General features: G+C 42.0%; 33 protein-coding genes (1 of these 33 running past the window's edge). 20 read left to right on the top strand and 13 right to left on the bottom strand.

Annotated features, from left to right (window positions below):
• From EAH55_RS13305 to EAH55_RS13265, 9 genes are all read right to left on the bottom strand, one after another.
• Positions 1-12, bottom strand: partial view of a ligand-binding sensor domain-containing protein gene (locus tag EAH55_RS13305; RefSeq protein ID WP_121810093.1) — the 5' portion only. The gene continues 2901 nt to the left of window position 1, outside the view; 12 of the gene's 2913 nt are visible here — the first part of the coding sequence; it begins with the start codon at positions 10-12; its stop codon lies beyond the left edge, outside the window.
• A gap of 255 nt (positions 13-267) precedes the next feature.
• Complete coding sequence (locus tag EAH55_RS13300) at positions 268-1065, bottom strand: ThuA domain-containing protein (protein ID WP_121810092.1); 798 nt, start codon at positions 1063-1065, stop codon at positions 268-270.
• 203 nt (positions 1066-1268) lie between these two features.
• The gene (locus tag EAH55_RS13295; protein ID WP_121810091.1) at positions 1269-2126 is read right to left on the bottom strand and encodes an oxidoreductase; all 858 of its coding nucleotides are present in this window, start codon (positions 2124-2126) and stop codon (positions 1269-1271) included.
• Between the two features lie 111 nt (positions 2127-2237).
• Positions 2238-3167 (bottom strand): AraC family transcriptional regulator, encoded by a 930-nt coding sequence (locus EAH55_RS13290; RefSeq protein WP_121810090.1) that lies wholly within the window; start codon positions 3165-3167, stop codon positions 2238-2240.
• Between the two features lie 101 nt (positions 3168-3268).
• Positions 3269-4243: a YeiH family protein gene (locus EAH55_RS13285; RefSeq protein WP_121810089.1), complete on the bottom strand. Its 975-nt coding sequence runs from the start codon at positions 4241-4243 to the stop codon at positions 3269-3271.
• A gap of 94 nt (positions 4244-4337) precedes the next feature.
• Positions 4338-5192 (bottom strand): pirin family protein, encoded by an 855-nt coding sequence (locus EAH55_RS13280; protein WP_121810088.1) that lies wholly within the window; start codon positions 5190-5192, stop codon positions 4338-4340.
• A 99-nt stretch (positions 5193-5291) separates the two neighbouring features.
• A complete protein-coding gene (locus tag EAH55_RS13275; RefSeq protein WP_121810087.1) occupies positions 5292-5981 on the bottom strand; it encodes a fibronectin type III domain-containing protein in 690 nt (229 codons plus the stop codon).
• Entirely contained in the window at positions 5981-13069 is a 7089-nt protein-coding gene (locus EAH55_RS13270; RefSeq protein ID WP_121810086.1) for an IPT/TIG domain-containing protein, read from the bottom strand. Before EAH55_RS13270 ends, EAH55_RS13275 begins: the two co-directional genes overlap by 1 nt.
• A gap of 250 nt (positions 13070-13319) precedes the next feature.
• Positions 13320-14006: a class I SAM-dependent methyltransferase gene (locus tag EAH55_RS13265; RefSeq protein ID WP_121810085.1), complete on the bottom strand. Its 687-nt coding sequence runs from the start codon at positions 14004-14006 to the stop codon at positions 13320-13322.
• 59 nt (positions 14007-14065) lie between these two features.
• Between EAH55_RS13265 and EAH55_RS13260 the strand changes: the two genes are divergently transcribed.
• Together EAH55_RS13260 and EAH55_RS13255 are read left to right on the top strand one after the other, a co-directional pair.
• Positions 14066-14773: a DUF92 domain-containing protein gene (locus EAH55_RS13260; protein ID WP_121810084.1), complete on the top strand. Its 708-nt coding sequence runs from the start codon at positions 14066-14068 to the stop codon at positions 14771-14773.
• Between the two features lie 16 nt (positions 14774-14789).
• Positions 14790-15572 (top strand): M90 family metallopeptidase, encoded by a 783-nt coding sequence (locus EAH55_RS13255; protein ID WP_121810083.1) that lies wholly within the window; start codon positions 14790-14792, stop codon positions 15570-15572.
• Here the strand turns inward: EAH55_RS13255 and EAH55_RS13250 are convergent, their stop codons facing one another.
• Complete coding sequence (locus tag EAH55_RS13250; protein WP_121810082.1) at positions 15573-16382, bottom strand: MBL fold metallo-hydrolase; 810 nt, start codon at positions 16380-16382, stop codon at positions 15573-15575.
• Positions 16383-16493: 111 nt separating this feature from the next.
• Here EAH55_RS13250 and EAH55_RS13245 point away from each other — a divergent pair, with 111 nt between their 5' ends.
• Positions 16494-17153, top strand: coding sequence for a YceH family protein (locus EAH55_RS13245; protein WP_121810081.1), 660 nt, complete (start codon positions 16494-16496; stop codon positions 17151-17153).
• Positions 17154-17159: 6 nt separating this feature from the next.
• On the top strand, positions 17160-17573 hold the full coding sequence (locus tag EAH55_RS13240; protein ID WP_121810080.1) for a hypothetical protein: 414 nt from the start codon (positions 17160-17162) through the stop codon (positions 17571-17573).
• Positions 17574-17579: 6 nt separating this feature from the next.
• On the opposite strand, the gene EAH55_RS13235 is transcribed toward EAH55_RS13240, so the two are convergent.
• The 3 genes from EAH55_RS13235 to EAH55_RS13225 all read right to left on the bottom strand — a co-directional run bounded on the left by EAH55_RS13235 (position 17580) and on the right by EAH55_RS13225 (position 20915).
• Entirely contained in the window at positions 17580-18113 is a 534-nt protein-coding gene (locus tag EAH55_RS13235) for an NADPH-dependent FMN reductase (protein WP_121810079.1), read from the bottom strand.
• A gap of 107 nt (positions 18114-18220) precedes the next feature.
• Positions 18221-19567 (bottom strand): sensor histidine kinase, encoded by a 1347-nt coding sequence (locus EAH55_RS13230; RefSeq protein ID WP_112570629.1) that lies wholly within the window; start codon positions 19565-19567, stop codon positions 18221-18223.
• Positions 19557-20915 (bottom strand): sigma-54-dependent transcriptional regulator, encoded by a 1359-nt coding sequence (locus EAH55_RS13225; protein WP_121810078.1) that lies wholly within the window; start codon positions 20913-20915, stop codon positions 19557-19559. The genes EAH55_RS13230 and EAH55_RS13225 overlap by 11 nt, the downstream gene beginning before the upstream one ends.
• A gap of 480 nt (positions 20916-21395) precedes the next feature.
• On the opposite strand from EAH55_RS13225, the gene EAH55_RS13220 reads away from it, so the two are divergent.
• From EAH55_RS13220 to EAH55_RS13145, 16 genes are all read left to right on the top strand, one after another.
• Positions 21396-22652 (top strand): efflux RND transporter periplasmic adaptor subunit, encoded by a 1257-nt coding sequence (locus EAH55_RS13220; RefSeq protein ID WP_112570679.1) that lies wholly within the window; start codon positions 21396-21398, stop codon positions 22650-22652.
• A 130-nt stretch (positions 22653-22782) separates the two neighbouring features.
• On the top strand, positions 22783-23460 hold the full coding sequence (locus tag EAH55_RS13215; RefSeq protein WP_090525339.1) for an ABC transporter ATP-binding protein: 678 nt from the start codon (positions 22783-22785) through the stop codon (positions 23458-23460).
• 187 nt (positions 23461-23647) lie between these two features.
• Positions 23648-26017 (top strand): ABC transporter permease, encoded by a 2370-nt coding sequence (locus EAH55_RS13210; RefSeq protein ID WP_121810077.1) that lies wholly within the window; start codon positions 23648-23650, stop codon positions 26015-26017.
• 61 nt (positions 26018-26078) lie between these two features.
• The gene (locus tag EAH55_RS13205) at positions 26079-28472 is read left to right on the top strand and encodes an ABC transporter permease (RefSeq protein ID WP_121810076.1); all 2394 of its coding nucleotides are present in this window, start codon (positions 26079-26081) and stop codon (positions 28470-28472) included.
• A 115-nt stretch (positions 28473-28587) separates the two neighbouring features.
• Positions 28588-30954 carry an ABC transporter permease gene (locus EAH55_RS13200; protein ID WP_121810075.1) on the top strand — a complete coding sequence of 789 codons (2367 nt, stop codon included), beginning with the start codon at positions 28588-28590 and terminating at the stop codon, positions 30952-30954.
• 87 nt (positions 30955-31041) lie between these two features.
• Positions 31042-33429, top strand: a complete 2388-nt coding sequence (locus EAH55_RS13195) for an ABC transporter permease (protein ID WP_121810074.1) — start codon at positions 31042-31044, stop codon at positions 33427-33429.
• 107 nt (positions 33430-33536) lie between these two features.
• On the top strand, positions 33537-35903 hold the full coding sequence (locus EAH55_RS13190; protein WP_121810073.1) for an ABC transporter permease: 2367 nt from the start codon (positions 33537-33539) through the stop codon (positions 35901-35903).
• A 114-nt stretch (positions 35904-36017) separates the two neighbouring features.
• Complete coding sequence (locus EAH55_RS13185) at positions 36018-38402, top strand: ABC transporter permease (protein ID WP_121810072.1); 2385 nt, start codon at positions 36018-36020, stop codon at positions 38400-38402.
• A 238-nt stretch (positions 38403-38640) separates the two neighbouring features.
• Entirely contained in the window at positions 38641-41031 is a 2391-nt protein-coding gene (locus EAH55_RS13180) for an ABC transporter permease (protein WP_121810071.1), read from the top strand.
• Between the two features lie 106 nt (positions 41032-41137).
• The gene (locus tag EAH55_RS13175) at positions 41138-43558 is read left to right on the top strand and encodes an ABC transporter permease (protein ID WP_121810070.1); all 2421 of its coding nucleotides are present in this window, start codon (positions 41138-41140) and stop codon (positions 43556-43558) included.
• Positions 43559-43629: 71 nt separating this feature from the next.
• Positions 43630-46053, top strand: coding sequence for an ABC transporter permease (locus EAH55_RS13170; protein WP_121810069.1), 2424 nt, complete (start codon positions 43630-43632; stop codon positions 46051-46053).
• A gap of 211 nt (positions 46054-46264) precedes the next feature.
• Entirely contained in the window at positions 46265-47302 is a 1038-nt protein-coding gene (locus tag EAH55_RS13165; RefSeq protein WP_121810068.1) for a DUF4097 family beta strand repeat-containing protein, read from the top strand.
• 164 nt (positions 47303-47466) lie between these two features.
• The gene (locus tag EAH55_RS13160) at positions 47467-49926 is read left to right on the top strand and encodes an ABC transporter permease (RefSeq protein WP_208644845.1); all 2460 of its coding nucleotides are present in this window, start codon (positions 47467-47469) and stop codon (positions 49924-49926) included.
• Between the two features lie 106 nt (positions 49927-50032).
• Entirely contained in the window at positions 50033-52450 is a 2418-nt protein-coding gene (locus EAH55_RS13155; RefSeq protein WP_121810067.1) for an ABC transporter permease, read from the top strand.
• 98 nt (positions 52451-52548) lie between these two features.
• Positions 52549-55017 carry an ABC transporter permease gene (locus EAH55_RS13150; RefSeq protein WP_162996860.1) on the top strand — a complete coding sequence of 823 codons (2469 nt, stop codon included), beginning with the start codon at positions 52549-52551 and terminating at the stop codon, positions 55015-55017.
• A 71-nt stretch (positions 55018-55088) separates the two neighbouring features.
• Positions 55089-57485, top strand: a complete 2397-nt coding sequence (locus tag EAH55_RS13145; RefSeq protein WP_121810065.1) for an ABC transporter permease — start codon at positions 55089-55091, stop codon at positions 57483-57485.
• Positions 57486-57671 lie beyond the last annotated feature (186 nt).

Raw genomic sequence — 57671 nt, 5'->3', positions numbered from 1 at the left:
AGTTTTCTTCATTAACGGTTTTCCTGCAAGGGGGATTAACCCTGTCAATAATTAGTATAGCCCGGCGAAAGCCCGACTTGCTTAAGAGCCGTAATTTAATCAACATTTTACATATACAGCACGGTTAAATCTTTCAAAAAGGGCTAAAACTGTTTAGTTGCATACGTTTTAAACCCGCAATGGATTGTAGTAGTGGTATTGTAGGGGCTGCGCAAATGTTGTTAAAATAACAGTTATAGGGTTTAAATTAGATTTACGGCCAACAGATTATTTGCTGATTGCCCAAAATATGGCGTTGCGAAATAGGGTTGTAAACGCGGCATCATCAAAAAGCTGAGAGAAATGGCCCATCGCTATATAAACGTTCCGGGCTTTGAAATGCTCATTAGTCCAGATTACAGGATGGTCGCCCATTTTTACATCTTTGTTAGGCAAGTAGGTAGTTTCATCAATGCTGGCCAGTACGTGTACATTGGGGCGTGGACTTTTATCATAGATATACCATTCATCCTCGGTAATAAAAGTTGGCGGCAGGTTTTTCATAACCGTGTGTTGCTTATCCTCTACATGAAGCATAGCCGCTGTACCCCCGGGAATATGCAGTTTAAACTGTATCCCACCCATAAAGTCCGAATACCATTGCCACATAGGGTAGTCATCAAAAACACCCAAAAGGGTAGGGTGATGAAAGCCGACCCAGCCTCCGCGGGCATTCTCAATATAATCTGTAAAGGCTTCCTGGGCTTCTTTTTCCCATGGATAGGGCGGATAATCCAGTTGAATAAATAATTGATACTGTTTCAGGAATTCCCTGGTAATCTTTTTAGTATCGCTGATGTAATCTATCGTAAAATTGCTATCGGCAGCAAGCTTATCAAGCCATGGTTTAGCCGCAGCGTCAAATAGGGCATGCCCTCCGCCAACCTCAGCAATGGCTATAACTTTAAAGCGTGGTTTTGTATTTTGTTGTGCCTTGGCAATGTTGTTAAACATAGCCATGATAAATACGATTGTTAAAAAGGCTATGGTGTTAGATTTTGTTGCGATAGCGCGATCAGGAAGCATCGATTATATTTATTGTTAAGATTCAGATTCGTGCAATGATAAATTAAACTTTCTATTTGAGATCAATCGTGGCAAAAAGTAGAGGTAAAGTAGTGCAGATATATTAATTAAAAGATGATCCGGCTTATAAAAGAGGGGCAATAAAAAATCCCGGTAACAAAATTTATTACTGGGATTTTTTAAATGTATTTTTCGTGCAGCGGTTATTTTGCCTGTTTTACATCATCATGGTCGGTACCAACTATTACATCGTACCAGGCTTCGATATCCTTTTCAAAGGCGGCTGTTTTTTCGCGGAAACGTTGCAGTGTATCACTACCCAATGGTAAATGTACCGGAGGATTTTCTGCAGCTGCAAGTTTAATGAAAGCTTGTGCCAGTTTTTCCGGATCGCCGGGTTGTTTGTAGCTAAGCTCGGTTGCCAGTGCGCGCATATTGCCCACGGTTTCGTGATAATCAGCAATTTCATTTGAAGTGCGGATCAGCGAACTTTCATCAAGGAAATTGGTGCGGAAAAAGCCAGGGGCAACAACAGTTGCGTGAATGCCAAGCGGAGCAAGTTCTAACGCCATAGCTTCGGTAAGCCCTTCAACCGCGAATTTAGTTGAGCCATAAACACCCCAGCCATAATAAGCCGCCAAACCGCCAACCGAAGATACATTGATTACATGACCAGCGCGTTCTTTACGCATATAAGGTAAAATGGCACGAGTTACGTTCAATAAGCCGAATACGTTGGTATCGTAATTCTTTTTTACCTCTTCGGCGGTAGCTTCTTCAACGGCTGATAGTAAGCCGAAACCGGCATTATTTACCAAAACATCAATCCGGCCAAAGTGCTCGATTGCTTTCGCGGCAGCTTCTTTTGCCTGTTCTTCATTGGTAATATCCAATGGTACAACAAGCTGGTTAGGATTGTTATCAAACTGGGCGCTAAATGTTTCAGGGTTTTTACGAACTGTGGCTACTAATTTATCACCAGATGCTAAAACGGCTTTTGATATTTCTAAACCAAAACCTCTTGAGGCTCCGGTTATAAACCATACTTTTTGAGTTTTCATTTTGTGTTGCTTTTATTTGTTTTTGTTTACACTACAAAGTTGGCAACAAAAGCAGGGGAGGCTTATAGCAAAAGCAAAGCGCTTATTATGAAAATCAAAGAAGTAGCAGAATTACGCCGTAGCCTGGTATGATCTCCCGAATTCGGCGGGCGTTATGCCTGTGTTTTTCTTGAAAAACAGACTGAAGTTAGGCTGCTCGGCAAAGCCAATACTGTAGCCAATATCTTGTAATGTCCAGTCGGTTTGTACCAATAAAGCCTTGGTTTCCTCAAGCAGTCGGTTACGGATATGGGTGCTTACATTTTGCCCTGTATATTTTTTTAATACGGCGTTTAAGTGATTAGGGTGAACCGAAAGATTGGCCGCGAACTCTTTGGCGGTTTTCATTTTTATGGGCGATGTATAATTAATGCCCGATGTCTCCTTCTCCAATAAATGAAAAAACTGGTGGATATAATGATATTCGTCTGATACATTATCAGGTTTTGGGAACTGGGCTACCCGCATGCTTTCAACCATCAGTAATTGAATATAAGCCTGCAAGGCGTCATCCTTTAAATGGTTGTTGGACAGGTCTTCAATCCCCATGCGTTCAAACAAGCTGTTAAGCATCGGCAGGTCGGAGTTCTTTAAAAGGATAACGCTTTTTTCTTTCTCGGTAAACAGTCCGTATTTATCAATAGTGGTTTTAAGCTGGGGATGATCATTAATAAAACTTCTTTTAAAAAGCACATAGTAGCCACCTGATTTATCCGAAAGGTTTTTCCATGATATAATATCGTTTGGATGGATGAAAAGGATAGTAGGCTCCTCAATGTAATAAGTGTTAAGGCCCATGGTAAAAACTCCCGCGCCTTCGGTTATCATTAATACCTTATAAAAATCGCGCCTGTTGGGCGACAGATAATTGCGGCACTCATGGTGCTTACGGTCGAACACTTTTATAGTCCAGTTCTCGAATGATTCTCGTAACACGGGGATCATATCCGGCAGATCGCGCAGGGTATCAATGGTCTTAGCGTCGAGCGTAGTTTGTTTCATGGCGAAGAAGTTTTCACAAATGTAAGCAGCAAATCAGCGATTGAAATATGTAAGGGCGCTGCATCAATATTTAATGACCCTGATATTAAATAGTAATGCGCTTATGCCAATTGCATAACCGCATACAGTGCTGCACCAGATATGGCTATCCAAAGCGCTACGCCCTGCAAAAGCGGTTTCAAGCCTACTGACGCTAATACCTTGCGTGAAAGCCCTGCACCAATCAAAAACAAGGTTAGTGTTAGCCCAGCTTTTGCTATGTTGATTACATATGGGCTTATCAACCTTACAACAGGCAGGTAGGTGTTAGCTACCATGGCCAGTATAAACAACCCGATGAAATAGGGGATACTTACTTTTTTTGATTTGTTCTTGAACAAAAAGGTAGATAGAAAAGCTACAGGGATGATCCATAATGCCCTTGCCAGTTTTACAGTAGTTGCAACTTCAAGCGCGTGGGTGCCGTATTTGCTTGCTGCGCCAACTACTGAGCTGGTATCATGTATGGCAATGGCGCACCATAAACCAAACTGGGTTTGAGACAGATTAAGATAATGACCGATCAGCGGAAAAATAAAGAGCGCTATTGAGTTTAATATAAATACGCAGCCCAATGCTACAGAGATCTGTTTTTCCTCGGCTTTAATAACAGGTGATATGGCGGCAATGGCACTCCCGCCGCAAATGGCTGTTCCTGATGAGATCAGAAATGATGTCTTTTTCTCGATGTTTAACCACCTGCCCAGCAGTGTACCAAATAGCAGCGTCCCGGTTATAGAGGCGATGGTAAACAGGATGCCTTCCTTACCTGCCTGCAGGGCGCTGTGCACATTCATGCCAAAGCCTAAACCTACTACCGATACCTGCAATAGAATATGTGTGGCTTTATGGTTTAGATGCAAATAAGGATGACCAGAGCATTGTGCTACTACCATGCCTAATAATAAAGCCACCGCCGGGCTCATAAAAGGCATCAGGCATAGTACTATACAAATAGCGAATATAACCTTGCGGGCATTTTCATTGATGTTTAATAACAGGCCGCTGGTGTTGTTTAATTGATGTGGGGTATTCATTTTTCCTTTGTTTTAATGATACAAAGGTGTGTTGAATTACCGTCGGGTTTTCATCATAAAACGCAATCTGTGATAACCAAAAGTTATTATGTATTTAGTAATTCAACGTGCCGAATACACCGTTTTGATAATCGACGATTGCCTGTTCAATTTCTTCGGGTGTGTTCATCACAAAGTTATCTTTAGCGGATACCGGTTCATCAATAGGTTCGGCCGAAAGGAATAATACTTGAGAATCCTCCTCAGCCAACACCGAAATATCTTCGTTTTCCTTTTCAAACACAATAAGGTTATGTTGGCCGATGGTTTGCCCGTTTATATTAACGGTGCCATTTATAATATAAAGTAATACCCAGTAACCCGGCGTGGCTTTAAAATCCGCCTCTTTGCCTGATGCTATTTTACCAACTATTGAGATAACTGGTGTGAAGTTTTTGATTGGGCCGGTTTTGCCCTCATAGTCTCCGCTGGCTAAACTAAAGTCGAGACCGTCATCGATAAGTACCTTAGGCAATTGGTTGGCTTTTGCCGACTGATAAAAAGGCTCGTCCCATTTTTTGCTTTTCGGCGCGTTGATCCAGAGCTGAATAAGCTCCTGTACACCGCCTCGCTGTAACAATTCGGCCGTTGGGCCTTCACTATGCATAATCCCTTTGCCTGCAAACATCCATTGCACATCACCTGCTTTAATGATTTCGTCATTGCCTGCGTTATCCTTATGATAACCTTCGCCCTGTAGCATAATGGTGTACGGACTGAAACCGCGATGCGGATGTGGGTGAATCCGTAAAGTTTGACCAGGGGCTATTACTTCCGGCCCCATGTGGTGCAGTACTATGAAAGGGTTTGCAAACCTGAAATCTTTGTGGGGCAGGGGCTGGCGTACGGATTCTTCGGCAGTGATCTTTTTTTCGCGACCTGCAAGGATATGGGTGATGGCTTTTTTCATGGGATGATATTGTTGGAATAAAAATAGTTTATTCGGCATTCAAAAAGGAACAACCCTAATAACAATTACAATTTAAAAACGATAAAGTTAAGGGATGTGTTAATTTGTCGTAAATTGATAAATGTCAGAAACCGAAGTGTTTCCATTTGAATCCCTGGTTACTACTTTCCAATAATATGTTTTAGCTGCCGAAACGGCCACATCTTTTAAATTACTATCTGAAACTTTAGCTTGTAATAAAATTGGAGATGCCGAATCGCTCAAATAGACATCATAATTAACAATGTCATTATCCACATCGCTTCCGTTCCATGATAGTGTGATCTTTCCATTCGTAGCTTTTATTACCTGGTTCATTGTGGGTGCTAAAATCTCGGCAGGAAATGGCGCGTAGTTTACAACTGAAGGGCCTGAATTATAAAACTTCCACGTATCACTTTGTGGCGTTGTTGTGCTACTTGCGGCCTTTGATGTAACCCACCATGAATAAGGTGTGTTTCTTTTTAACGTGGCGTCAAATTGTGTATTGGCTGTGGTTTGAGTTGCGCTTGTACCATCTGAAAGGTTTTTAATGTTTACTTCATAACTGGTTGCATTTGCAGCGGCAGACCACTTTAACGTTACCGTACTTTGAGAAGCGGAAATAACGCTCCCCTGGGTACAGACCTCGTTTTGAGCTGGTGTTAGTAGCACTGGTTTGCCTAAAGTAGGGGCTATCGGATCGTTTTTCTTTGAGCCACACGCCGCCAAGATAACTATGCTTAGTATGATAAATATCCTCTGTTTCATTATTTTATAATTTTATAAACCGTTTCTTTTCCATCAACAACTACGTTAAGGGAATAAACGCCTTTGTCTAAACTGGATACATCCATGCTGATCACTCCTGATTGGTTGGTGTAATCCTTGGTTAGTTTAAGCAGCCCTGTATTTAAGCTATAAATCTTAAGTATTGCTTTCGCGGCAACGCGCTTTCCAATATTAATATGTAAAATGTTTTGGAAAGGATTAGGGTAAGGAAGAGAGCCGGAAATATTAAGTATCTTTTCTATTATCCCCTGGCAAAGTTTGTCTGTACTCACTGTTAAAGTATTACTTCCCTTATTTAACGGTAATGAGATCGTGTTATCACTTGTTTTATAGCTGACACCGTTAAGTTTGATATCATAAGATGAACCTCCATCCATCGTTATGTTCACCATTTCTGTAGCTTCATTTACTGAAGTAAATACGGACAGGTCTTTTGGTTCGGTAATAACCAGGTCAAAGCATTGTTGGGTGTTTGCCAATGCTGCGTCTGTAACGCAAACGTTATAAGTACCCGGCGACAGGTTACTAATGTTGGTTTCCGTATTAAAAGTATAGGTTTTATTTAAGCTGTTACCAGTAATTGCTGCTGTGTAATTTGCAGATTGCGCAGCTGAAATTGTTATTGAACCGTTGTTTTGGCCTTTGCAGGTTACGCTATTGGCGGCAATTTTCAAATTAGTTACCGAAGGGGTAATGGTTAGCCTACCGCTAATGTAATTGAAATCATAATTATCGGAGACAGCCCCGTTAACCACTATGTCATAAATGCCGGCCGGCGATTGCTGGGTTGCTATCGTACTAATTACCGGCTGTACGGATAGCTTACTTTGATCTTCCCCGGCGATAAAGCCGGTGTACTCAAACGTAAGATTAGGATTTGCCGTTCCAAACACACGAGTTTGGTCGTTTGCTTTCACCTGTAGTGTCTTTTTATTAATGACCAGTAGCTGCTTAACTTCTACGGCAGAGTTATGCAAGGCGTCGCCGGTTTGTGATGCAGTAATGGTTATTGTCCCTGCTTTGATGATATGTAGTTTGCCATTTACTATAGTAATGGCATCAGGTTTATCTACCTTATAAGTTACAGGAATAGCAGTGTTATTGCTAACTACAGGTAAAAGAAAATCAGCATCTCCATAGGTATGGTTGGCAAGGGCCGGAAAATTGATCACAAGATTTGTTTTAACCGTTACCCCTGCCAGCGTTGCTGTACCGCCTGCAGTGGTTACCGTAAGGTCTCCGCTGATACCGGCAAAGGTGGCCGTAATTTTAGTGTCGGAATTTACAGTAAATGCTGAGGCTGGAACACCGGCTATAGTTACGTTGGTAGCTTTTGTTAAGTTACTACCATTAATGATAAGTGTGCCGCTGCCGTCTGTTAATGCGTTTGCCGAAGTTATTACCGGTGCCGGTATAAAAACAAACCCCGGGAAAGAAGCCGGGCCATTGGGAGTTTGAATTGAAATTGCTCCTGTTTCGCCATCACCCACAATAGCTGTGATGGTTTGAGTTGAATCAACTTTAAATGATTGTGCTACTTTATTGCCAAATTTCACAACAGTTGTTTCATCAAAGTGCTCGCCAGTGATGGTTATTTTTGTCCCCGTTTTAGCTGTTAACGGCGAAACTGCTGTAATTTTTGGCGTCACGGCTGGCCCATTATGGTTAATTGATAATGTTGTGCCGTTGCTGATTAGTATTAAATCCATTCTGCCATCGCCATCCATGTCATTAAATCTTACGCCACCCGCCGAACTATTGTTGGTTCCGGGGAGGAGCGGCGCAGGCAAAGCAAGTGAGATATTACCTGGTGAGGATTGATTGCGAGAATAGTAAACCCCGGTGTTTGATCCAACTACGTCTATCTTTCCGTCTCCGTCCACATCCGCAGCCATAGGATTATCCGTTAAGAGATAATTGGCAAAAGCCTTTGCAGGTTCAAATGATGAGGCATCTATTGTTCCTTTCGTTGCTTTGTTCCTCGAAATAAGTAATACGCCATTTGAAAAGTCGTCTTCGAGAAGATCTACTTTTCCATCTCCGTCAAAATCGCCGGTGGTCATATCCCATGCCATGTAATAATACCCCGGATGTGAAAAGTAAGTTGGCGGAAAATCTGAAGATGAAAGATCGCCCGGTACCGAATTATTTTTAAATACGGATATGCCTGTGTAAGAACTCCCACCAATAGGATCAGGCTTATTGTCTCCGTCAATATCTGTAAGCGTGAAAGAAATTGTACCGCTCGACGATGTATTTTGAAGGCCCATTAAGGGGCCGAACGAAATGCTTGATCCGTTAGAGGTATTAGGATAGCAATAGATATTGAAGTCATAAAGTACCAGATCGGGTTTGCCATCCAAATTCATATCTCTAAGTATCATGGTCCCCAGGGTAGCTCCATTCAAATTTTCTAATGTTTTCGCTTCAAAGGAAATATTTCCTTTAGTGGATGTGTTGTGTAAAAGAACTACGCTGGGATTAGTGCTAAACAAAATATCCATTTTACCGTCACCATCCACATCGCCAACAACCGAAGAAAGTACCTGCCTTTCAGTTTGAAGTAGAACTTTTTGCATAAATGATGACTTGGATAACATCGGATCGGCACCATGCCTGAGAATATAAAGAGAATCATCTTTGGGTATCAGCAAATCGGGATTGCCATCTCCGTCAAAATCGGCAATCTGATAAAGTCCAAGTCCTGTTTTAAATTTGATATCCAGCTTGTTCGAATAAGTGGGTCCTCCGTTATTATTGGTTACGTGGAATGGTAGATTTGAAGTTGCAGACAATTTCTTATCGGTATTAATTACCGTTATTGAGTTGTTAGCACCTGCGGGCACAAAAACTTCAAGATGTGTCTTTGTTGCGCTTTTGACCCTGGCTTTAACCGGGCCAAAAAACACAACATTGTTTTGGGACGTTGTACTAAAATTATCCCCTTCTATGGCTACCGTTGTTCCTATAGGCCCTGAAGCTGGTGAAAAAGATGCTATTGAGGGAGGCGTGTCATATAAATAGCCGAGTAGCGTACCCGTACCGCCAGCCGCTTTTATCGAAATAGCACCTGTAGCACCGGCGCCAGGTTTAGCCGAAATGCTTGTCGGCGATAAAACAGTAAACGATGTTGCCGTTACACCACCAAATTTAACTTCGGTAACATCCTGAAAGTTATTTCCGGTAATGGTAACCACCGCGTTTGAGGCGTCGCCACTTTTTGTGTAAGAGCTTACCACCGGCGCCGGTATAAAAGTAAACCCGGGAAATACCACCGAGCCACCAGGCCCCGTAATAGTAATATCCCCCGATTCGCCGTATACCGGCTCTGCCGTAATTTGAGTTGGTGAAACTATTTTGAAGTTGCCATAGTTACCTCCAAACTGGAGTTGGGTTATACCTGTAAAGTTTGTACCATTAATGGTTACTGTTGTTTGCGCATTGGCCTTTAACGGATTTACAGAGGTTATAGTAGGGGCAGGATACCAGGTAAAACTATCCAATTCAGTTGTGCCGGCTATGGTTTTAACCGAAATTTTACCGGAAGCGCCGGCGCCTACTTTGACTGTAATTAAATTGTCGGTAACAGAAGTGATGGTTCCAGGCACTCCACCAATTTTTACTTCGGATGTGCTGGCGAGGTATGAACCATTAATATTCATTATTGTACCCGAACCGCCCGAAGTTGGTGTAAAAGAGTATATATAAGGTGGATAAACAAAGTTGAAACCATCTTTATTAGCGGTGCCAGTTGGCGCTGTAACGCTAACTGTACCACTTGTACCATTGCCAACCACAGCATCAATTTCTTTAGAAGAAACAATTTTAAAAGACGCTGCATCGGTATTGCCAAATTTTACAGATTGCACAGCATCTAAATTTTCACCCATTATAATAACTGTTTGACCTATAGCTGCCATTGAGGGGGTGAGGGCTGTAATTGTTGGCGATGAATATTTAAATCCGGTTAAGGCAGCTGTGCCTCCTACTGTAGCTACTGTTATATCTCCGGAAGCTCCGTTGCCTACTGCTGCTGTTACAGTTGTAGGAGACGATACATAGGAGTACAATGCCGGAACACCTCCGAATTTTACGGTTATATTTCCGTAAAAATTAGAGCCTGTAATGGTTACCACACCACCGTTTTTTTGCGAAGCGGGGGTAAAAGAAGTAATGGCAGGCGCCTGCACCCAGGTGAAGCCTGAAATTTTGTCGCTACCCTGCGGAGTTGTTACTACTACATTACCCGACATACTTGTAGCAGCCGGGGTGGCTGTAATACTATTTGCCGAAGTTACGGTAAAAGATGCAGCCGGCACACCACCGAAACTCACAGATGTAGCTCCGTTGAAATTAATGCCCGTTATAGTTATTGGTGTGGCAGATAAAGATCCGGCATAATTAGGAGTGAGGTAGTTAATGACCGGGCCGGGATGTGCAAAGCCTGCTACTGAAGCTTTGCCTAAAGGCGTTGTTACTGTTATGTTTCCTGTTTTTCCTGTGCCAACTATAGCTGTGATTTGCGTAGGAGAGTTGACTGTAAAAGATGTAGCAGGTACTCCCCCAAATTCAACTGCCGAAGTATTAGTAAAATTGCTACCTTTAATAATAACAGATTCGCCAATACCTGCGCTGGCCGGCGAAAATGATGTAATAACAGGCCCCGTATGTACAAAGCCTTGTAAACTTGCGTAACCGCCCTCCGAAGAAACCGTAACTGCACCTGATGTTCCGTAGCCTACAGTTGCGTCTATAGTGGTTGGGGACAAAACCTTAAAAGCAGCGCTTATCCCACCGAACGAAACGTTATTGACTTCATCAAGATTAGTACCAGTAATGGTTACTTTATCACCGGCCGCTGCTGTTTGCGGGGTAAATGATGTAATAGTTGGTGCAGGTACCAAAACAAAGCCCGGATAGGTAACGGTTCCTCCTGTTGTCGTAATAGAAATGTCGCCGGATGAAGCTCCATAGCCAACATTAACGTATAATTGACTGTCATAATTAAAGCTGATATTGGCAGGTACCCCGCCTATAGTTACCCGCGCGCCACTTAGGCCCGAGCCATAAATAATAATGGTTGAGTTATAACCTGCCTTAGTTGGGTAAACTTGTGTTATTACAGGCGGAGGCATAAAGGTAAAGTCATAATAGGATCCTGAGGTGCCTGCTGGCGTAGTGACAGTAATGCCATTTGATGATCCTGCGGCAACAACAGCGGTGATTTGCGTTGGCGAAACAACTTTAAATGAAGTAGCGTTGGTATTACCGAACTTAATTGCAGTAGTGTTATTAAAGTTACTCCCGTTGATTGTTATTGTTGTACCTGCGCCGCCGCTGGCGGGTGAAATTGACGAGACCGAAGGAGGATAAATATAAGTGAACCCCGGGAATGTACCATACCCACTCGGCGCTGATATACTCACATCACCAGATGCGCCTTCCTGTAGTGTAGCCTCTATTTGAGTTGGCGAAACTATTTTAAATGCTGCGTAATAACTTCCAAAATAAACCTGGCTAACATCCGAAAAACCAGTGCCGTTAATAGTTATTTTACTGCCTTTCCATCCGCTTAATGGCGAAACGGAAGATATCGTAGGAGGCGGAATAAAACTGAAGCCGGAAAGGCGGGCTGTTCCTCTTGGCGTAGTAACTGTTACCTCACCCGAGGTGGCGCCTGCAGGTACGTAAGTGGTGATGCTGGTAGGGGTTACGTCAAAATAATCAACCTTTTTACCGCCAATGGTTACCGCTGTAGCTTCTGTAAAAAAATTACCGGTTATAATTATCCGGGTATCGAAATGCCCGGCCGTGGGGCTAAAAGAATTGATGACCGGAGGATCTGCGGATAGCACAACCTTCAAGTTGATTGTGGTTGAAGCCATTCCCGATGCATTAGAAGCTATAATTTTATAATTTGCAGCATCAGCCAGAACCGATGGGGTGCCGCTGATTGTCCCATCCGGACCCAGAACCAATCCGGCTGGTAATGCCGACGATATATTATAGCCTGTCGTATTTATTTTGTAAAAGCCGTCGCTAAAGAAAATCCCCCCGCAGGTCATAACATTATCGTTTTCATCAAGCGCTATCTTAGGTGAAATCGGCTGATAAATAACCTGGCCATTGCTATCATAATATGGTGCCGATATGGTAAATACTTCGCCTGCAGGAGTGATTTTTCGTAATAAACCAGTATGCTCCGTAATGATTATGTAGCCCTTTGAATCAACTTTTATATTTTCGGGAACATTAAATGTGGCAGCAGCTCCAATCCCGTCGTCATCTCCATTTTTTCCAGAACCTGCAATAGTAGTCACCAATCCGGCAGGTGTAATTTTCCTGATCATGCTATTGTTGTAATCGGCAACATATAAATTGCCTGCTTTGTCAATAGCTAAACCATCAGGGTTATTGAACATAGCATTTGCGCCCGCGCCATTGCTAAAACCGTTTCCAATCTGGCCCGCAAATACTGAAGTTGTACCATCTTTGGTAATTTTCATGATCCTACCGGCACTCTCTGCTACATATATAATCCCATTTGCATCTACTACTATTCCACGGGGCGCTCTAAAGCCTTGTGCATATGTGGTGACCACGCCGGCTGGGGTAATTTTCCTAACCCTTGAATTTAATCCGTCTCGATAATTATCTTCAGTTACGTACAAATTACCGTCGGCATCGCTGGTGATGTTATTTATTTCTCCAAAAAGAGCGTCAGTACCTGTTCCGTCAACATAGCCAGCCTGGTTGCCTCCGGCAAGAGTTGAATATGTGCCATCGGGCTTTATATGCAAAATGCTCCGGTATAGTTGACCATAAATATCCCCTGAAGGAAATCGCACAAAATTAGTGACAACAGCAGTTGAACTCAGAATTTTGCTGAACTGGGGATAAATTAAATTAGGGACCGTACCGCCTGTATTAGTTATCTTGATTGGGGTTATGCTTTTCCCGAGGTAAAGAGTTTGGGGGCCTGGATAGCTGATATTAGGCTTTTGGGCGCTGAGTTGTGCAGAAATAAACAGGCCGATTATCAAAGCAAGTAAAGATAGCTTATGCATAGAATTGTGAAAAGTTTGGTTTGGTGCAAGGAGAATATTAAAGATCTGTTTATTTAGATCTTCGGGGAGATAGTTTTTGAGTTAACGTGATAAGTTTTAAATTTTACCCTAAATGTACTACTAAAGAATAATAACTAAGTGAAAATTATAACAAATAATTTCGTAAGCGATGTATTATAAGTGGGGTAAATAGTTAAATATCCTCTACTTGTTGGAAATAGGTATAGTGAGTTAAAAATATTTCGCTGTTTTACTTTAGCGTTAACCGCACCAGGTATTGTTTAAACTCATCTTCCAGCAACACCTCCATGTCAAAGCCCATTTCATTAACAATGGGTTCAAGTGTTTTTTCATCAACATATAGCCAGTGGAACCAGTCAGTTTTTTGGCGGTTATATTGATATTGATAAAGCAGTTCGCCGTAATAACCTTTCTCGGGCAGGTCATCTTCGTAGAGATAAGCGATATCTGATGAGTCGAAAAGGATCTGGCCGCCGGGATTAAGCAGCAGTTTAATGTGTTGTAAAAATACCTTGAGGTTTTCAAGTGTGCCGGTAAGACCAATGCCATTCATAAGCAGGAGCAAGGTGTCGTACTTTTGTTCGTCATAAACAAAAATGTCTCCTTTAACTACTTTCGCTACGCCCCGCTCTTTCATTACTTCGCAGGCTAAAGGTGATATGTCAAGCGCAACACAATCAAAGCCGCGCGCTTGTAATACCAAAGCATGGCTGCCTGCTCCGGCGCCGATATCCAGTACTTTTCCGCGGCATTCGTTCATTGCCAGCCATTCAATATCAGGCATATCGTCCTCATCCCTGAAATAAACATCAATTGGCATTTCTTCCTTCGGGCCATATTGATTATTGATCCAAAGCTTGTGATTAGCTAATTTATGGTGATGATCATGTATGGCCTGGCCCAGTATATCTTTCATGTGCTCAAAAGTATGAATTGAAAGTTTAATTTAGCGGCAATATATCTTTTCGGTAAACTATGTGGTTAAGCTATGGTTTGTTAACGCTGATTTTGGCAGCTGGTATGGTATACAGTATATCTGCCCGCAAACTGACAGTTATAGCTGCTTTCACAGGTGCAGTTGTTGCTATTTTAGTTTTTGCCGGAGCCGGTTTTACAGGCTTAGCCATGATGACCACTTTTTTCATTTTAGGCTCGGCAGCCACGTCGGTACAAAGTAAAACTAAAGAGGATATCAATGCCGCTGAAAAGGGTGGAAGAACCGCCGCACAGGTTTTAGCTAATGCCGGCACTGCTGCGTTGTGCGGAATTACAATCCTCGCATTACCGGCACATACACCTGTTTTACAATTGATGATGGCGGCCAGTTTTGCTTCTGCAACGGCAGATACGCTTTCGTCGGAATTGGGGATGGTTTACGGCAAACGTTTCTTTAACATTATAACCCTAAAACCGGATACACGCGGACTTGATGGGGTGATAAGTGTTGAGGGTACTTTAATTGGCGTAATTGGTTCTGTTGTTATTGCTGCTGTTTATGCGATAGGAATGGGGTGGACAGTGAAACTCATCTGGATAGTAATAGCTGGGACGCTTGGTAATCTCATAGATTCCGTTTTAGGGGCTATATTGGAAAGAAAAGGTTTAATCAATAACAATACCGTTAACTTTTTAAATACCCTCGTAGCCGCCTTGTTTATGTTGCTGTTTTACCTTGTTTTATAATTTAATCTATATATAAATGTTCCCTGTTATAGTCCTTATCATAATTGCGCTGGCTGTTTTCTTTTTTCTGAATAAAAAGAAAGTAGTGAATGAAGTACCCGTTGCTGGGATTAATTATAAGTTGCTTTTGGAACAACATATTCCTTATTATCAACACCTCGATAATACCCAAAAAGCGCTGTTTGAACAGAAAGTTACCGGTTTTTTATCGGATATAACTATTGAAGGGATTGGCACAACCGTAAGCGATGCTGATAAAGTAATGATTGCGGCAAGTGCCGTGATCCCGATATTTGGCTTTGGCGATTGGAAATACCGTAACCTCACCAATGTGATCCTGTATCCCGATACTTTTGATAATGAGTTTCAGTTTGAGGGTGAAAACCGGAGCATTTTAGGAATGGTGGGATCCGGGTATATGAACGGGCAGATGATCTTGTCGAGAGCCGCCTTAACCAAAGGTTTCAGTAAATCTGCTGGGAAAGAAAATACCGCTATCCACGAGTTTGTACACCTGCTTGATAAATCTGACGGTGCTACAGATGGTGTACCTGAAAATTTGCTTGCCCATGAGTATGTGATGCCTTGGCTTAAAATGATCCACCAGGAGATTCACAAAATTGAAGCCGGCCGCTCGGATATTAATCCTTATGCTATCACCAATGAGGCGGAATTTTTAGCGGTTGTTGCTGAATACTTTTTTCAAAAGCCCAACGAACTAAAGCATAAGCACCCTGAACTTTATGAAATGCTGAGTACGATGTTTTCGCAAGATTTGGCAAACGACGATGTTGCCTAATTAAAAGTTAAGGCCAAGCTGGCCTAATGGTTCATGCTGCACAACCGAGTTACTAATGTAGTACACAGGTGTTTCCTCATGCCTTGAAGCCACGATAATATTGATCCCATCGGCGCAGTTGGTAAACAGGTCTTCCACCAGTTTGGGGTCGTTATTGTTTTTGGAGAGGTGTGAAAGCAGCAGGTGGGTCATGTGCGGCGGGCGGTGTGTTGTAAATAAGCCCAGCGCCTGTTTATTTGATAAATGGCCTTTTCCACCACGGATACGCTGTTTTAGATAATAAGGATAGCCTCCTTTATCCAGCATATCGTCATCATAATTGGCTTCCAGGAAAGCTGCGTGGCATTGGCTGAAATAGCGGATCAACTGATCGCACACAATCCCAAGATCGGTAAATACACCAACTTTAACATCGTTGCAACTCACGATAAAACTATGAGGCTCGGACGCGTCATGTATTTTGGGAAAAGACGTTACTTCCAGACTTCCGATATTAACAATTTCAAATCCCTTGAGATGATGAATCAGGCGGTCATCAACCCCGTTGAGGTGCATTAATGTTCCGGGGGTAATATAAACTGGTAACTGGTATTTTTTTGCCAGTACCGGGATACCACGGATATGATCTGAATGTTCATGCGATACAAAAATGGCTTTTACCTTTTGCATGGATAGCCCAAGCCTAACCATGCGTTTTTCAGTTTCGCGGCATGAAATGCCTACATCAACCAATATCGCCTCCTGATCGTTCCCTACGTAATAGCAGTTGCCATTACTTCCCGAATTTAATGATGTAATGAATAAAGACATTAGAAGTGCAAAGTAAACTATTTTGATGCTATTATTTTAATCCTAATGATTTTAGCATTCAGAAAATAAGCAATTTTTTTTGACGCTATAAAAACCTGCTTATATTTAGCCATGGATTCACCGCAAACTTTACCCATACTTGATGCAGAAGAGCTACGTGTACTTGGTACTTTAATGGAAAAAGCCAAAACCACGCCTGATTATTATCCCATGACCCTTAACGGCCTGGTGGCTGCCTGTAATCAGAAAACGTCACGCAAGCCCGTTACTAACTATGATGACGATACCGTTATCAATGCCCTGAATTCATTGAAAAGACGTGGTTTGATTTCAACCGCAACCGGTGGCTCAATCCGCAACATAAAGTATAAACACAATTTTGCCATCGTTTTCCCGGTAATCCCTTCAGAAGTAGCGCTGATTTGCCTGCTGATCCTTCGCGGACCTCAAACACCTGGTGAACTGAATACCAACAGCGGCCGTATGTACGAGTTTGATTCGATAGAGGAGGTACAGGAGGTATTAGATAGATTGGCCGGGGGAGAAATGCCATATGTAGTGCAATTACCTAAGCGTCCTGGCCAAAAAGAAGTTAGATATGCTCATTTATTAGGCGGTACGCCTGAATTTAGCGATGATGACTTTGCTGATGAACCAACCGGTCGTGTATCCTCATCGGCCCTTGAAGCCCGTTTGGCTAAAGCAGAACAGGAGATTGCTGAGTTGAAAGATACTGTGGGCAGGTTGATGAGGGAATTGGGAGTGGAGTAACCTATTATGATCCAATCGAAAATGAATCTGCGCATTCTTGACGAAACTGAGGATTTGTTACTTGGTTATGAGTATGAAGAAGTTTATTTGGTAGATAAAAAGAAAAATGAAAGTTTATATATCGGCTATCTTCCTGGTGACCCTTCTTTTGGATTGATAAGCAAGACTGGAGACTGGTGCTTAGCAGGAGGAATCTGGTGCATTTTATGGAAAAAGGATACTGGGGCACTTGAAATAAATGGGCCCGAGCTGTGTTGGGTAGAGAAAGTTAGACAAGTGTCCCATACCAGGGTGGAGCTTTTGATTGATCCTTGGTCCGCGAGCGGAGCTATTTGGCAATTGGATATGGATACTATGAAAAAACAGAAGCTTAGAGACTATAGATTAGATGGTGAATATACTGAGGACTATCAATGGTAGTTTACATCATTGTATCTCTCCCCAAAACACTTCCATTACATTCCGCAACGCGTTTTCGGTTTCCAGATCTGTAATATTTCCGCTCGCGTCAATCTTACTCCTGATAAACTGAATAAGCAAAGTAGCTCCGTCAACTACTTTTGCAGAAAGCGCTCCGAGTGTCAGAAGCAACGCGGCATGTGCGTGACTGCCAACCGATGACGCCGTAACCAAAGCTACCGGCTTATCAACCAGCGAGCTGCTCGAAACCATCCAATCCAACATGTTTTTTAGCTGACCAGGAACGCCAAACGCATATTCAGGCGTGCAAATAATAATGCCTGACGCATTTCTCATCAAGTCCCGTAATTCAGCGACCGCTTCAGAAGGGTGTTCATGATCCAGTCCCGGATCAAACGGAGGGATATTTGCTAATCTGTCGTATATGGAATAATGTATATCAGCCGGAGCTAATCTGCCTAAAAAACTCAAAATATTATGGTTGGATGAGCCAGATCTTAAACTCCCGGAAATCGCGAGGATATTGCCTTTATAGTTCATGCAGTAGATGTTGTTGAACCAAACTTACGAAGTTTCCAAAACTTCGTAAGTTTTTGCAAAGTCATAAAGATAGTATGCTTGGCAAACTCCCCATTCAGGAAGTCCGGCTATACAAAAGAGAGGATAAATGCTGATCCTTTACCCTCGGTTGATTGTACCTGGATATTGCCCTTATGCAACAGCATAATCTGTTTACACAGGCTTAAACCAATACCACTACCGGTTTTACGGGTACTAAAGAAAGGAATAAAGATCTTATCGAGCAATTCGGGCGGCATGCCTAAACCGTTATCAATAACTTTCACAAAGGTTTTGCCGCCCTGAATTTCGGCAGTGAGGGTAATGCGTGGTTCTTCACGGTCTTTTACCGCTTCAATGGCGTTAACGAGCAGGTTGATCATTACCTGTTCAATCAGGTTGATATCTGCTTCGATAGAAAGTGTAGGATCGCGAAGAATGATCTCCAGTTCTATCTTCTTTTTCTCCAGCGTAGGCGTCATCAAACTGTTCAGGTTCTCGAAAATGTTACGCACCATGATCTTGTTGAGATCAAGCTTGGTGATCTTGTTGAGGCTGCGGTAGCTTTCGGTAAACTTAAGCAGTCCTTCGCTGCGGCGTTTGATGGTGTCGATACCAAGTTCGATATCTTCCAGGTCGCTGTGTGGCAGGCTTTCTGTAATATCGGGGCTTTGCAGGCGGTTCTTGAGCGTATCGGCCAAAGAAGAGATGGGGGCAACAGAGTTCATAATCTCGTGCGTCATTACGTTCAGCAGCTTTGACCACGCTTTTGATTCGGTTTCGTCTAAAGCTTCGTTTACGTTTTGAAAAGCTATGAGTTTATACAGTTTCTCGTCGCTGCGCATCAGGCTGGCATTTACCAGTATTTTAACCTGCTGCTGGTTGCGGGTAACGGTGATGATCTTGCTGTCGCCGGGTTTAAGTTTGATGAGCTCGGCATATAATGACGGCTCTCGTTTCTCGAGCGAGTGTACTGTTTTTAAATAAGGTACGCCAATAATGGTTTTAAAAGCCTCATTGATCCAGCCGGTTTCGCCGGTTTCTTCTTCGTATGATAAAATACCGGTATCAACGAGTTCAAGGATCTTTTGCAAATAATGGTATTGTGTTTCGCGTTCGCGGCTTATGAGTTTAAATGTGGTGTTGATATCGTTAAAACCTTTACGCAGGGGCTTAAGCTCATTAGGCGCTTTACGTACGTCAAAATGGCGGGAAAAATCGCGGTAATGGATAGATTCTACAAATTGATTTACCTCGTCCTGCGCTTTTTTCTGAAAACGGATCATGTCTACAACCGAGTAGGCAACCAATGGCAGCAGGATCACGAGATACAACAGCTGGCCAAGGTTTACAATAACAAAGGCCGTAACAGTAAGTACAAGCAGTAATAGAAATACACGCAGCAAAAGCCGCCATTCGTAACGGTTAAATATCATATTTGCTTAATCTTCGGTATAAGGCGGTGCGGGTAAGGCCAAGCTCTTTAGCGGCACGGGTAATGTTGCCGTTATGCTTCTCAATCACACGCAATATAGCGTTCTTTTCCAGCGCACTCAGCGGAATGTTGTCAGCGTCAACCACGCTTTCTGTAGATGTTTCCAATATCGAAAAGATCAGATCATCAGGCCTCAAGGTACTATCATCAGCCATAATCACGGCACGTTCAATGGTATATTGCAACTCACGCACATTGCCAGGGAAATTGTATGACTTAAGCTTGTTAATAGCCGCCGCATCAAAATCCATTGACGGTTTGAGGTATTTGCTGGCGTACAATTTTGCAAAATGGCGTGCCAGGATCACAATATCTTCATTTCGGCGGCGCAACGCTGGCATATTGATCTCTACGGTATTGATTCGATATATCAAATCCTTACGGAATTTGTTTTCGTTGGCAAGTTCGCTCAGCGGTACGTTGGTAGCACAGATCAGCCTGATATCCACATCAACAGGCTTGTTGGTCCCGAGGCGGGTTACCTGACGGTTTTGCAAAATGGTAAGCAGCTTAGCTTGCTGTTGCAGGCTGATGTTACCAATCTCATCCAAAAACAGAGTACCACCCTGAGCTTCCTCAAAACGGCCCATACGGTCTTCACGGGCATCGGTAAAAGCTCCCTTTTTATGGCCGAATAATTCGCTTTCAAACAGGGTATCTGTCAAAGCGCCCACATCTACCTTAACAAAAGGTTTATCGGCGCGAAGCGAACGTTCATGGATAGCTTTCGCCATCAGGTCTTTACCCGTACCATTCTCTCCAAGGATCAGGATATTGGCATCGGTGGGGGCTATCTTATTAACCTTATAAAAAATATCCTGCATCACATCCGATTCGCCAAGAATCGAGGTGTCACCCGCTGTACTTTTAACCGGGGTTTTGGTTGTTTTCGCGCCGCCTTCTTTTTTATCAAGCAGGTCTTTAATGGTATTTATCAGCTTTTCGTTATGCCATGGTTTTACCACAAAGTCATTAGCGCCTTCTTTAAGCGAACGTACAGCCAGATCAATATCGCCATAAGCTGTTATCATAATCACGCAAACATCAGGCTTCCATTCTTTTACCTTACGCAGCCAGTATAACCCCTCGTTACCGGTGTTAATGGCGCTGTTAAAGTTCATATCAAGCAAAATCAGGTCAACCTCGTTACGTTGCAGCAGCCAGTTAAGGTTTTCCGGATTCTTTTCGGTGATGATTTCCCGGGCTTCGGGTTTAAGCAAAAGTTTAACCGCGGTAAGTACGTCCGGATCGTCGTCAACAATTAAAACGGTAGCTTTTTTAAGTATCATTTATTTTTGGTTAATAGTTCGTAGATGTTTGTTTATGGTGCCTCAAAATAATAACATATAGTTATTAAGGTGTCAATTTAATAAAAGTTATAAATTTAAATTAAATTGTATCTCATTATCGAAACTACCTGAATAAACTTTTAGCATTGTTACTATGAACCATGAACTATACGCTAACAAACCATCTCATATGAACGATAAATCAAAGACTCGCTAATGGTATCATCTGTTACAATTTTTATGCTAAATACCCGCATTTTATACAGTATCTCATATAAATGCTTCACAATGAAGTGCTAATCTGTATTTGTATATAACGGGCTATTATTATATGAAAAAACACTGTATCAATACCGTACACCTGATGTAACAGAAGCGTACGCTTAAATACTGTGTTTTGTGTTTAAATGGTTGAAAAACAGTATTTTAATTTGTGGCATATCTTTTTGTTATAACATTTCAAAATATTATAAAAATACAGTGGACAGAAAAATTGAGAAAAAGACCTGGAATAGCAAGAAGATACTTACCATTGCAGGTATTACAGGCATTATTTTACTAATTGGCGGCAGTATTTATCTTACATCTGGTAAAAGTAAGCTTGATGTTGATACTGAACGCTTAACTATAAGTACTATTACTAAAGGCCCTTTCCAGGAGTTTATACCGGTTAATGGTGTAGTTATGCCGCTGACCACCATATTTCTTGACGCGTCAGAAGGTGGTGTTGTGGAAGAAAAATATGTTGAAGACGGAGCCAACCTTAAAAAAGGCGACCGGATATTAAGAATGTCTAACACCGATCTTGAGCTTACCTTAGCTAACCAGGAAACTGCGGTTTACGCCGAGCAAACTCAGATGCAGATCTCGCACAATAACGCCCAGCAAAATACCATCAGCAAGCTAAATACAATGGCCGATGTAGAGAATGCTTTTAAAGAAGCCGAAAGGATCTATAAACTTGACAAACACCTTTATGATCAAAAGGCTATCGGTCAGCAGGAATATCAGTCAGCAAAAAATACTTATGATTACCAGTTGAACCGTTATAAACTGGCTAAACAGATCCTTTCGCAGGATACAGCGTTGGTTAAGCAACAGGCTTCACAATCGCAGGAGCAATATGCCCACATGAAAACCACGCTTGAACTGATGCGCAAAAAAGTGGCCGGTTTAGTATTGGTGGCACCTACCGATGGTCAATTAACTTCAATGGATGCCGAAGTAGGGCAGAGCAAAAACAAAGGTGAGCACCTTGGTCAGATAGACGTACAATCGGGCTTTAAAGTTAGGGTTGATATTGACGAACATTACCTGTCTCGCATCTATGCCGGGCTGAAAGGCGATTTCCAGTTTGCCGAACAAACCTATAACCTGGTTATTAAAAAGGTATATACCCAGGTAAAAGCTACAGGTAGTTTCCAGGTTGATATGCAGTTTGTAGGTAAAGTACCAACTGGCATCCGTAAAGGACAAACCCTACAGGTTAGGTTGGCGCTGAGCGATCAGATGCAGGCTGTGCTTGTACCTAAAGGCGGTTTCTTCCAGCAAACCGGTGGTAACTGGATCTTTAAGGTAAGTGAAGATGGTACAAAAGCCTACAAGGTGAATATCCAGCTTGGACGCCAGAGCCCTGATTATTTCGTGGTAACAGAAGGCTTAAATCCGGGCGATAAGGTTATTACTTCAAGCTATGAAACGTATGGTGATATTCAGGAGCTTGTGCTGAAAAAATAACTTAACCCGGCTGCAACGCCGGGCTCTGTTCAAGCGTCATTATAATATAAACCGAACTAATTAATAAATTAAGATAAACAAAAAATAAGATCAGGCCGCCATACAGGTGGCATGAATAACGGAGGCACCAATGATAAAAATTTCCAATCTTGAGAAATTCTACCGTACCGAAGAGGTAGAGACCATCGCGTTAAACAAGTTATCGATGGAAGTAGCAACAGGCGAGTTTGTGGCCATCATGGGCCCGTCAGGCTGTGGTAAGTCAACTTTGCTTAACATCCTGGGTATGCTTGATGATCCGGATGCCGGCAGCTACGTTTTTAACGAAATTGAGGTAGCTCATTTTAACGAGCGTAAACGTGCCGATCTGCGCAAGCATAACATCGGCTTCGTGTTCCAGAGCTTCAACCTTATTGACGAGCTTACAGTATTTGAAAACGTTGAACTTCCCTTGATTTACACTGGTGTAGCTGCTTCTGAGCGTGTTAAAAGGGTAGAAGAGGTGTTAGACAAAATGCAGATCATGCACCGTCGTAACCACTATCCGCAACAGTTATCAGGTGGTCAGCAACAGCGTGTGGCTATAGCCCGTGCGGTTGTTAACAAACCAAAACTGATCCTTGCGGATGAGCCCACCGGTAACCTGGACAGCAGTAACGGTAACGATGTGATGGAGCTGCTTACCGATTTGAACGAACAGGGAACCACCATTATCATGGTTACCCACTCTGAGCATGATGCCCGTTACAGTCACCGTATTATACGCCTGCTTGACGGACAAACCGTTATGGAAAATATCATGGTGTAGTTTATTTGAGTTTATGGTTTATAGTTTATGGTAGGAAAAGAACTTCCGACTTAAAACTTTCGACTCCGGACTTAGACCACCGCCCCCGAAATCAGTTTATAATAAGTTAATAATTGCCTCTGCTGCCCTTCTCCGCATTTGCGGAGAAGGGCATTTGGAGTGTTTTTGCTATTAAACCGATACTCCTATGTTTAAAAACTACCTGAAAACCGCATGGCGAAACTTAATTAACACTAAGTTTTACAGTGCCTTAAACATTGTTGGCCTCACCATTGGCCTGGCCGTTGGCATGCTTATTTTAATTTGGGTACAGGACGAGTTGAGTTATGATCGTTTCCACTCCAGAGGCGATAGTATATTTAAGGTAAACGCCTCTATCGGTACAGGTGCAAGTAAACAGGTTTGGGGAGGTGTGCCGGGGCCGGTAGCAGCCTTCGCATTAAAAGAAGTGCCGGGCGTGGTAAGCGCAGTGAGGGTTGTAACTTCCTATGATTATTCGGTTTTCAGGTATAAAGACAAGCTGCTGAAAGAAGATTTCGGCAAGGCTTCATATGTTGATGATGCCTTTTTTACTATGTTCGATTTTAAATTATTGAAAGGGAATGTTAAAACACCTTTCCCTAACGATCAGTCAATAGTTATTACCGAAAGTACCGCTAAACGTTATTTTGGTAATGAAGATCCAATAGGCAAAATACTCACCGGCGATAGTAAGGATCCATATACAGTTTCGGGCGTATTGGCAGATTTTCCGGCCAACTCAAGTATTGGTGGCGATATCTTATTCTCCATGAATGTAAAAAAGAAACAATACACCGGTAAGGATTTCTGGAAATCAATGGATCAGGATTGGGGCAACTACTATACTACTACCTTTTTGCAGGTGAGGCCAGATGCTTCTGTCAAGGCAGTTGGTGATAAACTTACCGAGATCCACATGAAAAACCAGCCAGGTATAAAACCTACCGATGGTGTTTTTCAATTACAAGCTTTAAAAGATATTCACTTGTATAACCCCGATGGTACATCTGCAGGGATACAAATAGTTAAAATATTTTCGATTGTTGCAGTGCTGATATTGCTCATTGCCTGCATCAATTACATCAATCTTTCAACTGCCCGCTCCATGCTTCGTTCAAAAGAAGTGAGCGTGCGCAAGATCATCGGCGCCGAAAGGAGCCAGCTGTTTATGCAGTTCATTATCGAAACCGTGTTGTGTTTCTCAATAGCCCTGGTGCTGGCTTTCTCGCTTATTTATGCTGTAATGCCTGTATATAATAGCATTTCGGGCAAACAAATGCACTTCGACCTGTTTAATGCCAACGTATGGCAGGTTATTGTTTTGACTATTATAGCAACGCTTGTTGCATCAAGTATATATCCGGCATTATTGCTTTCATCTTTTAAACCTATAAACGCGCTTAAGGGAAAGGTAGCCGGTGCAGGGAACGCCACTTTCAGGAAGATCCTGGTGGTATGCCAGTTCGCGTTTTCTGTCGGGTTGATCATCGGTACATTGATCATCAATAAACAGCTTCAATACATTCACTCCATACAATTGGGTTACGATAAAGAGCATGTGTTTTCACTGCCTATGCGGGCCATGCAAGATCATTACGAAGCTATTAAGGCCGAATTGTTAAGCCATACCGAAATAAAAGGCATAAGCACAGGTAATACCAGTGTGATAATTGGGAACGGAAGTACCAGCGATACTGATTGGGATGGTAAGGCATCTGACGTAAGCCTGCTAATCAGTCCTTTTGATATGGATAAGGATTTCATCGGTATGTTCAAGCTAAAGTTTGCGGCAGGCACAGGCTTTACCGGTGTAAAGGCAGATTCGGCGCACTATATCCTTAACGAAACTGCTGTAAAACTTGCAGGGATTAAAGATCCCATTGGCAAACGCTTTAAACTTCATAACGTTGACGGAACAATTATTGGGGTTGTAAAAGATTTCCATTTCGCTTCGTTAAAACAAACCATCGAACCTGCAATATTCTCCTACAGGCCGAGCTCATGGCAAATGTTCGTAAAAACTACCGGTAAAGACGCGCCTACGGCTATCAAACTGGTCGAGAAATACTGGAAGCAGTATAATGCCAATTTCCCGTACGAGTATAGCTTTTTGGATGACGCTTACAACGAAATGTACAGATCCGAGCAGCACACCAGTACATTGTTCAACGTGTTCGCCGGGATAGCCATATTTATTTCATGCCTAGGCCTTTTTGGTTTGGCTACTTATACCGCGCAAATTAAAGTTAAAGAAATCGGCATCCGCAAGGTGTTGGGCGCCAGTGTTGGTAATATCACTACCATGTTATCACGGGATTTCCTGTTGTTGGTTCTTCTGGCTATCGTAATTGCTTCGCCTATAGCGTGGTATGCCATGAATAAGTGGCTGATGGATTATGCTTACCGTGCCGAAATTAATTGGTGGCTTATTGCTGTAGCCGGTGGGGGAGCTATTATTATAGCTTTTGCAACCATCAGTTTCCAGGCTGTAAAAGCGGCGTTGGCTAACCCCGTTAAGAGTTTAAGATCAGAATAAATGTTGATAGAGATGTAGCAACAGTAGGAGGAAATTTATACCAATTAATCAGTAACACAGGATGCTTAAAATTTATTTAAAAACGGCTTATCGAAATTTACTCAAAAACAAAGCCTACGCTTTTGTAAACATTTTGGGTCTTGCTGTTGGCATCGCCGCCTGTGTACTAATTGGTTTGTTTGTTAGTAACGAAAGAAGCTTTGATAACTTTGTACCGAATGCGGATAAGATTTATCGTCTTACTGAATATATGCATTACGATGGCACTGCACCATCCACAGCTGCAATTGTTGGGCCGCCTGTTGCGCCGTTTCTGAAGGCTAATAATAATGAAATAGATAGCTACACACGCGTTTTTCCCGCAGTTCCACTTGTTTATCCATCGGTGACTATGGAGTACCAGGGTAAAAAAATAAAAGCCGATAAGCTGGCTTGTACCGATACCACCTTTGCCAGCATGTTTAACCCGGTTATGATTGAGGGTGAAAGAAATAAGTTTACCCGCGATCAAAATACAATTGTGCTTACCGCAAGTCTTGCGCATAAGCTTTTTGGCAATAGCCCTGCATTGAATAAAACTATTCAATTACATACTGCTGATACATCAGTAACTAATTTTACAGTAAGCAATGTAATTGCCGATATGCCTAAAAACTCCCATTTGCAGATTGAGGCAATGGTGCCCTTCCCTAAAGAGTTTTTAAGTAGCTTTTTGGGTACAAATTATAATGTTTTAATGGGGGCAACGTATTTGAAAATATCCAATAACAAAAATATAGGCTTACTTGAAAACAGGCTGACAAAAACTATTCATTCCAAAAGCAAATTTATTGATTTCACTTTACAACCTTTAAACCGTATCCATACCGGCTCTGTCAATATTAGCTATGATCAGCTCAACTATAAAAAGATTGATGGTAAATACCTGAATATATTTATTGTAATAGCCATTGCCGTTTTTTTAATTGCTTGTGTAAACTTTGTTAATCTTACTACAGCCATTGCGGGATACCGTGGCAAAGAAGTGGCCATCAAAAAAATTGTAGGCGCAAGGCGTTTTCATGTAGTTTTCCAGGTACTTATCGAAACCTTCTTTTCGGTATCATTATCACTGATATCAGCACTGTTGCTTATCACTATCTTCTTGCCATTGTTAAATAAACTACTTGACAGAGAGCTTACTTCAGAAAGTATTTATCAGGGCACTATGTTTGTTGTTTTTGCAGGTATACTGATAGGAACTACATTACTGGCCGGTATCTATCCGGCCTGGTTTATCTCAAGAGCTAACACCGGTGAAGCTTTAAAAACAAAGGTGTTATTGGGTGGTTCAAAATCATCATTGCGCAATATCCTGGTTACCGGTCAGTTTGCAATAGCCGTTATATTCATGATCAGTTTAATGGTGATACTTAAGCAGCTAAAATATATGCAGCAACGCGATCTTGGCTATTCTTATAATCAGGTTATAAAATTGCCAATGGATTTGCAGCTGGCAAAAAAAATGCAGGTACTTAAAGCAGAGATTGCTAAAGTAAAAGGAGTTAAAGATATCACCAATGGCTTTATGGAGTTGGGCGGCAATGGTTCAATATTTGGCATCGACTTTATTGCACCAAACGGCGAGGCGAAAAAGATCACCGTAAACATGGAGAATGCTGGTATAAATTATATCAGTTTTTTTGACATGAAGATCGTGGCCGGTCAAGCCTTTAGTAAGGGTCAGCAAAATGAATATATTATCAACGAAACCCTGGCAAAGCAAATAGGTTACCCCAATCCTGTTGGTAAGCCTATCAACATAACTTCGTTACCTCCCGGCAGGATTATTGGCGTTGTAAAGGATTTCAATTACAGTAGTTTACATAAAACCATCGAGCCTCTTATTATTGGTAGCATGGATTATATACCTTATTGGCAAACTAATTTATACGTTAAAGTTTCGGGTACCAATGTTAGCCAAACATTAAAGGATATACAGCAAGTGTTTATTGCTATAAGTGGCGATAATACTTTTGAATATCAGTTTATTGATGATCATTTTAACGAAGTATATCATTCCGAAAGACAGGCCGGAAGCATGATTGCCATCATTGGCGGCTTGGCTATGCTTATTTCGTGCCTTGGTTTGTTAAGTCTTGCTGCCTTTGTAGTATTGAGGCGTAAAAAGGAGATTGGGATTCGTAAAGTGCTTGGTGCTTCAGTTGCCAATATCACCACTTTGTTATCGAAAGAGTTTTTAATACTGGTTTTCATTGCCTTTGTAATTGCATCACCTATAGCTTATTATTTTATGAATAAGTGGCTGCAAGGGTTCGCCTACAGGATAAACATACAGTGGTGGGTTATTGCCGGAGCTGGTGCAATGGCAATAGTGATTGCTTTTATAACAGTCAGCTTTCAGTCGATTAAAGCGGCTTTGGATAATCCGGTTAAGAGTCTACGTTCCGAATAATATAGTCATTGAGTCATTTGTTTTGCGTCATTATGTCATTTTTAATGATTGCGAATACTGGATTAAAACACAGGGTAAAATTACTTAATGACCAAATGATTTAAAATGAATCGTCATGTTAAAAAGTTATGTAGTTATTGCTTTCAGGAATATCCGTCGTAACCTGAGTTACGCTTTCCTGAATATTTTCGGGCTTACGTTGGGTGTAGCCGCCTGCCTTGTGATTTTCCTGATTGTGAGGAATGAGCTTGGGTATGATAGTTACAACAGCAAGGCCGACCGAACTTACAGGGTAACCCTTCACGCGCTTGACTTTAATTCTAATGTATCACTGGCGATAATACCGGCCATGAGGATAGATTTTCCGGAACTGGAACAGGCTACGCAGTTCTTTTACCAGGGTGATGCCATGATTAAGATTGGCGAAAATCGGTATAATGAGCATAATGTAGCTTTTGGGGATAATCAAATTGATAAGGTGTTTGATTACCAATGGCTTTCCGGCGATCCTAATACAGCCCTTAAAGAGCCAAATAGTGTTGTGCTCACCGAGAGTATCGCTAAAAAATATTTTGGCAGTAGCAACGCTGTCGGCAAACTGATCAACTTTGAAAATCGGCTGGATGCAAAGGTAACAGGCATCATTAAAGATCTGCCGTCAAATACCAGTGTACCATTCTCGTTCTTGATTTCATTAAGCAGTATCGAAAATAACTTAAAAGGGATGATGAGCAACTTTTGGGCTATTCCCGGAGGTAGCTATGCTTATATTGTTTTGCCAAAAAACTATTCCATCCAACAATTGAATAGCAAAATGCCAGCCTTTATCAAAAAGAATTGGGGAGCTGATATAGCAAAAGCGGCTGTTTTACCTTTTCAGCCTTTGAAGGATATTCACTTTGATCAGCGTTATATCAACAACATCATTACACCGACTTCGAAAGATACATACTACGCATTAATAGGCGTGGCGTTGCTCATCATTATTACAGCATGTATCAATTTTATCAACCTTGCTACAGCCCAAGCTATCAAACGTGCTAAAGAGGTAGGTATGCGTAAAGTGCTGGGGGCAAGTCGCCCGCAGCTTATTAAGCAGTTTTTGGGCGAAACTACTGTGTTGGTTTTGTTTTCCGTATTGCTGGGCGTTGGGTTATGCGCTTTGTTCCTGTCAAAAGCGGCCGCATGGATGTCTATCAATGTTGATGCTTCACAATTGACGCAACCTACCGTGATAGGTTGGATAGCTGCCATTACCTTAGCTGTGATCCTGCTTGCGGGTTTATATCCATCTTTTGTGCAGTCGGCATTTCAGCCGGTTGATAGTTTTAAGAATAAGAACGCGGGTGGCAGCGGGAGACTTACTTTGCGCAAGGGCCTTGTGATAGGTCAGTTTGCTATATCGCAGATCATGATCATAGGCACATTGATTGTAGCCCGGCAGATGGACTTTTTTAAAAATCAGGATCTTGGTTTTGATAAGGAAGCCGTAGTATCTGTAGGACTACCCGATATGAAAAAGCGGGATGTGTTAAATCAGCAACTGGTTGGTTACCCCGGTATAAAAGAGGTTAGTTTTTCATCAGGTGCGCCGGCCTTCAACAGCAACTTTACCAGCTTTTCATCTGTAGAGCTGGGATTCCCTAAAGATGATGTTACCGAGTATAAAGCCATAGATGAAAAGTTTACAGATATGTTCGGCCTGCAAATGTTGGCCGGGCAAAAGATCTGGAAAAAGAACGAAAAGGATACGGTTCATAAAGTTGTTATCAACGAAACGATGATGCAAAAATTGGGTATCCAAAATCCTCAACTGGCTATAAATAAACACATAACGATTAATGGCGATCAAAAAGCAATCATCGTCGGCGTTGTGAAGGATTTTCAAAGCGAGTCGAAACATAAAAAACGCCGCTCATGCGTGTTGGAATATAACCCCGACAGATTTTACATGGCGAGTATAAAAATGCAGCCGGCCAACATGAGTGAAACTATCAGTTACATTGGCAAAAAATGGTCGGCACTGTATCCCGATAATATTTTCCAGTTTCAGTTTGTTGATGAACACATAGCTAATTTTTATAAGCAGGAGCAAAAAGTATATGTGGCATTTCAACTTTTCTCATACATCGCAATTTTTATAGGTTGTTTGGGTCTATATGGTTTGATAGCCTTCGCTGCGTCACAACGTACCAAGGAGGTTGGTATACGTAAAGTATTAGGGGCACCAGTTTCAAGTATTGTGGCCCTGTTTACCAAAGAGTTTATTTACCTGATAGCAATAGCGTTCGCCGTAGCGGCACCGCTTGGTTATTATGTAATGCATAGCTGGTTGCAAAATTTTGCATATCATATCAATATAGGGCCCGGGATATTTATGGTGGCGATAGTGTCGTCATTTATTATAGCAGCCGTTACCATATCATACCAGGCCATAAAAGCCGCCATGATAAACCCGATAAAGAGTTTGAGGGACGAGTGATTCAGTTTGCAGTAGCAGTGGGCAGTTTGTAGTTGAGCCATGCAAACCAATGAACTAATGAACAATTGAAATAATGAACGCCATACCATGATAAGAAACTATTTCAAAATTGCGTACAGAAGCCTTTGGCGGCATAAAGGGTATTCGATGATCAATATCATCGGGCTGGCAATAGGTTTAACGGCCTGTTTTCTTATCTATATAAATATAAAATTTGAGCTGAGCTACGATACGTTTAACGAAAAAATTGATCAGATCTATCGTGTCGCTGTTGATGTAAAGCGTCCCAATATTCCTGTAATTACCACTTCATCAGCGTTTGAACAGATAGGCCCGTCATTGCAGCAAGACTATCCTCAGGTTAAAGAAAGTGCCCGCATATCGGGTGCGAGGTTTTTAGTACAAAATGGCGCTGTAAAGTTTCAGGAAGAAAATGCCGTGTATACGGATCCTTCACTGTTTTCGGTGTTTACATTCCCTGTTATAAAAGGTGATATAAAAAAGGGATTTGAAGCGCCCTTTACGGTTGTGATAACACAATCCATGGAAAAAAAATATTTTGGCGATAGTGATCCGATTGGGAAAACATTAACGCTTGATAGCAAATATCCGGTAACGGTAACAGCGGTAATAAAGGATATACCAACCAACTCTCATTTTAAATTTGATATCGCCGTTTCTTATGCCACGTCTTTAAAGTTATTTCCTTCCGGGCCGGCAAACTGGGCGAGGATCCGGGGGTATACTTATATTGTACTACCCAAAGGATACGATTTTAAAAGTTTGGAAACGCAATTGCCGGCTTTTGCAAATAGGCATTACACCGAGGCCGATAGGAAAGAAGGGACAAATTATGACTACCACCTTATACCCTTAAAAGATGTATACATGGATACGGTAAGAGGAGGCCCAGAGTGGGGCGACCTGCATAATATCCGTATTTTTTCGGCTATAGCTCTATTCATCCTGCTGATAGCCTGTATAAACTTTATTAATTTAACCACAGCACGGGCTACCGAGCGTGCAAAAGAAGTTGGTATCCGTAAGGTTATCGGCGCTGCGAGAAAACAATTGATCGGCCAGTTTTTGAGCGAGTCGGTGATCATATGCCTTATCGCTTTTTTATTGGCCATTTTGTTGAGTAATTCGTTGCTGCCGCTTTACAACCAGGTATCTGGCAAGGTTACCAATACAACCATTTTTACCCATGCTTATGTGTTTCATCTTTTTATATTATCCTGCTTTATAGGGTTTATTGCCGGTCTATATCCGGCTTTTGTGCTATCAGGATATAAACCGGTTACTACATTAAAAGGCAGGTTCAGCAAATCGGGCAAAGGAGCTTTGTTGCGCCGTTCGCTTGTGGTTGTACAGTTTTCAATATCTATTGTGTTAATAGTAGGCACCATTGTGGTTTACACACAATTAAATTACATGCGTAGCCAGCCGCTTGGTTTTCAGAAAGATCAAATGCTCACTATCGACTTTTTTTCTGATACGGCGGTGCAACGCCGGCTTCCGGTGATAAAACAGGAGTTGAAAAAAATACCGAATGTTATCTCGGCGGCAGCGTCAAGAAGTTTACCGGGGTTTGGTAATGGTAACAGTGAAACTGAAATGGAGAATAAAGCAGGCAGCATGCAACAAATGCTTATTGATGCATATTACGTTGATAGTGACTTTATACCTCAGTTTGAAATGAAACTGGCCGCAGGCAGAATATTTTCAAAAGCTTTTGGTACCGATACCTCCAGGGCCTTCCTGATTAACGAAGCGGCTGCAAAAAGTCTTGGGTTTACAACACCGGCCGACGCTGTTGGTCGTAAAATAAAACAATGGGGAAAGAATGGTAAAATTATAGGGGTTTTGAAGGATTTTCATTTTCAATCGTTGCAGGAACCAGTAAATCCCTTAAGTATCAGTAATGACCCGGATTTTAACAAGGTGCTTACACTCAAAATAGGATCAAAAAATATTCCTGCGACAATAGATGCTATTCAAAAGCGGTGGAAATCCCTTGTGCCGGAACGTCCTTTCAATTATAGGTTTGTTGACGAAGCTTTCAATGCGCAATATGCCGCGCAGGTAAATTTTGGTAACCTGGTTATGTATTTTGCTGTGCTGGCAATACTTATTTCATGTATGGGGCTGTTTGGTTTAGCATCATATAGCACTATACAGCGTACACGCGAGATCGGTATCCGCAAGGTATTTGGAGCTTCTGTAACCGGGATTGTAAATATGCTGTCTGCGGAGTTTTTGAAACTGGTCATGCTTTCATCCTTAATTGCATTTCCATTGGCATGGTTCGCTATGAACAAATGGCTTCAGAATTTTGCCTATCGTATAGAGATAACCTGGTGGATTTTTGCGTTAGCCGGTACAGCAGCGCTGGTTATAGCATTTGCCACAGTAAGCTTTCAGGCAATTAAAGCGGCTTTAGCTAATCCCGTAGAGAGCTTGAGGAGTGAATAATAAAGAGCCATTGTATAATTTGTTTCGTGTCATTGGGGCGTTTTGAATGGCCGATTATGCAAGCGATAAACAATGACTTAATGACGAAATGACTAATGAAATAAGATATGTTTAAGAACTATTTAAAAATCGCATGGCGAAGCTTAATTAAAAACAAGCTGTATTCGGCCATAAACATTGGTGGTTTAGGTGTTGGTATGGCGGTGAGCTTTATGCTGCTGCTTTATGTTTACAACGAATTTACGTATGATGGGTTCCATGAAAATAAGGACAGGTTATATTCTGTTTTGCGTAACCAGCCCTCTAACGGCGAAATATATACTAACGGTTCGACCCCGGTACCGGCCGCAGCCGCGCTGCAAAAAGATTACCCCGAGATAGAATCCGTTGCGCGTTCAACCTGGGGAGGCGACCAATTGTTTAATTATAATAACAAGCCGCTTAAAATAAACACGTTAGTGGCCGATGAGTCATTCTTGAGTATGTTCACGGTGCAATTTGTAAAAGGTAATAAAAACGATGTTTTCAAAGATCCATCGTCGATTATCTTGTCCGAATCGGCAGCCAAATCAATTTTCGGCGATGCAGACCCGATGGGACAAACCGTTAAGGTTAACGCTAAAACACCTTTAAAAGTAACCGGGATCTTTAAAGATCTGCCTAAAAACTCACGTTTCCGGTTTAAAGCCTTTGAATCGTGGAAAAAGTATGAAGCCGATAATCAATGGGTAAGGCAGTCGGGCTGGGGCAATTACTCGTTCCAGACATATGTACTGCTGAAACCGGGTGTCGATTTAGATAAGCTCAACAAAAAGATCAATAAGGTGGTTGAACGGTACGATCCTAATAACAAGGAGAACCAATTGTTTTTGTATCCTTTTGCAAAAGGTCATTTGTACGGGCAGTTTAAAAACGGCGTAAATACAGGTGGAGCAATCGAGTATGTACGCTTGTTCCTGTTTTTAGCGATAGGTATATTATTGATTGCCTGTATCAATTTCATGAACCTCTCAACCGCCCGTTCGGAGCGCCGCTCGCGCGAAGTTGGGATCCGAAAGGTAGTAGGTGCGCGCAGGATAGCTATTATTCAACAGTTTTTAGGCGAATCGGTACTTACTGCATTTCTATCGTTCATCGTAGCTGTTTTAATTATGATGGCTACCATCGGTTATTTTAACGAAGTAATTAATAAGCAACTGATCATTCCATTTACCAATGCCTGGGCCTGGGTGGCTGCCATCTTGGTAACCCTGTTAACCGGTGCGCTGGCCGGCAGTTACCCCGCTTTGTTTTTATCCTCGTTTAAACCCGTTAAGGTTTTAAAAGGGACGAATAAAACCGGGAAAAAAACACTGCATTCAAGGCAGGTGCTGGTTGTTGTACAGTTTGTATTTGCTACCTGTCTGATCCTTTCAAGCATTTTGATTTATAAACAAATAACCTATATTAAAAACCGGCCGGTAGGGTATTCCCAGAACGGATTGATTGAAATTGACCTTGAAGAAGGTATGGTTAAATCGTTTGATAGTTTCAGAAATGATATAATCGCTTCCGGTGCCGCTGTTGATGCCACAAAGGTATCAGGTTCCATAGCCAGTGCCAATAGCAGTAGCTGGGGTATTAACTGGCCCGGGCAATTGCCTGGAGAAGACAAAATTCCAATTGATCAGATCGTTACGTCGTTCCATTTCATCTCAACCTACAAACTTGAGTTAGTCAAGGGGCGCGATTATATTCCCGGTCGCATGGCCGATTCTTTATCGCTCATCATGAATGAATCGGCTGTTAAGCTAATGCGTTTAAAAGAACCACTCGGACAGATTGTAAAATGGCAGGGACGTAATTGCACGGTAGTAGGGATAGTGAAGGACTTTGTTTGGGGATCACCGTATGAACCGGTGAAACCGGCTATTATAGGTTTTGATAAGAACTGGGCAAATCAGATCGGTATCCGTTTAAACCCAAATGCTCCAGTATCAAAAAGCCTGGAAGCTATAGGTAAGATCTACAAAAAATATAATCCCGAATTCCCTTTTGAATACAGGTTTGTTGATCAAAGTTTTGCCGATAAGTTTGATGATGAAAAGTTATTAGGTACGCTGTCGAGTTCATTCACGGTGTTGGCTATCATTATATCCTGTTTAGGTTTATTTGGCTTAGCCTCGTTCTCGGCAGAGCAGCGCAAAAAAGAGATCAGCATTCGCAAGGTACTTGGTGCCAGCATCAGCAGCTTGTGGTTTAACCTGTCGAAAGAGTTTTTAATACTCGTGGTTATATCTTTTGTTATTGGTTCGGCCCTAAGCTGGTACAACATGAGCAAATGGCTGGAGCACTACACCTATCGTACAGATATGAGCGCCTGGGTATTTATCGCTACTATTGGGATCAGTATGGTTGTTTGCTTGCTCACCGTAAGCTGGCAAGCTATCAAAGCAGCACTGAGTAATCCTGTTAAAAGTTTGAAGAATGAATAAGATTGTTAAGTGGTTCATTAGCTCATTGGGTGATTAATAAACGCAGGCCGATTTGGATGGGCTTTAAATTTATCCCGATACCAATGAACTAATGAACAAGTGAACCAATGAACCATGATAAGAAACTATCTGAAAACCGCCTGGCGCAACATTGTAAGCAATAAGTTTTACACCGCCATTAATGTGATAGGCTTAACTTTTGGCCTTGTAATAGGTTTATTTATGCTGCTTTGGGTGCAGGATGAATTGAGTTTTGACAGGTTTAATAAGCAAAGTGAAAACCTGTACCGCATAGGTATAGTTGGCGGCACTGATGTAAGTAAGCAGATATTTACTGAAATTATAGCGCCGGTTACAACGTTTGCCAAAAATGAGATCCCCGAAGTTAAAGATGGTGCACGTATCATGGATATAGGCAGCGCATCATTCAGGTACAAGGATAAGATTTTTGAAGAACCTGGTGTGGCCTTTACCGACCCATCATATTTCAATGTTTTTAGTTTTCCGTTGTTGCAAGGCGATGCTAAGCATCCTTTTTCAGACAACAATTCAATAGTAATAACTGAAAAGATTGCCAGGAAATATTTTGGAGATAGAAGCCCAATTGGTAAAACCATTACGCTTGGCCGTAATGATGTTTTGAATGTTACCGGTGTAGTTTCCGATTATCCAACAAATTCAAGTGTAGGTTATAATATACTTTTGCCCTTGAGCCGTTTTAATAATGAGGCCTACGTTAAAAATAGAACCAGTTATAACGGTACCAGTCGTATCAGCACAATGGATGCCGACTGGGTTAATTTTAGCTTTGAAACTTATTTATTGCTCAAGCCCGGCACCAATCTGCATAAATTAGAAAAACAGCTGCGGGCAATCCATGAGCGTAACAAACCAGATGACGCGCCGGTTCCTTACCTTGCACAGCCTTTCCTGAAAATGCATTTGTATAAGGCTGACGGCAGTGATGGAGGCATGTCAACTGTGCGTACCTTCGCTATTGTTGCAATCCTGATCTTAGTTATAGCGTGTATAAATTATGTAAACCTTTCAACGGCCCGCTCTATGTTGCGCGCCAAAGAGGTTAGTATGCGTAAGATCATTGGCGCAGGTAAAATGCAGCTTTTTTTTCAGTTTATAGTCGAAACTACATTGTTGTTTGTTATTGCTACGGCCTTTGCTATAACTTTAATGTATGCGCTGATGCCCGCTTATAACCAATTTTCGGGTAAAGAGCTGGAGCTTTCTTTAAATAGCTATCAGATTTGGCTTTATATCATATTAACGCTTGTTGGTACGCTTGTAGCTTCAAGTGTTTACCCGGCATTACTGTTATCATCGTTTGAGCCATTGAAAGCCCTTAAGGGCAAGGTTACTACCGGGATTGGTAACGCCGCCTTTCGCCGGGTGCTGGTTGTTTTGCAGTTCACAGTTTCGATAGTGCTTATTATTGGTACACTGGTTATAGGAAAACAACTCAGCTATATCCGCAACAGAGATCTTGGCTACAATAAAGAAAATGTGTTGATGTTTGGTATGCAGGGTATTAAACTACATTATGACGCCGCCAAAGCCGAATTACTAAAGCAGCCCGGAGTGCTGGCTGTTACCCGAAGTAGTAGCAATATTGTTGATTTTGATGGGTGGACGGGCGACAATGACTGGGAGGGCAAACCTGCAAAAGCCAATCTTATTTTTCATCCCATTTTTGTTGATCAGGACTACATCAGTTTTTTTAAGCTTAAAATAAAGGAAGGGGCGGCATTTACGGGTGCGGTTGCAGATAGCACTCACTTTATAATTAATGAAACTGCAGCGTCGGCAATGGGATTGAAAGATCCAATTGGTAAAAGTATCAGGATCCAGAGAACGCGGGGAACTATCATAGGTGTTGTAAAAGACTTCAACTATGCTTCCATGCGCAAAAAGATTGAGCCTGCCGTATTATGTTACCGACCCGATCAGTGTTTCCGCATGTTCATCAAAACGACCGGCGGCGACGCGCAAAAAGCTATTGCGGCAGTGCAAAATACCTGGAAACAGTATAATAATGATTTCCCGCTGGAGTATACGTTTCTTGACGAAAACTTTAGCCGTTTATATCGCAGTGAAGAACATACCGGTTCATTGTTCAATGTATTTTCGGCCCTGGCAATTGTGATCTCATGTCTTGGTTTGTTCGGGTTGGCAACCTATTCGGCGCAGGTTAAAACCCGCGAGATCGGTATCCGCAAGGTACTTGGCTCAAGTGTTGGCGGCATTATTCGTTTACTGGCCAGTGAATTTGTTTTGCTTATTATCATTTCTATCCTGATAGCGGTACCGATAGCCTGGTATTCGATGAGTAGATGGCTGCAGGATTTCGCTTACAAAATAGATATGACTGTTTGGATATTCCTGCTGGCGGGCGGTGGTGCAACGCTTATTGCCCTGGCTACCATCAGCATTCAATCCATAAAAGCCGCGCTGGCGAATCCGGTGGAGAGCTTACGCTCTGAATAATGAGGAAAGATAAAAAGCTAAAGGTAAAAGGTGATTTCAAAATAATTGGATTTCGACTTTGTGGCCTTTAGCCTTTTACCTTTAGCCTTTCACCTCGAAAATATCGTTCACATCCGTACTGCAAGTGTTCCATTACCGAACGGTTTTAAATTAATTGGTTTTATTTAACTATTTGATTTTTAGTTATTTAAATAATTGGTACAGGTTTTACTATTTTAGATGTATAAACCGTTTACCTATGTTACGTAATTACATCAAAATAGCCTGGAGAAACCTCATCAAACACAAGGTTTTTTCGTTTATCAATATCTTCGGCTTAGCTACCGGTATTGCAGCGTTCTGGCTTATTAGCCTTTATGTGGTTGATGAATGGAGTTACGATCGTTATAACCTTAAGGCCGATCGTATTTTTCGCGTAGTGCAACATGGTACCTGGAACGGTGGGAAATTTAATTTAGCTGTTACATCACCACCTTATGCTCCTGCTTTAAAAAATGATTATCCAGAGGTTGAAGATGCAATTCGCATTGATGCTGAAGGTGGCGGCAAAATAACCTATGGTGAAAAACAGATCAACGAAGGTGGGATGTTGTTTACCGATAAAGGCTTCTTTAACCTGTTTACCCATCACTTTTTATCAGGCGATCCCAACGCCGCTTTAAGCAAACCACAAAGTATTGTTCTTACTAAAACCCTTGCCGAAAAACTGTTTGGGAATGCCGCCGATGCCCAGGATAAAACGGTGCTCATTGAAAATAGCCCAAATACAGTTACCGGGGTTATTGATGATGTGCCTGCAAATTCTCAGTTTACTTTCAATGCCTTGAGATCGCTGCCCGAGGGTTATACCGATACCTGGGCTAATTCTCATATCTACACCTACGTATTGCTGAAAAACCATGATGATTTTAAAAAGATCCAGGTCGGCTCCAACGCATTTTTTAACAAATACTTGAAAGGTGCGCTTGGTGCCGTTCAGTTCAGTATGGAGCTGCAACCGTTAACGTCGATTCACCTCAATTCGAATCTCGATTATGAGTTGGGCAGCAACGGCAATATCACCTATGTATATGTATTTGGCGCGGTGGCGTTGCTGATATTGGCCATTGCCGTTATCAATTACGTAAACCTTACCACAGCACGTTCATCAATACGCATAAAGGAAATTGGTGTACGCAAGGTTATCGGCTCAAGCAAAAAGCAACTGATCACAATGTTCTTTGCCGAATCTGTTTTGTTTACCCTGATAGCCGCGCTCATCGCCTCAGTAATGGTACAATTTCTATTGCCTTACTTTAATCAGCTTTCGGGGAAAAATTTGCTGCTGTTGCAGTTCGGTTTCAGCACAACGGTCATCATATTCAGCTTATTTGCTTTGGTAACCGGTGTTTTGAGCGGTTTATATCCGGCTTTGTTCTTATCCGGTTTCCGGACTATCGCGGCCATGAAAGGCCAGATGGGCAGCCAGGCTGCAACTATATTGTTCAGGAAGTCATTAGTGGTATTTCAGTTTGTAATTACCATTGTTATGATAGCCGGTTCGTGCATGATTTACAAGCAGTTGCATTATGTAATGAATAAGGACCTGGGTTTCAACAAGGCCCAAACGCTTACTTTTCATATCAGCGATAAATCAGCCCGGGGAAAAATAGCCGCCATTAAAAGTCAGCTGTTGCAAAACCCGGCTGTTGAGGCTGTAGGTATTGCCGGTAATCCGATAGGTAATAATGATATAGGCTCAGATTATTTTAACATCGGTTCGGATGGAAAAGCCAATGCTGAGTCAAAAGTAGTAGAGAACCTTATAATCGATGAGGATTTTATTCCAACCTTACAGATAAAGCTGGCTAAAGGACGCAATTTTTCTCAAGATATGAGTACAGACAAGCAGGAAGCCATCATTGTAAATCAAACGCTGGTTAACGAGATGGGATGGAAGGATGCTGTCGGGCGTTCGGTAAGGGTAGGTTTGGACAATAACGGCAACGTGATCAGCCGGAAAATAATAGGTGTAGTTAAAGATTTTAACACCTATTCCCTACAACACAAGGTAGCGCCTATGATGTTGTATTTGCCATTTACTGCTAACGATGAGGACAATATGTATGTCCGCATCGGCAAAAATAATATCCCCGCTACGCTTGATTACATCAGCAAGATCTATGGCAGGTTTGATATAGAAAACAAGGTTGAATTCCATTTCCTTGATCAAAACTTCGCCAGGCAATATCAATCAGAACAAAAGCAGGGCAACATCCTGCTCATATTCACCATACTCGCTATCAGTATTGCCTGCCTCGGCTTATTCGGACTGGTAACCTTTACTGCCGAGCAAAGGGTAAAGGAAATTGGCATCAGGAAAGTTTTAGGCGCGAGTGTAACCTCAATAGTTACCCTGTTGTCAAAAGATTTAATGAAACTGGTGTTGATAGCCACACTGATAGCGTCGCCGCTGGCTTGGTATGGCATGAGTAAATGGTTGCAAAGCTTTGCTTACCGGGTTGATATTAACTGGTGGATCTTTGCTGTAGCAGGTATCCTGGCTGTCATCATTGCTTTTGTAACCGTAAGCATACAGTCCGTAAGGGCTGCAAATGCTAACCCGGCTAAAAGCCTTAAAAATGAATAGTTTTAGTCATTAGGTCATTTGCTTCGCGTCATCAGGTCATTGAGTACTTTGATGGGCGCCGAAATTAGCAATGACTTAATGACCCAATGACTTAATGATATAAATTATGTTTAGAAATTATCTTAAAACAGCTTTCCGTACCCTGCGCAAAAACGTGGGGTTTACGGTTATAAATATACTGGGGCTTGCACTTGGGCTTGCTACCTGCCTCATGATTGTACTTTATGTAGCCGACGAACTGAGCTATGATCGTTATAATGAAAAAGCCAATCGCACGTACCGCGTTAACGAAGACTTGAAATTTGGCAACAATAACGTATTGTATGCCGTTGCAATGCCTCCGTTAGCGCAGGCTTTAAAAACAGATTTGCCTGAAGTGGAAGAAGCAACCCGGCTTAAAGCTGCCGGAGGTTTCCATGTTAAAAAAGGGAATGAAAGTATCCTGGAATATGGTAACGTTTATGCCGACCCATCGATATTTAACGTATTTACCTTGCCGATGATCAACGGCAATCCGGCAACGGCTTTGAAAGAGCCTAACACCGTTGTTATCACCGAATCTATTGCCAAAAAGTACTTTAATGGCACCAATGTGGTAGGTAAAACGCTGGCTATTGACAACAACCAGTTATTAAAAGTTACCGGGGTGATCGGGGACTTGCCAAAGCAATCGCACTTTCATTACGATTTTTTTATCTCGATGATAACCTGGCCCGATAGTCGTTCAGGTGAATGGTTAAGGAGCGACTATAACACCTATGTAGTATTAAAACCAGGTACTGACTCCAAATTATTTGAGAAGAAATTATCCGCCTTACTGAAAAAATACAGCGAGGGACAAATGCAAACTGCTTTGCATGTGAATATTGCGGATTTTGAGAAAAGCGGCAGTTATTTCAGGCTTAACCTTACCCCATTGACCGAGATCCATTTGCACTCAAATCGTACCGGCGAATTAGGCAGCAACAGTTCGGTACAGTATGTTTATATATTTTCGGCCATTGCCATATTTATACTGCTTATTGCCGGTATCAATTTCATGAACCTTTCTACAGCCCGTTCGGCCAACAGGGCCCGCGAGGTAGGCGTACGCAAGGTTTTAGGCTCACCGCGTAAATATTTAATAGCACAATTTTTAACCGAATCGGTAATGGTGACACTGGCCGCAGCTGTTATAGCGTTTTTTGCAGTGTTACTGCTTTTACCCTTGTTTAACCAGGTATCGGGGAAGGAACTGATCGTTGGTCCACAAACTCTGACCTGGTTGCTGCCTGCTTTGCTGGTTATTGTGTTGGTGGTAGGTTTCGCTGCCGGATCATATCCCGCATTTTTCCTTTCTTCATTTCAGCCTATTAATGTGTTAAGCGGTAAGCTGGCCGGTGGCTTCAAACGCAGCTGGCTCAGGAGTGTGTTGGTTGTTTTCCAGTTTTCCATTTCGATATTCCTCATTATAGGTACTATTGTTATTTATAACCAACTCAACTATATCCAAACAAAAAACCTGGGTTATAATCGTAACCAGGTGCTTGTTATCGATAACGCATTTGAGCTTGGCGGACACGCTAAATCTTTTAAAAATGAGATAAAGCAATTGCCAGGCGTGGTTAACGCTACTTTAACAGGTTATTTACCAACCGGAAAAAACAGGGGAACATCTATATTTTACAAAGAAGCGGCATCTGACCAAAAAACGGCCTTGTTTCCGCAAAGCTGGCGGATAGATGCTGATTATATCAGCACCCTTGGTATGAAGATATCTGCCGGTCGTGACTTTTCTGCCAGTATGCCAACTGATTCATCGGGCTTGGTGATCAACGAAACTGCTGCTAAATTTTTAGGCTTCGCCAATCCTATAAATAAAACCCTGTACCGCAATATGGATGGCAACAGGGATCATATCAAACCTTATCATATCATAGGGGTTGTAAAAGATTTCAATTTCAACTCGCTGCGGGAAAATATCAGTCCGATGATTTTTTTAATGGACGAAGACACCGGCAACCTGAGTGTTAGGGTGAGCACCGCTAATTTACCTGCCCTTATCGACCAGATAAAAACTAAATGGCAGGGCATGACCCAAAGCCAGTTTAGCTACTCCTTTATGGATCAGGACTTTGATTCCAACTATCGCACAGAGCAACGTACCGGTACCATAGCTATTATATTTACAGTGCTGGCCATTTCTATTGCTTGCCTTGGTTTGTTTGGCTTAGCTGCTTACGCCGCCGAACAACGCACCAAAGAAATAGGGATCCGTAAAGTGCTTGGTGCAAGTGTATCTGCCATAGTAAACACATTATCAAAAGATTTTATAAAACTGGTATTGATCTCCATTGCCATAACTACGCCTTTAGCCTGGTACCTGATGAACAAATGGTTGCAGGATTTTGCCTACCGCATCAGCATACAGTGGTGGGTACTGGTATTGGCCGGCGCAGGAGCAGTGCTGATAGCTGTTGTTACCGTAAGTTTCCAGTCAGTAAAAGCAGCCCTGGCAAACCCGGTTAATAGCCTTAAAAACGAGTAGCAGTTTGCAATGGCAGTACGCAGTTTTATAATGTACACAAATGAACGAATGAACAATTGAACCAATAAACCATGTTTAAAAATTACCTTAAAACCGCTTTCCGCACATTGAAAAAAAATGTGGGATTTACCGCAATTAATGTTTTTGGTTTAGCTCTTGGGCTGGCTACGTGTCTGCTGATTGTATTTTACGTAGTCGATGAACTTAGTTACGATAAATTTAATACAAAGGCTGATAGAATTTACCGTGCCAATATGCAGATCAAGTTTGGCGGTATCGACCAAACTTATGCATCCTCACCGGCACCCCTTGGTGCTACTTTTCAAAATGATTACCCAGAGGTTGAACGGGCCTGCCGTTTATTGCAGCGCGGTGGTTACAACGTAAAAAAAGGCAACCAAGTCATCCACGAAAACCGTGTGGTTTTAGCCGACTCGACCCTGTTTGATGTATTTACGCTGCCTATGGTGGCCGGCGACCCGAAAAAGGCGCTGGTTGAACCCCATACTGTAGTGATAACAGAAAGCACAGCCAAACGTTATTTTAACACCACACAGGCTGTAGGTAAAACTTTCACGTTTGATGAAAGGGAGCTTTACAAAGTTACCGGCGTGATCAGAGATTTGCCTAAACAATCGCATTTTCATTATGATTTTTTCCTGTCGATGGCATCCGCGCAGGAAAGTAAAGAGAATGCCTGGTTCAGCAATAACTTTAATACCTATGTGCTGCTCAAACCGGGTGTAGATGCTAAAAAGTTTGAGGCTAAGTTCCCTGCCTTGATGCGTAAATATGCCGGGCCGCAGTTGCAGGATATTTTGCATCTCAATTTCGATTCGTTTGAAAGTGCGGGAAACAGGTATCAATTGAGCCTTGCGCCATTGAAAGATATTCACCTTAAATCAAACCTCATGTCGGAGCTTGATCATAACGGTAGTATCCAGTATGTATACATTTTTGGCGCTGTGGCTATTTTTATATTGCTGATAGCTTGTGTCAACTTCATGAACCTTTCAACCGCCCGCTCGGCAAACCGTGCCCGCGAGGTAGGGGTACGTAAGGTACTCGGCTCGAGGCGCAAATCGCTTATCGCCCAGTTCCTGTCAGAATCTATCATGGTAACCTTTTTGGCAACCGTAATAGCGATGCTGATAGCTTATTTCCTGCTACCGGTATTCAATAATATTTCGGGTAAAGCTATGGAGCTTAGCGTTGGCTCATTGGTTTGGCTTGTTCCGGCATTGCTGCTTACCGTTTTAGTGATCGGCTTTTTGGCAGGTTCATATCCGGCATTTTTCCTTTCGGCATTCCAGCCTATTGATGTTTTAAAAGGGAAACTTTCATCAGGTTTTAAGGGAGGGATGCTGAGGAGCTCGTTGGTGGTGTTCCAGTTTTTTATCTCCATCACGCTCATTATTGGTACGTTGGTCATTTATAATCAGCTTAAGTATATCCAGAATAAAGATCTCGGCTATAATCGCAGCCAGGTATTGGTTGTGCATGGTGTATATGATCTTGGGGCGCAGAGCAAAGTATTCAGGGATGAAGTAAAACAATTGCCCGGCGTAATGGGGGTAACCATGACCGGCTTTTTACCAACTTCTGATTACCGCAACAGCAGCAGTGTTTTCCAGGAGCGTGCTCTTGATCCTAAAAAGGCGGTATTGGCTCAAACCTGGGTGGTTGATGACAGTTATCTGTCAACGCTTGGGATCAAGTTAACCAAGGGTCGCAATTTTTCGAGTCAGATGCCTACCGATTCGGCGGCTATGATCGTCAATGAAACTGCGGCAAAACTGATGGGGGTAAAAGATCCGCTTAATAAACCTATGTATTTGCCTATGGATAACATGGCTAAAACATTCAAGGAATACCATATTGTTGGCGTGATCAAGGATTTCAATTTTGCTTCTCTGCGTAACAATGTTACCCCGGTAATATTGATGTATGGCGAAAATACAGGCGCCCTAAGTGTAAAAGTCAATACGGCTAACATTACGGCTTTGATGAGCACGATCAAGGATAAGTGGAAATCCATAAAGCCGGGTAAGGAGTTTGAATATACATTTATGGATGAGGATTTTGATTCATCATACCGTGCCGAGCAACGCATGGGCACTATATTCATCATTTTTACCAGCTTAACTATCATTATTGCTTGTTTAGGTCTATTCGGCCTTGCCGCTTACTCTGCCGAACAGCGTACTAAGGAAATAGGGATTCGCAAGGTGCTTGGCGCCAACGTGGCGGCTATTGTGGGCATGCTCTCAAAGGATTTTATAAAACTGGTTGCTATAGCTATAGTAATAGCTATTCCGGTGGCCTGGTTTGCCATGCAGCAGTGGCTTCAGGGTTTTGCCTACCGTCAAAATATACAATGGTGGGTAGTGGTGCTGGCCGCGGTTTCAGCTGTGCTGATCGCTTTTATAACCATCAGTTTTCAATCTATTAAAGCGGCATTGGCCAACCCGGTGAGGAGTTTGAAGAATGAATAGCAGTAGCAGTAAGGAATTAGTGGCAGTTGCAGTGGCAGGGTGCCGTAAGTAAGGTGTTTGAGGGATGAGTGGCAGTTTGCAGTTAAAATATTCCCCGAGCCCGTGTCCTCACGGGCTTTTTTGTGCTCTATGATGATAAAATTATTTTCACCGTCATGCAACGTATCAGCTAATGGCTTGGTCTTGTATATATAAACCAAATGTCATTATTATGAAAAAGTATTTACTCGTGTTGTTTATAGCCTGCGCAGGCGGCAGCGCTTTTGCTCAAAATAACCAGAAAACACCATATCTAACCAAATCGTTATCCGGCCAGTCAATTAAAGATGTGTTTGTTAATACATCGGGTGGTAGTATCACCGTTAGCGGCGCGTCTGGCGAAGAGCCAAGGGTTGAGGTTTTTATACAAGGCAATAACGGCAATGGCGACCTGCCGAAAGAGGAGATTAAAAAGCGCCTTGAAGAAAATTACGATTTAAGTATTGATGTTAATGGCGGTGAGCTTCATGCTAAGGCTAAAACAAAAAAAGATAACAACTGGGACTGGAAAAGGTCATTGAGCATATCTTTCCGCGTGTATGTACCCGGTAATGTAGCAACCAACCTAAACACCAGTGGCGGCAGCATCCATTTGGATAATTTAACCGGCATTCAGCAATTTGAAACCAGCGGTGGCAGTCTGCATATGGATAAAATTACCGGTACTATCAAGGGCCGTACCTCAGGCGGCAGCATTCACGTAAGTGATTCAAAAGAAAATATCGACCTGCAAACTTCAGGCGGCAGCATTGAAGCCCGCAATTGCATGGGGCATATCAAACTGGAAACATCGGGCGGTTCATTGCACCTTGATGGTTTAAAAGGCGATATCAAAGCAACTACCAGTGGTGGTAGCATCAGCGGTAACAAAATTGATGGCGATTTCATTACAGGCACCTCTGGCGGTAGCATTAACCTTACCGATTTGTCATGCAGTCTTGATGCTTCAACAAGCGCGGGTAGCTTCCATGCCCAGTTTTTAAGTGTAGGTAAATCAGTAAAAATTGACGTAAGCTCAGGCCATGTTGATCTGCAATTGCCATCAAAACAAGGCTTGAACCTTGATATACGTGCTGATAAGATTGAAACTAATCTTGGTGATGGTTTTTCAGGAAATAAAGATAAAGAAAGGGTAGAGGGTAAACTTAACGGCGGCGGCTCATTAGTTGAAGTACGCGGCAGCAATAGGGTTAATCTTACTGTAAATTAATAAGGATAGCAATCATACTGTAAAGGCCTGTTACTAATTTAAGTAACAGGCCTTTTGTATTAACAGGAGTGTATCATAACCGTACACAAGGTGTTACGTCTTCGTACAGTTTAGGTTGGAAATAAATTGCAACTTATTGATAGTTAGGTATTTTATTTATTGGTATGCATTTTAAAACCATAAAACAGGTTAACCGTACACTCATGATCAAAAACTATATTAAAACCGCATGGCGTAACTTAAAACGCAATAAGATATTCTCATTTATTAATGTTTTTGGTTTATCAGTTGGTTTAGCCTGCTGTATGTTGATCTGTGCCTATGTGTACAGCGAGTTAAACTACGATCAGTACCCGGCTCAAGCAAAACAAATGTATCGTGTTGGTTTACGCTCCATTGAAAATAATGGCGTAAGCGAATACCCTTTGGTAGATATTGCAGTAGGACAGGGTATCAAAAACATGTTTCCCGAAGTAAAGGAAACCACAAGGCTTGCCGGTCGCGGGCCGGTTTTTATCAAATATAACGACAGGCAGTTTAAGGAAGAGCGCGTGCAAATGATAGATGCCAATTTCTTTCGCCTGTTTTCGATACCATTGATTGATGGTGATGATAAAAACTGCTTTACCGACCCTAACAGCATGGTGATCACCAAGGCTATGGCCACCAAATATTTTGGTAACCAGGAAGCAGTTGGTAAATCACTTACTATCGATGGTTCGCCTTACAAGGTAACGGGAGTAATTGACAAAATACCGGATGATTCGCATTTCCATGGTGACGCGTTTTTGAATATGGCCCCCTTTGTTGAAAATAGAAAACAGACCTGGAGCAATATTGGCTATTTTACCTATATAGTGTTAAATGAAAATGCCGATGCTAAAAAGCTGGAAGCAGCTTTCCCGGAGATGGTGAGAAAATTTGTGGTGCCCGAAATTGCGCACGACATGGGCACAAGCATAGCCCAGGCAAGCAAATCTGTAAATACTTTCCAGTTTTTCCTACAGGCGCTAAGCGATATTCACCTGCATTCGGCAACCAAATATGAATTGGAGCCCAATGGCGATATTCATTATATATATATTTTCGGGGCACTGGCTGCTTTTATATTGATACTGGCCTGTATCAATTTTACCAACCTGTCTACAGCAAGTTCGGCTAAGCGATCAAAAGAAGTAGGGATCCGTAAGGTACTCGGTTCAGAAAAAAGCGGACTGGTTTCTCAGTTCCTTACCGAATCGGTTATGCTAACCTTTTGGGCTTTGTTATTGGCCTTAGGCATGGTATACCTGTTATTACCGTTATTTAACAACTTAGCCGGAAAGCATATTGAACTTGGATTTTTCCTGAGCCCTAAGGCTTTGCTTGTAGAATTATTTACCGCTTTTGTTGTTGGTATTCTGGCAGGTATTTATCCGGCGTTCTTCCTTTCATCATTCCAGATCATTGCCGTATTGAAAGGCAACGGCGCTACCAAAGCCGAAGGAAAAGGTGTTTTACGCAGCGGATTGATCATTTTCCAGTTCGCGGTATCAACAGCGCTTATCATATCAACTTTTGTGGTGTACCAGCAACTGCATTATATGCAAAATAAAAAACTGGGTTATGATAAAGACCAGGTATTAGTAATTAACGATGCCTACATACTGGGCAATAACGCGGATGCTTTCAGAAATCAGCTTTTGCGCAATCCGCAGGTGTTAAATGCTACGATATCAAGCAGTGTGCCGGGCAAATTAGCTGGTATTGACGGTACTCAGATTGACGCCAAAGAATTTGATGGCAAGGGTGGCCATGCCGAAATCCATACCAATATTTACCATGTTGATGAAAATTATGTTCCTACTTTAGGTTTAAAAGTAATTAATGGGCGTAATTTTTATCCGTCATTTCCCGGCGATTCTATGTCGGTTGTGGTGAACGAAATCTTGGTTAAAGGTTTGGGCTGGGGTAATTCGAATCCCATTGGTAAAACCATCGTGCGTTCGGCCCGTTCGCAGTATAAGGTAGTGGGTGTAATTAAAGATTTTCATTATGCTTCGGCCCGACAAAAAATCGCACCGTTGATGCTATTATCAGGACATAGTACCGGCACTATTATTTTAAAGGTTAAGACAGGAGATATAAAATCGCTTATTGCCGGTATTAAAACCGAGTGGGACAATTTCAGACCGGAAGCTCCTTTCAGCTATTCCTTCCTCGATGAGCAATATGCTTCACTTTACGCTTCAGAACAACAGACAGGAAAGATATTTACCGTATTCTCCTGCATTGCTTTAGTTATTGCCAGCTTAGGTTTATTTGGCCTGGCCGCGTTTATGATCAGGCTAAGGGTTAAGGAAATAGGTATCCGCAAAGTGTTAGGCGCTTCAACCAGCAGCATTACGGTAATGTTATCGAAAGAGTTTTTAAGGTTGATTGTCATCGCATCAATCATATCATTCCCCGTTACGTGGTTTGCAATGAATAAATGGCTGCAGGATTTTGCCTATCGCATCAGCATACAATGGTGGGTGTTTTTATTAGCAGGAGCTATAGCGCTGATAGTAGCGGCAATAACAATAAGTTTTCAATCGGTTAAAGCGGCCTTGGCCAATCCGGTTAAAAGTTTACGTTCCGAATGAAGAATCATTAAGTCATTTGCTTCGCATCCTTGGGTCATTGACGCGATACGAAGTAAATGATTTGATAAAAATGACTTAATGACCTAATGAAATAATGACATAAATTATGATAAAGAATTATTTACGGAGTGCCTTTCGCAATATTGCACGGCATAAATTTATTTCGTTCATCAATATATCGGGTTTAACTATCGGGTTAACCTGTTGTCTGCTTATTTTAACTTATATAGTTAAAGAGCTCAGTTATGATAAATTTAATCATAATGCCCCCAATATTTACCGGGTGAGTCGGAGTTTCAATACGGCCGATGGTGTTGTTAACCTGCATTTGGGCGCTGTAGCGCCGCCTTTTGGTCCGCTGTTGAAAAACGAGTTCCCGGATATAAAAAAGGTTACCCGGTTGTTCCCTAACGGAGATGTGGTTTTGCGTTATAAGGATAAGCTACTAACCGAAAAGGGATCTTATTTTGCAGATGAAAACTTCCTCAGTTTCTTCGACCTGAAAACGGTGGCTGGCGACCCTAAAACCGCCCTTAGCGAGCCGTATACAGTAATGATGACCGAGGATATGGCACGCAAATACTTCGGTAACGAAGATCCTATGAACAAGGAGATAAGGCTTGATAACCAGTTTAACTTTAAGGTTACCGGTATTTTCAAACCCTTTCCGGCCAATTCCCAAATGCACCCTCAAATGCTAATATCATTTAATACTTTAAATGATGATAAGGTTTATGGACGGAACGCATTAGCCACCAATTGGGGCAATAACTCATTTTTTACCTATCTGTTGTTGCCCGATAATTATAATATTGATCGCATCAGCTCGCAGTTTCCTGCCTTTATAGATAAGTACATGAATTCTCCCGGCCAGCCGCGCCAGTCTAAATTCACACAGTTGCATATTCAAAGGTTCCTGGATATTCACTTACACTCGCATCTTGATGATGAAGTAGAGCAAAACGGGGATATAAAAAGGGTTTATATATTTTCGGCCATCGCTTTGTTTATCTTGCTCATAGCCTGTATCAACTACATGAACCTCTCAACAGCCCGCTCAACACTAAGGGCCAAAGAGATTGGGATCCGGAAGGTGATAGGCGCGCAGCAAAAAGAGATCATTACCCAGTTTTTAAGCGAATCGGTATTGATCACTTATTTTTCACTTGCACTGGCACTCATCTTAACCTGGGCATTGTTGCCGCTCATTAACCAGCTTTCGGAGCTTGATTTGTCAATCAGCAGTTTGTTTCAACCATCTATATTAACTGCAGTATTGCTGTTGCCTTTGGTGATCGGGCTTATCAGCGGTATTTATCCGGCTATATTTATGTCGTCGTTTAAACCGATAAAGGTTTTAAAGGGGATCCTCAAAGTTGGGTCAGGAAATATCTCTTTCCGCAAGGTGTTGGTGGTTGTTCAGTTTTCTATTTCGATCATTCTTATTGTTGCTACTACAATAGTTTTTCAGCAGTTAAGATACATACAGACAAAATCACTTGGTTTTAATAAAGATCACCTGGTTACCTTAAAAGGTATCCCGGCTAATCAGTTTGAAGCTTTCAGGGCAGATATATTACGCGACCCAGCCATAAAGGATATTGGCCGTTCATCGCGTATTCCATCAGGTCGGTTATTGGACGATCAGGGTGTTTCTGTTTTTGATGGCGATAAACCGCTACCTGTTAAAGCTGATATTAAATGCATCAACGCCGATTATGGCTTTATCTCAACCTACGGCATAAGGATGGCCGCGGGTAGAAACTTCAGTCGTGAGTTTGCTACCGATAGCAATAACTTTGTGATCAATTCATCGGCAGTGAGTGTATTGGGATGGAAATCGCCTGAGAATGCTATTGGTAAGAATATGAGCTACGGCGGTGTTAAAGGAAAGGTGATAGGCGTGGTTAAAGACTTTCATTTTGAATCATTACATCAAAATATCATCCCGCTGTTAATGGAGATGCCCTCATTTGCTAATAATAATTATGGAAAGGTAACTGTTAAAATCGATGGTAATCATGTTAATTCGGCATTAGCAACCCTTGAGCAAACCTGGAAAAAATATCAATCCGAAACACCGTTTGAATACAGCTTCCTTGATGAAAGGTTCCAAAAGTTATACAACAGCGAGCAGGAACAAGGCAACTTGTTTACCATATTTTCATGCCTGGCGATATTTATTGCGTGTTTAGGCCTGTTTGGACTTTCGGCCTTCACCATATCGCAACGGGTAAAAGAAATTGGTGTACGCAAAGTGCTTGGAGCCAGCATCCCGCAAATTGTTACCGAATTATCAAAAGACTTTTTGAAGCTGGTAATTGTAGCGGCAGTAATTGCATTGCCAATTGCCTGGTATGCCATGAGCAAATGGCTGCTTGATTTTGCTTTCAGGGTAAGCATACAATGGTGGGTATTTGTTATGGCCGGGGTAATAGCGCTAATCATTGCTTTTGCCACTATCAGCTATCAATCTATCAAAGCCGCAATGGCCAACCCGGTTAAGAGTTTGCGTTCTGAATAATAACTGGTCATTAGGTCATTTGCTTTTCGTCATTGGGTCATTTTTTGATCTGGCGGAAGTTTAATGACTTAATGACGCAATGAATAATGACCAATAAGATGTTTAAAAACTATTTCAAAATCGCGTTGCGTAACTTTTGGCGGCATAAATTTTTTACGTTCGTTAATGTAATCGGCTTATCTATAGGGATCAGTTCGGCGCTGGTTATTTATCTCATTGTACATTTTGATTTTACATTTAATCAAAACTTTGATGATAGCAGCCGGATTTACAGGGTAGTATCAAACTACACTTTCTCAGGCGAGGAAGCACATAACCGAGGGGTATCCGGGGCAGTTCCTGAAGCCGTGCGGAACAACGTGAGCGGAGTGGAGCTAACTGCACCATTTTTTGAGCTGAGCCAACCTAACGTGCTTGTTCCGGGAAAAGGTGGTGTACCTGTTAAATTTAAATTACAGGATAACGTAATTCTTGCGGACGGGCGTTACTTCAGCATGTTTAAGTATAATTGGTTAGTCGGCTCGGCAAAAACAGCTTTGAATGCACCCAATCAAACCGTATTAACGGCCGATCAGGCTACAAAATACTTCCCCAAACTTTCATACAATGAAATGCTTGGCCGCGTTATCACGTATGACACTGTTAGCGCCGCTGTTACCGGTATAGTTGAACCATTGAAAGGAAATAACGATTTCGCTTTTCATGATTTTCTTTCTTATTCAACTGCAAAAAATAACAAAGCCCTTTCTGATGAGTTAAGGTTAGATGATTGGGGAGGTACTACTTCATCGTCGATACTATTTGTTAAGTTGGCCCCAAATGCTTCGGTCAGCAATTTCGAAAAGCAACTGAATCTTATTCTGAAAAAGAATAATCCCCCGAAACCAGAAAATAAAGGCAATACACGTAATTTTACTTTACAACCGCTAAGTAATCTTCATTTTAACAATGTATACTATACGTTTTCTTCAGGTCGGGTAGCTGATAAGCCAACGCTTTACGGTTTGCTGGCCATAGCTGCGTTTTTGCTTTTGCTTGGCTGTATCAACTTTGTTAACCTAACAACTGCCCAAGCAACCCAAAGAGCTAAGGAAATTGGTGTGCGTAAAACAATGGGAAGTAGCAGGGCTCAGCTGATTATCCAGTTTTTATGCGAAACATTTTTTATAACCATTATCGCGGTAGTTATTTCTGTGGTACTCGCACCGGTTATATTAAAGTTGTTTAAAGATTTCATTCCCGAAGGTATCAAGCTCGATTTGCTGCACCAGCCAAACCTGTTCATATTCCTTTTTTTATTAACGATAGCGGTAAGTCTTTTATCCGGCTTTTATCCAGCAGCTTTATTATCGGGGTACAAGCCAGTATTGGTACTAAAAAATCAGGCATCGTCAAATAGCAGCAAAACCCGGAATGCGTGGTTGCGCAAATCGCTTACGGTAACCCAACTTGTAATAGCCCAGTTTTTTATAATGGCCACTGTGCTGGTAAGCAAGCAAATTCATTATGCCCTTAACAAGGATATGGGTTTTAAAAAAGACGCCATACTGATCATTAACTCGCCCTGGAAAAACCGCACTATAAGTCGTAACCAGGTGTTCATGAATAAATTGAAGGCAATACCGCAGGTTGATTTAATTAGTTTAGGTAAAGATGCTCCCTCGTCAAGCGGTACCAACTCAACCGAGGCCACTTACAAGGATGGCAAAAAGGAAACCAAGCTTGAACTCTACGAAAGGTTTGGCGATCCTAACTATATCAATGTATACAAAATCAAACTGCTTGCAGGGCGTAATTTGCAGGCCGGTGATAGCACCAGCGGTTTTTTAATCAATAAGAACTATGCTAATCTTATTGGTTTTAAAAATCCTAACGGAGCTGTAGGTAAGTATATTGATAAATTTAATGGTGATACCAGAATGCAGATTGTTGGTGTGGTTAATGATTTTCATTTGGAGTCATTGCATTCAACTGTAAAACCTACCTGTATCCTTATCAGCAATAGCTACGATAATCATGGTACTTTCCATATCGCACTAAAACCGCAAACTGCCGGAGGCAATGAATGGAAAAAAGCTATCGCATCGATGGAAAAGGCCTGGAAAGAGATTTATCCCGAAGATGATTTTGAATATCACTTTTTTGATGAAAACATAGCTAAGTTTTATGATGCTGAACAACATACCTCAACTTTGTTAACCTGGGCTACCGGCTTATCTATATTTATCAGCTGCCTTGGCTTATTGGGGCTGGCTATCTACAATACCAATCAGCGCACCAAGGAAATAGGTGTACGCAAAGTGCTGGGGGCAACCGTAACCCAGATAGTCACTATGCTATCAACCGAACTGGTGATGCTTATCGGGCTGGCCTTTATACTGGTGACACCATTGGCCTGGTATGCAATGAACAAGTGGATGGAAAGCTTCGCAGATCGTACCACTATAAGCTGGTGGATTTTTGTAGTAAGCGGAGGAGGAATGCTGTTGACGGCGTTGATCACCTCAAGTTTTCAAACTATTCGGGCCGCATTGGCAAACCCTACTAAGAGCTTGAGAAGTGAGTAAAGCAGTTCGCAGTGGCAGTTAGCAGCTGGAAGCCCCAATGAACTAATGAACAATTGAACCAATGAACTACTATGTTTAAGAATTATTTTAAGGTTGCGTTTCGCAATATAGGTAAACACCGTACCACAAGTATTATCAATATTGCCGGGCTTACTGTTGGTATTACCGCTGCTGTATTTATTATGCTCTGGGTACAAAACGAGCTTAGTTTTGATAATTACCATAACGATGTTGATCAGATCTATCGCGTAAAGGCAAAGCTTACGTTGACTAAGAACGAAACCTGGGTTTGGGAATCGTCGCCTTATTTGTTAGGTGGGGTAGCCAAAAAGGAAATTCCTGAAGTTAAAGATTATACTTTTTTATGGCCCGGTTATATGATCATTGTTCATAATAAGGGGCAGCTGATCTCCGAAAAAAAGTATGCTTATGTTGATGCTAACTGGTTTAAAGTTTTCCATTACGATTTTGTTGATGGCAGCGCCGAAAGCTTTTCTAAAAATCCGTTTAGCTTAATCCTCACGCAGTCGACCGCAAAAAAATACTTTGGCAATAACCAGGCTGTGGGTAAAATGCTTAGGGTTGATAGTGTCAATTACCAGGTGCAGGCTGTGGTTAAGGATAATCCCGCTAATTCAACTTTTCAGTATGATATGTTGATCCCGGTTGAAGCGAAGCTGAGCAATCCGCACGAAAAAGAGCAATCAACGCATTGGGGGAATTACAGCGGACTTACATTTCTTAAGTTGCAACCCGGCGTAAAAACAAACGAAACAGCTAAGAAGCTTACCGATATTATCAGGAAAAATAATAAGGACAGCGAAAATACAGCACTAAGCGTGATCGGCCTGAAGGATATGCATTTTGAAAACGACTTACAAAGCTCATCTTTTGAACATGGCAACCGCAGGCTGGTTAGCATATTTATGATCCTGGCCGTATTGCTTCTGGCAACTGCCTGTATTAACTACGTAAACCTTACAACCGCACGTGCAAGTGTGCGCTCAAAAGAGGTAAGTGTACGTAAAATAGTAGGAGCAGGCAGGTTCCAGTTATTCGGTCAGTTTATGTCCGAATCGTTGGTGATGAGTGTATTGGCTTTGATTTTTTCAATTATTTGTATCCAGGTATTTATGCCGTGGTTTAACAGTGTAACCGAAAAACATTTTAGTCAACCCTTAGCGTCAACAGCGACATGGATCATATTACTGGGCACATTACTGTTAAGTTTTATATTTAACGGTCTTTACCCGGCTATTTTGTTATCCTCGTTTAAGCCGTTAAGTGTTTTTAAAGGTCGGAGCGCGTTAAATTTTAAAGACGGCGGCATTCGTAAAGCATTGGTTATTGTGCAGTTTGGTATTTCGGTTATGCTTATCATTTGTACTATGGTTATCTATCGCCAGCTGGATTTTATGCAGAAGGCTGACCTCGGTTACAATCGTGAGCACGTTTTTTCTTTCCGGATTCCGTGGAATGTGTTAGGGTTTGATGATAAAAAACGGGTTTCGATGCTGAGCGGTATCGCGAATGAGCTTCGGGAACAAAGCGCAATAAAAGAGGTAGCCCAGTCACAGAGCGATGACTTTTATAATAATGGCACCAAAATGTCAGGCTCGATGGATTGGGATGGCCGCCCTAAAGACTACAAGCCTTCCGTAGCTACATTATCGGCTGATGAAAATTTTCAGCAAATGATGAGCCTGAAAATGAAGGATGGACATTGGTTTGGAAAGGCCAATGCTGACCAGCATAATGTGATCTTAAATGAGACCGCAGTAAAGCAATTAGGAGTTCGTAACCCAATTATCGGACAACGGTTTAAGTTTAATGGCGATTCGGGAGTTGTGGTCGGTGTGGTTAAAGATTTTAACTTCAGGAGTCTACATGAAAAAATTGGCCCAATGGTCATAAACAACCATACCGATTGGGCAGGTAGTTTCTACATAAAAACAGCTTCGGGAAATACAGCGGGGGCTATCAGGGCGGCACAAGAGGTGTGGAACCAATTTGTGCCCGATCAACCGTTTGCATACAGTTTTTTAGATGAAGGTTATAACAAATTATATCACGCCGAGCAACGCTCTTCAACATTGATCACAGTATTTGCTTCGATAGCCATTGCTATATCAGCAATGGGCCTGCTGGGGCTGGCTGCCTTTGCTGCTGAGCAGCGCGTAAAGGAGATCGGGATCCGCAAGGTGCTTGGTGCGAGTGTTCAAAGTATCATCAGGCTGTTGTCGGCAGATTTTTTGAAAACGGTATTGATTGCAAACCTCGTCGCGTTTCCGGTTGCCTGGTATATGATGAACAAATGGCTGCAGGATTTCGCTTATCGCATTGATATTTCCTGGTGGATGTTTGCCGTGGCAGCCTGCATTGCATTGATCGTCGCGTTGTTAACAGTAAGCATCCAGTCTATCAAAGTCGCGCTGGCCAATCCGGTTAAGAGTTTAAGGAGCGAGTAGGAAGCCGAAGGCTTAAAGCTCAAGGTAAAAAGCCGGAAGTATTATTGTTACTTCTGGCTTTTTACAATATTTCTCTTTGGTGAAAACAAAGTAACTCACGGTGCATTGTCCTCTAACCTCTAACCTCTAACCTCTAACCTCTAACCTCTAACCTCTAACCTCTAACCTCTAACCTCTAACCTCTAA

Source organism: Mucilaginibacter kameinonensis, from assembly GCF_003675385.1.
Lineage (GTDB): Bacteria > Bacteroidota > Bacteroidia > Sphingobacteriales > Sphingobacteriaceae > Mucilaginibacter > Mucilaginibacter kameinonensis.
Note: the sequence above shows the minus strand (reverse complement) of the source record. Positions and strands in the feature narration are given on the sequence as shown.

Excerpts from the sequence above, each read along its gene's own strand:
- EAH55_RS13150 (WP_162996860.1), top strand. The coding sequence starts at position 52,549 with ATGTTTAAAAACTATTTCAAAATCGCGTTGCGTAACTTTTGGCGGCAT.
- EAH55_RS13195 (WP_121810074.1), top strand. The coding sequence starts at position 31,042 with ATGATAAGAAACTATTTCAAAATTGCGTACAGAAGCCTTTGGCGGCAT.
- EAH55_RS13190 (WP_121810073.1), top strand. The coding sequence starts at position 33,537 with ATGTTTAAGAACTATTTAAAAATCGCATGGCGAAGCTTAATTAAAAAC.
- EAH55_RS13285 (WP_121810089.1), bottom strand. The coding sequence starts at position 4,243 with ATGAATACCCCACATCAATTAAACAACACCAGCGGCCTGTTATTAAAC.
- EAH55_RS13250 (WP_121810082.1), bottom strand. The coding sequence starts at position 16,382 with ATGTCTTTATTCATTACATCATTAAATTCGGGAAGTAATGGCAACTGC.
- EAH55_RS13270 (WP_121810086.1), bottom strand. The coding sequence starts at position 13,069 with ATGCATAAGCTATCTTTACTTGCTTTGATAATCGGCCTGTTTATTTCT.
- EAH55_RS13170 (WP_121810069.1), top strand. The coding sequence starts at position 43,630 with ATGTTTAAAAATTACCTTAAAACCGCTTTCCGCACATTGAAAAAAAAT.
- EAH55_RS13205 (WP_121810076.1), top strand. The coding sequence starts at position 26,079 with ATGCTTAAAATTTATTTAAAAACGGCTTATCGAAATTTACTCAAAAAC.
- EAH55_RS13180 (WP_121810071.1), top strand. The coding sequence starts at position 38,641 with ATGTTACGTAATTACATCAAAATAGCCTGGAGAAACCTCATCAAACAC.
- EAH55_RS13200 (WP_121810075.1), top strand. The coding sequence starts at position 28,588 with ATGTTAAAAAGTTATGTAGTTATTGCTTTCAGGAATATCCGTCGTAAC.
- EAH55_RS13280 (WP_121810088.1), bottom strand. The coding sequence starts at position 5,192 with ATGAAAAAAGCCATCACCCATATCCTTGCAGGTCGCGAAAAAAAGATC.
- EAH55_RS13155 (WP_121810067.1), top strand. The coding sequence starts at position 50,033 with ATGATAAAGAATTATTTACGGAGTGCCTTTCGCAATATTGCACGGCAT.
- EAH55_RS13260 (WP_121810084.1), top strand. The coding sequence starts at position 14,066 with ATGTGGTTAAGCTATGGTTTGTTAACGCTGATTTTGGCAGCTGGTATG.
- EAH55_RS13295 (WP_121810091.1), bottom strand. The coding sequence starts at position 2,126 with ATGAAAACTCAAAAAGTATGGTTTATAACCGGAGCCTCAAGAGGTTTT.
- EAH55_RS13215 (WP_090525339.1), top strand. The coding sequence starts at position 22,783 with ATGATAAAAATTTCCAATCTTGAGAAATTCTACCGTACCGAAGAGGTA.
- EAH55_RS13210 (WP_121810077.1), top strand. The coding sequence starts at position 23,648 with ATGTTTAAAAACTACCTGAAAACCGCATGGCGAAACTTAATTAACACT.
- EAH55_RS13175 (WP_121810070.1), top strand. The coding sequence starts at position 41,138 with ATGTTTAGAAATTATCTTAAAACAGCTTTCCGTACCCTGCGCAAAAAC.
- EAH55_RS13160 (WP_208644845.1), top strand. The coding sequence starts at position 47,467 with ATGCATTTTAAAACCATAAAACAGGTTAACCGTACACTCATGATCAAA.
- EAH55_RS13235 (WP_121810079.1), bottom strand. The coding sequence starts at position 18,113 with ATGAACTATAAAGGCAATATCCTCGCGATTTCCGGGAGTTTAAGATCT.
- EAH55_RS13240 (WP_121810080.1), top strand. The coding sequence starts at position 17,160 with ATGATCCAATCGAAAATGAATCTGCGCATTCTTGACGAAACTGAGGAT.
- EAH55_RS13230 (WP_112570629.1), bottom strand. The coding sequence starts at position 19,567 with ATGATATTTAACCGTTACGAATGGCGGCTTTTGCTGCGTGTATTTCTA.
- EAH55_RS13185 (WP_121810072.1), top strand. The coding sequence starts at position 36,018 with ATGATAAGAAACTATCTGAAAACCGCCTGGCGCAACATTGTAAGCAAT.
- EAH55_RS13290 (WP_121810090.1), bottom strand. The coding sequence starts at position 3,167 with ATGAAACAAACTACGCTCGACGCTAAGACCATTGATACCCTGCGCGAT.
- EAH55_RS13145 (WP_121810065.1), top strand. The coding sequence starts at position 55,089 with ATGTTTAAGAATTATTTTAAGGTTGCGTTTCGCAATATAGGTAAACAC.
- EAH55_RS13245 (WP_121810081.1), top strand. The coding sequence starts at position 16,494 with ATGGATTCACCGCAAACTTTACCCATACTTGATGCAGAAGAGCTACGT.
- EAH55_RS13300 (WP_121810092.1), bottom strand. The coding sequence starts at position 1,065 with ATGCTTCCTGATCGCGCTATCGCAACAAAATCTAACACCATAGCCTTT.
- EAH55_RS13165 (WP_121810068.1), top strand. The coding sequence starts at position 46,265 with ATGAAAAAGTATTTACTCGTGTTGTTTATAGCCTGCGCAGGCGGCAGC.
- EAH55_RS13265 (WP_121810085.1), bottom strand. The coding sequence starts at position 14,006 with ATGAAAGATATACTGGGCCAGGCCATACATGATCATCACCATAAATTA.
- EAH55_RS13255 (WP_121810083.1), top strand. The coding sequence starts at position 14,790 with ATGTTCCCTGTTATAGTCCTTATCATAATTGCGCTGGCTGTTTTCTTT.
- EAH55_RS13275 (WP_121810087.1), bottom strand. The coding sequence starts at position 5,981 with ATGAAACAGAGGATATTTATCATACTAAGCATAGTTATCTTGGCGGCG.
- EAH55_RS13225 (WP_121810078.1), bottom strand. The coding sequence starts at position 20,915 with ATGATACTTAAAAAAGCTACCGTTTTAATTGTTGACGACGATCCGGAC.